The sequence below is a fragment of the Vannielia sp. genome (assembly GCF_029212645.1).
Taxonomy (GTDB): domain Bacteria; phylum Pseudomonadota; class Alphaproteobacteria; order Rhodobacterales; family Rhodobacteraceae; genus Vannielia.
Genome location: NZ_JARGND010000004.1, coordinates 36,169 through 90,229 on the forward strand (window position 1 = coordinate 36,169; position 54,061 = coordinate 90,229).

Consider the following 54,061-nt stretch of genomic DNA (forward strand, 5'->3'; position numbering starts at 1 on the left):
ATCGGGTGGTAATTGCCGGTGCCGTAGTGGGTGTAGGTGACCAGTTCGCGGCCCTCGCGGCGCACCACGGTGCTGATTTTGGCGTGGGTTTTGTAGTGCATGAAGCCATACACCACGTGCGCGCCGGAGCGCTCCAGCCTGCGGCTTTGGCGGATGTTGGCGGCCTCGTCAAAACGCGCCTTCAGCTCGACCAGCGCGGTGACGGATTTGCCGTCTTCCGCCGCTTCGCACAGCGCCTCCACAATCGGGCTGCGCTTGGAGGTGCGATAGAGGGTTTGCTTGATCGCGACGACATCCGGATCACGCGCCGCCTGCTGAAGAAAGCGCACCACCATATCGAAGGTTTCATAGGGGTGATGCAGCAGCATGTCTTTTTGCTGGATGGCGGCAAACATATCGCCATCGTGGTCTTGTACCCGCTCGGGCACGCGGGGGGTGAAAGAGGGCCAAAGCAGATCGGGGCGACTATCAAGCACCAGCTCCGAAAGATCGGCGACGCCTAAAACACCATCGGTTTCAATGACTTCCGCATCGCCGACTTCCAGCTCTTCCATGATGAGCGCGCGCAGGGCCTTGGGGGCGGCGGCAGACATATTAAGGCGCACAACCTCGCCACGGCGGCGGCGTTTCAGGGCGGTTTCAAACTCGCGCACGAGGTCTTCGGCCTCTTCCTCAAGCTCAAGGTCACTGTCGCGCAACACCCGGAAGGTGCAGCTTCCCTTCTCCTCATAGCCGGGGAAGAGAGAGCCGATGTTGAGGCGCAGCAGCAACTCAAGCGGCAGGAACCGATGCTCGCCTTCCTCGGCGGGCAGGGCCACGAACCGCTCGATCTGGTGGGGCACCGGGAGGATGGCGTTCAGCTTGCGATCATTCGCGCGGGAGGTGAGCTGGAGGGCGAGGCAAAAGCCGCCGTTGGCGATAAAGGGAAAGGGGTGCGCGGGATCAATCGCCAGCGGCGAGAGCACCGGGAAGACCGAGGTGAGGAAATAATCGGCGAGATAGCTGTGATCGGCTTCGGTGAGCTGCTCGGTGGAGAGCAGGTGGATTTTTTCGCGGTCCATCTCCTGGCGCAGGTTTTTCCAGGTTTCCTGCTGACGAGCGATCAGCTTGCGCGCATCGGCGTTGATCAGCACCAGTTGCTCTGCCGGGGTCAGCCCATCGGCGGCGGGGGTGGTGATGCCCTCCTTTGCCAACTCGCGCAGGCCCGCAACTCGGACGGTGTAAAACTCATCCAGATTGGTGGCGGAGATCGACACAAAGCGCAGCCGCTCCAGCAGCGGCACGCGGGTGTTTTCAGCCTCTTCCAGCACCCGCCAATTGAAGCCCAGCCACGAAAGCTCACGGTTGTGAAAACGCCGCGCGCCAGCGGTTTCTTCGGGCGGTAGCACAACGGGTTCGGGGTAGGGGGCGGCGAGAAAATCGGACTGGGTCATGGGGGCAATCATCGGGCTTGTCTGTCACGGGGGTGTGACAGTTTGAGCCCCTTAATTGCCTGAAAACTCCGGCTGTTCCAAGACCTCCGCTGCCAACCCGCGCGACAGGCGGTGCCCGGTGGCAAGCTGATGCCGATCAAGCGCAGCCACCAGCGCCTGTGCGGCCTGCGCCGAACGCTCCATCCGGGTCACGAGATAGCTGAGCAGTTCAGACGAAGGATCAAGCTGGCGATCGGTGAAATGCTTCAGCAAGAGGGCCATCAACAGCTCATCATCGGGTTCGCCAAGGCTGGCGCGGGTGGTGGCGGCAAGGCGCGTGGCCAGATCGGGGAGGGTGGGGGTGAGCGGGTCTTGTGCCGTCATCAACAGGGGCGTGCCGGGCGCGGCGAAGCGATTGAGCGTGTGAAACAGCGCCTCTTCGGTCTCGGGATTGCCCATGAAGCGGTGAATGTCTTCCAGCACCAGCGGGGTGGAGGGCACCGGCGGCGGGGTGACGCTGTGGGCGGTTTCGGCACCGGTTTCAACCGCCCAGACAGAGGCAAGGTGGCTCTTGCCAGAGCCTTTTGGCCCTGTCAGCAGTAGCCGCGCCTCTGGCCAGCCGAGCCAATCATCAATCAGGCGGGTGGCAGCGAGATTGGTGGCGCAGACGAAAAAATCATCGCGCCCGGTGGCTTCGATCACCGGGAGGTCGAGGGGGATCTGACGCGCCATCTGTTAGCTTTCGTCGCGAACTTCTTGGGTTTTGTCGGTGGCGACCTTGGCGGCTGTGGCCACGGTTGGGTTTGCGTCGGTGCCCTGATAGAGTCGCCCCTCCTTATACTCGGCGAGGCCAAAGCGGGCGACCACACCGAGCGCGGCGGCAACCGGGACGGCGACGAGCATGCCGGTGAAGCCAAAGAGCGTGCCAAAGGCCGAAAGAGCGAAGATCAGCCAAACCGGGTGCAAGCCAACGGAATCGCCGACCAGTTTTGGCGTGAGGATATTGCCCTCAAGGAACTGGCCGGTGAAAAAGATCGCGGCCACGGCTCCGATCCAGGCCCATTCTCCCCAGAACTGGAACAGCGCCAGGCCGATAGCGAGCGCCCCGCCGACCAGGGCGCCGACGTAAGGGATGAATGTGAGCGCCCCGGCGATAGCGCCGACGACGAGGCCAAAGTTGAGGCCAACCCCCATGAGCGACACCGCGTAAAAAACGCCCAGAAGCAGGCAAACGGTGCCTTGGCCGCGAATGAAGCCGGCAAGGGTGCGGTCAATTTCGGAGGCGAGGTGGCGGATGGTGGGGGCGTGGTCGCGTGGCAGCAGGTCATCAACCTTGGCGGTCATGCGATCCCAGTCGAGCAGCAGGTAGAAAGCGACGATGGGGACCAGCACCAGCAGCACCATGACATTGACGATCGACGAGACCGAGCTGACGAGCGATGAAATGAGCTCACCGCCCCGCGATTGGATGGTTTCGCCCAGCGTCCCAAGGGATTTGGCAATGGTGCTCTCCCCATCCATCAGATCGGGGAAGCGGGTGGTGAGAAAGCTGCGCAAATCAGAAAAGACCTGCGGTGCAGTTTTGAACAGAGCGATGCTTTGCTCAACCAGGGAAGGCACCACAAGGAGCGCGGCGAGGGCGAAGATCAGCAGACCGATAAGGGAAATCAAGCTGACCGAAAGGATGCGGTTGAGCCCTATCGCCTCAAGCCGGTCAGCAACCGGATCGAGGCAGTAGGCGACCGCTCCGCCCAGCACAAAGGGCAGGATCACATCACCCAGCAGGTAAAGCACGGCGAAGAAGGCCGCCGCTGCGACGCCCCAATATTTCGCCTGATCTCTGACCGGAAGTGACATGCCGCCCCTTTTTTCCCTTCCTCTCATATTGCCCGCCGGGCGCGGTCATGCAAGGGGCGGTGGCGCGGGTTGGTCGACCGGGGCGATTACCCGGCGGCGCGCATGGGGGGCATTTCCACCGGGCCATCGGCGGTGGCTAGCCCCGGCAGCCGCATTTTGCCCGGTTGGCCAAGGCTGAAGGTTTCGACCAAGCTGTTGAGCCGCTGGACATTGCCCGCGAGCAGGGTGTTGGCGGCGGTGGTCTCTTCAAACATGCCGGCGTTTTGCTGGGTGACAACTTCCAGTTCGGAGATCGCTCCGTTGAGTTCGGTGAGGCCGCGGGACTGATCGGAGGTTGCCTCGGCAATGTTGCGCAGGCGCTCGGTGATTTTGCCGATGGCGTTTTGGATGCCTGCGAGGGCGGTGCCGGTTTGGTTGACGAGGGTTGCGCCACCCGCGATCTCGGCCACGGAATTGGAGATCAAGGTATTGATTTCACTCGCGGCTTGCGAGCTGCGCTGGGCGAGGGCGCGGACCTCGGAGGCGACCACGGCAAAGCCGCGACCGGCTTCGCCTGCGCGCGCGGCCTCGACCCCGGCGTTCAGGGCGAGCAGATTGGTTTGAAAAGCGATATCGTCGATCACGCCGGTGATCTTTTGGATTTCGCGCGAGCTTTCCTCAATCCGGTTCATGGCGTCAACGGCGTTGGCCATGATGACAGTGCCCTCTTCAGCTTCTGAGGAGGTGCTTTCGGCCAGAGTGCGGGCATCGCTGGAATCCTCGGCGACGGCCTTGATGGTGCGGGTCAATTCACTGAGGGCAGAGGCGATTTGGGCCAGCGTGGTGGCCTGCCGTTCGGTGCGGATCGACAGATCATTGGCGGAGGAGGAAATTTCGGAGCTTTGTTCCTCGATCGAGGCGGTTTGGTCGATCACCGCCAGCATCGCGTTGCACAGGCGTGTTGTGGCGGCGTTGAAATTCTCACCCAGTTCCGAAAACTCCTCTCCCAGTTCTTCGGTGATGCCGGTGGCCAGATCGCCTGCGGCAAGGCGCTCCAGCGCGGTGCGAAAATGCTCCAGCAGGTGCGCGCGGATGGCATCGTTCTCGGCCCGCTCCGTGGCCTCGCGCGCCTCAGCGTCGGTGCGCATGGCGGCTTCGGCACGGGCTTGAGCGAGGGCCTCTTGCGCTTGACTGGTGGCCTCGGCGGCAAGAGCGCGCTCTTTTTCGGCCTCGGTGAGGGCGGCGGCTGCGCGGGCGGCTTCAGCCTCGGCCTTTTGAGCGGATTGCTCGGAGCTGGCAGCGGCGGATTTGCTAAGGGCCAAACGCTCCATTGCCAGCCGCGACAGCGACAGCCGCTTGTGAATGGCGATCACCAGAACCCCGGCTTCGACGACAACCACGGCCGCATGAAAGGCCGTGCGCCCGACGTTGAACAGGAGGTCGGTAGATGGGTAAACAAGCGCGGGCAACAGCAGGGTGAAGCCCAAATGGTGCAGCGCGACAGTGCCCGCAGCGATCAACACCGGCTTGATATCGGCCATCGTTACCAGCATCGCCAGAGTGACGAAATAGACCATGTGGCTATCAAGTTGCAGCGGGTGCCCGGCCAGAGACGCGGTGAAGGTAATGGCGGTGCCGGTCAGCGCTTGCGCCACAAGGATGCGCGACAGCACCGCAGAGGCAAGCGGCGCCAGCAAAGCCAGCCCGGCAAAGGCGGCCCCGCCGATTGCCATGACAAGCACGTGCCCGCCGGTGATCCAGCAGACCATGATCATGAGCAGCGCGGCCCCTACCGTGAGCTTTGAGAGCAGTTTGACCGCTTGCACGCGATCTTCTTCAAGGGGGGTGCTCACCGGGGCCACCATTTGATCAGGCTGCAGCATGAAGGGTTCTTTGAGGGCAGTCGCTTCAGACATCATCAACTCCACAGATTGCGGCGAGGGCATTGCCATCAAGCACAGCCCAGGCCCCGTGTTTCAGGGCGCGGGTCTCATCGCCGGCGGTGTCCCATGCGGCGAGCAGGGCGAAGGGCGCGCCTGCGGGGCCGATGATATGCCCGCCCGCCGCCTCAACCAGCGCCGGACCATCGGCCCAGGGCGACAGCAGCACCAGCACCGGCCCGGCGCCTGAGGGATGTTGGCCCAGTAGGGCAAGGGGCGTTACGGCGAGCGGGGCCATGAACGCAAACGCGATGGTCAGGTGGTGCAACATGTGGCGAAGCGCCCTTTTTTGGCACAGGGTTGACCACCCTTCTACGAACGGCGCCTTTCTACCTCCTTAACGCCGCTCGGTTTTCTGCCCCGCGGCGTGAATAACCTGTGAAAGCTGCGGTGTGGCGCTTTCCTATGGCGGTGCGGGCCCCCAAGCTCACCAGATAGCGCAATGGGCCAGCAGAGGAGCGCAGACCGATGACTCGATTCGTGAAACTCAGCACCGTGTTGGGCCAACCGCCGCGCCCAACCCCTGCAAATCCGCCCTCAGCCGAGGCCCCGCGCGAGCGGCCAGAGGGCAAGGCCCCGCCGCCATCCCCGGACCAGCGCCGCTGGGTGGGCTAAATCTTGTGAGCGGCGGCGTGATGGGCTAGAGGCTCAAGGCATAAATTCATGCCCCGAGGGACCCATCCATGCGCCTGAGCCGCTACTTCCTGCCTGTTCTCAAGGAAACCCCTGCCGACGCGCAGATTGCTTCGCACCGTTACATGCTGCGTGCCGGAATGGTGCGCCAACAGGCCGCCGGGATTTATTCGTGGCTGCCGCTGGGCTTCAAGGTGCTGAAGCGCATCGAGCAGATCGTGCATGAGGAGCAGCAGCGCGCGGGCCATATCCCGATGCTGATGCCCACCGTGCAACCGGCTGATCTGTGGAAGGAAAGCGGGCGCTATGATGCTTACGGCCCCGAGATGCTGCGCATCCGCGACCGCCACGAGCGGGACATGCTTTACGGCCCCACCAACGAGGAGATGATCACCGACATCTTCCGCGCTCATGTGGCCAGCTACAAAAGCCTGCCGATGACGCTTTACCACATCCAGTGGAAATTCCGCGACGAGATCCGCCCGCGCTTTGGCGTGATGCGGGGGCGCGAGTTTTACATGAAGGACGGCTACAACTTTGACCTCACGAAGGAAGATGCGCTGCACGCCTATAACCGCCACATGGTGAGCTACCTGCGCACCTATGAGCGGATGGGGCTGACGGCGATCCCGATGCGGGCTGACAGCGGCCCGATTGGCGGCGATGACACCCATGAGTTCCTCGTGCTGGCCGAGACCGGCGAGAGCGATGTGTTCTTTGATGCAGGCGTCACCGATCTGAAGCTGGGCGACCGGGAGGTTGATTATGATGACGTGGCGCAGGTGAAGGGGATTTGTGACGAGTTTACAAGCCTTTACGCCCGCACCGACGAAACCCATGACGAAGCGCTTTATTCCGGCATCCCCGAGGATCGCCGCCGCCAGGGCAAGGGCATTGAAGTGGGGCAGATCTTTTACTTTGGCACCAAGTATTCGGAGCCGATGGGGGCCACCGTGCAAGGCCCGGATGGCAAGCCGGTGCCGGTGCATATGGGCAGCCACGGCATTGGGGTGAGCCGCCTTGTGGGCGCGATCATCGAGGCCAGCCATGACGATAAGGGCATCATCTGGCCCGAGGGGGTAACGCCGTTTCACGCCGGGATCGTCAACATGCGGGTGGGCGACGAGGCCTGTGACCGGGCCGCCGAGGCGCTTTACGGCACCATGAAAACCCTCGGCATGGACCCGCTTTACGACGACACCGACGAGCGTGCAGGCGCGAAATTTGCCACCCAAGACCTGATCGGCCTGCCGTGGCGCATCACCGTGGGGCCGCGGGGGCTGAAGAACGGCGTGGTTGAGCTGACCAACCGGCGCACCGGCGAGAGTGAGGAGCTGTCTCCCGAAGCGGCGCTTGCCAAGCTGGCCGCAGCCTATGAGGGGAAGCGCTAGGGCGTGACCCCGCCGCAGGGCCTTGTGGGAGGGGGGCGTGAGCTTGATGGTTGGCACGCAAGGCGGCTGCGTAGCACCGGCGGGTCGCTTGGGGCCGAGCAGCGCGTCATCAACCAGTGCGAGCGGGGGGTCGTGCGGGACCGCTACACGCCCACCAGCCCCGGAAAGCCCACGGGTCGCGGGCGGCGGATGACTCCTGCAAAACCGGCTGGAAGGTAGGCGACCCCGCGAGAGCGCCGGCAAACACTGATCGGTGACAGGGCGGTTTGAGCGCTTGACCTCCCGCGCATCCCTCCGCATCTTCCCGCGCAAACAGGCAGGAGGCCCCATCGTGGCCAAAACAGCAGGCAAAACAGCCCCATTCTCACGCTTTGAGTGGATGCTCGCGTGGCGCTACATGCGCTCGCAGCGCTCCGAGGGCGGGGTGAGCATTTTGACGTGGATCGCGCTGGGTGGGATCACGCTGGCGGTGTTTGCGCTGATCGTGGTGATGGCGGTGCGCTCGGGCTTTCGCACAGACTTTGTAGACACGATCATTGGTGCGAATGCCCATACCTCGGTGCGCTCCTCGGTTTATGTGGATGAACGCGGCGCAACCACCCGCGCGATCCCCGATTACGAGGCATGGGTGGAACGGCTGAGCGCGGTTCCGGGTGTCACCACTGTGGCCCCGCTGGTGAAGGGGCAGGTGCTGGCCAACCTGCGCAGCGCCAATGCGGGGGTTGAGGTGTTTGGCATCCGCCATGATGACCTGTTGAACCTGCCGCGCATTGCCGAGCCCGAGCAGCAAATGGGCGATATCTCGCGCTTTGACGAGGGCGTCGCGATCGGCTGGGGCGTGGCCTCTGAGCTTGGCGCATCGGTGGGAGACAGGATCAAGATCATCAACCCCAATGGCACCCGTTCGCCGCTGGGGGTAACGCCACGGGTGAACGCCTATGAGGTGGTGTATATCTTCCAGGCCGGGCGCTATGACATTGATCGCACACGGGTTTACCTGCCGTTCAGCGAGGCGCAGAGCTTTTTCAACTATGATGGAGCGGCCAGCGAAATAGAGGTGATGGTTGATACCCCCGAAGAGATTGAAACCTGGGATGTGCCGCTGCTGCGTGCGGCGGGTGACCGGGCCATCCTGTGGAGCTGGAAGGACGCCTGGGGCAGCTTTTTGCGCGCGCTGGTGATCGAGGACATCATGATGATCATCATCATGTCGATCCTCGTGTTGATCGCCTCGCTCAACATCATCTCAGGCCTGATCATGCTGGTGAAAAACAAGGGCCGTGACATTGGCATCCTGCGCACCATGGGGCTGACGCAGGGCACGATCATGCGGGTGTTTTTCCTCTGTGGGGCGCTGATTGGCACGGTGGCCACGGCGCTTGGCACGCTGCTTGGCTGCCTCTTTGCGCTCAACGTCAACAATATCGTCGGCTTCATCAACTGGGTGTCGGGGCAGGATGTGTGGGATGCCTCGATCCGGGGGATCTACAAGGTGCCGTCAGAGTTGCAGGCGGGGGATGTGATCTTTGCGGTAGGCCTTGCGCTGGCGCTTTCTTGGGGGGCCACGCTGATCCCGGCGCGCCGGGCGGCAAGGCTCGATCCGGTGGAGGCGCTGCGCTATGAGTGAGATGGTTTTAAGCCTTGAGGGCGTGTGCAAAACCTACAACGAAGGCAAGCCAAACGAGGTGCGCGTGCTCGACGGCGCGGCGCTGGATTTGCCGCGCGGCGAGGTGGTGGCCCTGGTTGCGCCCTCGGGATCGGGGAAATCAACGCTGCTGCATATCGCCGGGCTGCTGGACACACCAACAGCGGGCACCGTGCGCCTGATGGGCGAGGATATGACCCACGCCAGCGACGATAAACGCACCGCCGCCCGCCGCGCCGAGGTGGGATTTATATATCAATTCCATCACCTTATGCCCGAGTTCAGCGCCGTGGAGAACATCGTGCTGCCCCAGCTTGCCAATGCTGTGAGCGCCAGGGCCGCAGAGGCACGCGCGCAGGATTTGCTGGCGTTGGTGGGGCTTTCGCAACGGGCCAGTCACCGCCCGGCAGAGCTTTCGGGCGGGGAGCAGCAGCGGGTGGCGTTTTGCCGGGCTTTGGCCAATGGGCCTGCGCTTTTGCTCGCCGATGAGCCGACCGGCAACCTTGATCCGGCCACCTCTGACACGGTGTTCGAGGCGTTGATGGGGCTGGTGCGCGAGACCGGGCTTTCAGCGCTGATCGCCACCCATAACCTTGAGCTGGCCTCGCGGATGGACCGGACCTTGCGGCTGGACGAAGGGGTGGTTGTGCCGGGGTAAGGCTAGCCTTTCAGCACCAGAACGGTGCCCAATGCCATTAGCCCAATCCCGCCCACGCGCGACAGCGAAAGCGCCACTTCCCGTGCGCCAAACAGGCCGAAATGATCAATCACCGCGAAGGAGATCATCTGCCCCAAAAGCACGAAAACCACAGCGTTTCCAACGCCAAAGCTGGGGGCGACCCAGGTGATCGAGAGCACGTAGAAGGCCACGAACAACCCGGCCAGAAACACCTCTTTCGGGGCGGTGGTGAAGCGGTGCAGCGGCGCGGGGCCAGTCACGAGGGCAGTGACCAAAGCGGCGGTGAAGGCCACGATAAACAGCAATGTTGCCGCAGAGGCCGGGGAGCCGATGTGCCGCCCGAGACCGGCGTTGAGCGCGGCCAAAACCGGAATGCCCATGCCCGCCGCCAGCATGATGAGGGCTGATGTGGTGGTGCTCATCGCCGTGCCCCCGCATCGGTGACATGCAGCGCGGTGAACAGGCAGATAAGATCAACTCCTAGAAATATGGCTGCAATAACAAGCGCTTCGCCGTTAAGGTCAGCGCCGGTGTAGCTGGCCACCAGATCGCCCGCATCGCGCACCGCCGCGCCGGCAAAGCCCGCCAGATAGACGGCTGCGCCCCCCTTCCACAGCGCCACCAGCATCACCGCCGAAAGACCGACCCCGCGGGCAAAATACGCCGGGTCATCCAGTGGGATATCCAGCGCGGGCAGGCCGACCGGGCCGCCGAATATCCCCGCGATCACCAGGAGCAGCGCGTATAGGCGCAGCCAGAAGGGCAGGGTTTTTGCGCGTGATGCGGCCATATACGGTCCTCCGTGGATTTTGCCAGAGCCTATGGGCAGGTTCAGGGGGCCGCAAGATCAGCAAGGTAGTGCAAAACGTAAAAGAAGCCTTTACCGGGCCGCTCAGGAGCAAATCCCTTTGATTTCAGCGCCTTCCCAAGGGATGAGCACCCGTTTGACGCGCGACAGCGACAGGGGTTTTGGGTCCATCGCCTGCGAAACAAGGCTTTCAAGCCGCTGGGTGCGCGCACCTTCGGGATCGAGGGCGCGGCAGCAGACGAACTCTTCAACCAGGCTGGCCTGATGCTCATACGGGTAATCAAGAAAGCGAGGTTTTGCTGCGGGATCAAAGAGATAGGGGTCTTGCGCGGGCAGATGCTCGGCGGCGCCTTTCAGCGGGTGATAGCGCGTTGTTTTGCGGTGCTGCCACTGCCAGACATGGGTGAGTTCATGCGCCAGAAACATCGCTGCGGAGAGGTTCAGCTCCTCTGGCCAACCCTCAAGATAATCCTCCAAGTACCAGTCAGGGTTGAGAAAAATCTGGTTGAAGGCGACCAGCCCTGCGGTGGTGGAGGTGAACGACTTTTTGGGGCTGGGCGGCAGGATAAGCTCGCGGCAGGTGGTTCTGGGGCGGGTGAGATAGGTGCGGGAGATGGAGCCGACGGTGGAATAGGGGGCGAGGTGGACGCGGGAGTGATCTAGTGTATCGCCTTGAATTTCCTTGAGAAAATCGACTTCTGCTTCGGTCAGCGGGCGGCCGCAGGAGGCTGTGAGCAGCAACAGGAGGAGGACTGGAAAGTAACGCATTTTCAGAAGTTTATGGGGGTGTTGCGGGGGCTGCAATGGGCGTTAATTGCAAAAAGATCACAGCCACAAGTGATGCACAAGGGATGCACACCCCATGCATAGGAGATTTCATGCGGGGGTGAGCCGTTAACCCGCCGTGCCCTGATCTGTGTCATGGTGAGGCAAGCCCTGTGGCGCGACACTTACGCATAGCAACAGGAGGAAACCATGCGGATGATCATCATTGCAGCCCTTTTTGCGGCCAGCCCGGCGCTGGCGCAGGACGTGACGGAAGGGCAAGTGCTATACGAGCGCCACTGCGCGACCTGCCATGGGATCAAGGCCGATGGCTTGGGGCCAATGGCTCCGGCGCTGGTGGTCCAGCCGACCGTCCTGACGGCGCTGAGCGCGGGCAATGCAGGGGTGTTTCCGATGACGCGCGTTGTGAAGCGGATCGACGGGCGTGATCCGCTGGTTGCGCACGGCTCGGCGATGCCAATTTACGGTGACTTTTTTGAGGGCGACGACACGCCGCTGAAAACCGAAAGCGGCCAGCCGCTGCTGACCTCGCGCTCGGTGGTTGATTTGATCGCTTATATCCAGAGCCTGCAATAAAGGCGGAACTTCCGACCGTGGAGCGGCGTTGGTCTGCCAACATGGAAAGGAGTTCTGACATGAATTGGGATACTGTTAAAGGCAACTGGAAAGAGTGGAAAGGCAAGGCCCGCGAGAAGTGGGGCGAGCTGACCGACGATGAGCTGGATCAGGCCAAGGGCGAGCGCGAGCAGCTTGTGGGCCTTGTGCAGCAGAAATATGGCAAGACCAAAGAGGCTGCCGAAAAAGAGGTCGACGAGTGGCAGGCAAAGCTCTGACGTTTTCGCCTGTTATAGCTTGATGAGTTGGCCCCCTGCGTGTGAGCGTGGGGGGCTTTTTGTTGGGGGGGATGATGGTGGGTTTCACCCACCCTACCAACGTCACCTCACTCCGTAGGGTGGGTGAAACCCACCACTTGTTTACGAGCGGTTAACCAAACTACGGCAGGCTCGAAGAATGCCGAATTATCGCCGAGCCAGAGTTCCGGGAGGAACCTATTTCTTCACCGTCGCGCTTGCGGATCGCAACCGCCGGGATCTGGTCGAGCACATTGACTTGCTGAGGCAGGCCTACGGTGAGGTTGCAAGGAAACGCCCGTTTGCGACAGAAGCCATTGTCATTCTCCCGGACCATCTCCATGCAATCTGGCGACTGCCTGAGGGCGATGCGGATTTCTCGACACGGTGGAAGGAGATCAAGGCCGGGTTCTCGAAACGATTCGGCGCAAGGCGCCCCCGAAGCGGCAGCAAGCGTGCCAAGGGAGAGGTGGGTGTGTGGCAGCGTCGGTTTTGGGAGCATGTGATCCGCGACCCTGCGGACATGGCGGCGCATATGGCCTATTGTTGGGGAAATCCAGTAAAGCATGGATTGGTGGCGCGACCGACGGATTGGGAGGCATCATCTATCCACCGGGACATAAGGGCCGGGCGGGTGCCGCCGGAGTGGGCCGTACCTGAGGGGGCGTTCGGCGAGTAGGGCGATGGCGGCTTGGCGTAGGGTGGGTGATAACCCACGGATGGGTGATGCCATGTTTTGTGTTGGTTGGCAGGGTTGGAGCGGGGTGGTGAGTTTTGCCTAGCCTACGAGGGGTGAGAAGAATGGTGGGTTTTACCCACCCTACACATCCAATTCCTCAACAAACCGCGCATTTTCCTGAATATATTGAAACCGCATTTCCGGTTTCTTGCCCATCAGCCTTTCCACCAAATCGCCGGTTTCGCCGGGGTCGTCCTCGTCTATGGTGACGCGGATGAGTTTGCGGCTTGCCGGGTCCATGGTGGTTTCTTTCAGGTCCTTGGCGTCCATTTCTCCCAAGCCCTTGAAGCGGGACACGTCGATCTTGCCTTTGCCGCCGAGGCCTTTTTCCAGCCATTCGTCGCGTTCGGCCTCGTCGAGGCAGTAGACCCGTTTGGCCCCCTGGGTGAGGCGGAAGAGCGGGGGGCAGGCGAGGTAGAGGTGTCCGGTGTCGATCATCGGGCGCATCTGGGTGAAGAAGAAGGTCATCAGCAGGGCGGCGATGTGGGCGCCGTCAACATCGGCGTCGGTCATGATGATGATCTTGTCGTAGCGCAGGTCATCGACGTTGAACTTGGTGCCAAGGCCGACGCCGAGCGCCTGGGTCAGATCAGAGATTTCGGCGTTGGTGGAGAGCTTGGACGAGGCCGCGCCGAGCACGTTGAGGATTTTGCCCCGCAGCGGCAGGAGCGCCTGGTTTTTACGGTTGCGGCCCATCTTGGCGGAGCCGCCGGCCGAATCCCCCTCGACGATGAAAAGCTCGGTGCCCGCGCGGTTGGTGGCCGAACAATCCACCAGCTTGCCGGGCAGGCGCAGCCGTTTGGTGGCGGTTTTGCGGGCGGTTTCCTTTTCCTGGCGGCGGCGCAGGCGTTCTTCGGCGCGCAGGATCAGGAAATCAAGGATCGCCCCGGCGGATTTGGTGTTGGAGGCGAGCCAGTGGTCAAAGTGGTCGCGCACCGCGCCTTCCACCATTTTGGTGGCGGATTCGGAGGAGAGGCGGTCTTTGGTTTGGCCCACGAAGGCCGGGTCTGCGATGAAGCAGGAGACCAGCGCGCAGCCGCCTGACATGAGGTCATCGCGGGTGATTTGCGCGGCTTTCTTGTTGGAGGCAAGCTCACCGTAGGCCTTGATGCCCTTGAGGATCGCCGCCCAGAAGCCCTGCACATGGGTGCCGCCTTCGGGGGTTGGCACGGTGTTGCAGTAGGACTGGATGAAGCCATCGCGCGAGGGCGTCCAGTTGATGGCCCATTCGACATAGCCCGGCTCGTTGAACTTTTCGCGGAACTCGACTTTGCCCGCGAAGGGGGCCTCGGCGTAGGTGGAGGACTGGCCGAGGGTTTCGCGCAGGTAGTCGGCCAGCCCGCCGGGGAAGTGGAAGGTGGCCTCGGTTGGGGTTTCGCCGTCGTCGATCTCGGATTTCCAGCGGATTTCAACGCCGGAGAAGAGGTAGGCCTTGGAGCGGACCATGGTGTGCAGGCGCTTGGGCTTGAACTTGTGGGAGCCGAAGATTTCCGGGTCGGAGTGGAAGGTGACAGAGGTGCCGCGCCGGTTGGGGGCGGTGCCGACCTTTTCGAGCGGGCCCTGGGGGATGCCACGGGAGAAGCGCTGCTCGTAAAGCTCGCGGTTGCGGGCCACCTGCACGATGAGGCTATCAGACAGGGCGTTGACCACCGAGGAGCCGACGCCGTGCAGCCCGCCGGAGGTTTGGTAGGCCTTGCCAGAGAATTTGCCGCCCGCGTGCAGGGTGCAGAAGATCACCTCGAGCGCGGATTTGCCGGGGAACTTGGGGTGCGGATCAATCGGGATGCCGCGGCCGTTGTCGGTGACGGTGATGGCGTGGTCGGCGTGCAGCGTAACCTCGATGCGGGAGGCGTGGCCGGCCACTGCTTCATCCATCGAGTTATCGAGGATTTCGGCCACCATGTGGTGCAGGGCGCGTTCGTCGGTACCGCCGATATACATGCCGGGGCGTTGGCGCACGGGTTCGAGGCCTTCGAGCACCTCGATCTGGGAGGCGTCATACTCGGAATCGGCGGCGGAGAGGAGGTCGTCGGCCATGGGCTGCTCATTTTGCTTTTTTGCTTGGGCGACAGCATAGCGGAGGAGGGCGGCGGGGGGAAGCGGGGTTGGCCCAACGTGAAGCCGGGAGCCGCCCGTGATGTGTGGGCTTGAGGGGCCGGTGCGGGCGCGGCGAAAGAGGGGTGATGCGGGTGGGGTTGACCCGTGTCAATGTGGCGCAGGTGGGGGCGTGCTAATGTGGGCGGGTAGATTATAGCCCGAAAAAAAGGATGCCTGCCCATGGCTGAAGACAATCCCGCTGCTGCAATCAAGGATGCCGCCAAAAACAGCCTTGCGGTGCCGCAAGCCGATGGGTTGAGGGCGGCGTTTGAGCGCGGCGAATACCCTTATGACAAACGCATGTCGCGCCGCTCATATGAGGCCCAGAAGGCGCATTTGCAGGCTGAGTTGCTGAAGGTGCAGAAGTGGGTGGAGGAGACCGGCCAGAAGATTGTGCTGCTGTTTGAGGGCCGTGATGCGGCAGGCAAGGGCGGCACGATCAAGCGTTTCATGGAGCACCTGAACCCGCGCGAGGCGCGCCTTGTGGCGCTCAACAAGCCCAGTGAGCGGGAGCGGGGGCAGTGGTTTTTTCAGCGCTATGTGGAGCATTTGCCGACGCGGGGCGAGATGGTTTTCTTTGATCGCTCCTGGTACAATCGCGCCGGTGTGGAGCGGGTGATGGGGTTTTGCGATCCGACGGAATACCTGGAGTTCATGCGCCAGACCCCCGAGTTTGAGCGGATGCTGACGCGCAGCGGCACGCGGCTTTACAAATACTGGTTCTCGGTGACGCAGGAGGAGCAGAGGGCGCGGTTTGCGGCCCGTGAAACCGACCCGCTGAAGCGCTGGAAGCTGAGCCCGATCGACAAGGCGAGCCTCGACAAGTGGGATGATTACACCGAGGCCAAGGAGGCGATGTTCTTTTACACCGACACCGCCGATGCGCCTTGGACGATCGTCAAGAGTGCCGACAAGAAACGCGCAAGGATCAACTGTATGCAGCACTTCCTGTCGTCGCTGGATTATCCGGGCAAGGACACGAAGCTGGTGCATGGTGCGGACCCCAAGATTGTGAGCGCGGGGGCACATGAGATCCACAATTCGAACCATATCCTTGGCTCGGCGCTGCATCCGGCGATGCGGCGTGGTGAAGACCCGGCTTGAGAGGCCGGACGGGGGGTGACGCTGCTGGCCTGCGGCCACCTCGCCCCACCCGCCGTCCCGCAGGCTTGCGGGGGCCGGGGGGGAGGCTTAGTTTGCCCGTTATGAAATGGATCATCGCCTCACTCGTTGCGCTTTTGCCCTTTGGGGCGGCAGCGCATCCGCATGTTTTTGTTGAGACCGGGTTTGAGCTGGTGTTTGCGCCGGACGGGCGGGTGGAGGCCATTCGGGTAAAGTGGCGCTATGATGAGCTGACCTCGCTATATGTGACCGAGGAATACGGTGTGGATGCCGATTTTGACGGGGTGGCGACGGCGGAGGAATTGGCCAAGATCAAGGGGTTTGATCTGGAGTGGCCGGAGGATTTTAAGGGCGATACTTACGTGACCTTTGGTGGCAGCGCGGTGGCGCTTGGTCCGCCGCAGGCGGTGTCGGCGGGGTTTGCCGAGGGCATGGTGGAAACGGTGCATGAGCGGCGTTTTGCCGAGCCGGTTGATCCGGGCGCCGGGGCGCTGGTGATCTCGCCTTATGATCCAACCTATTTCAGCGCTTATGAGGTGGCGTGGGAGACCGGGCTTGCGGGCCGCCCTGCCTGCGAAAGTGAGCTTTGGGTGCCGGATGGCGACGCGGCGGCAGAGCAGTTGCAGGCCGCGCTTGATGAATTGCAGGCCGGGGCGATGGCGGCGGGCGAAGAGGAAGCGATGTTTCCGCCGGTGGGAGATTTGTTTGCGCAAGAGGTGCGGGTGACATGCGCCGCGGGTTGATCCTGCTGCTGCTTATCGGGGCTGTTGCAGGGCTTGGGGCCGCATGGGCGCTGGGCGGGTTTGATGCGCTGGCAAGCTGGGCCGAGGGGGTGCAGCGGGAGGCGCAGGGCGCGATGGCCCGCAGTTTGCGCGCCTTGAAGGGCGGGCAGCCGGGAGCGCTTTGGGCGCTGATCGGCCTGGCCTTCACCTATGGCGTTGCCCATGCGGCGGGGCCGGGGCACGGCAAGGTTTTGCTGGGGGGATATGGTTTGGGCCGCAGGGTGCCAGTGGGGCGGTTGGCGGCGATTGCGCTGGCCTCGTCACTTGCGCAGGCGGGCAGTGCTGTGCTGTTGGTCTATGCCGCTATCACGTTGCTGGGCTGGACGGGCCGGGCCGTGGAGGGCTTGACCGAGGCGGTTTTGGCGCCGCTCAGCTATGCCGCGATCGGGGCGATTGGCCTGTGGTTGCTGTGGCGCGGGGTGCGGGGGCTTATCCAGCAGAGAGAGGCGCAGGGCGGGCATGGGCATGGGCATGACCATGAGCACCAGCATGGGCACGGGCACGACCATGCCGGGCAAGGCGAGGTTTGTGAAAGCTGTGGCCATGCGCACGGGCCCACGATTGAGCAGGTAGAGGCGGCGGGATCGCTGCGCGATGTGCTGATTCTGGTGGGCGGGATTGCCATCAGGCCCTGCACCGGCGCGTTGTTCCTGCTCATCATCACCTGGCGTTTGGGGATTGGCGGCGTGGGCGTTGCCGGGGCCTTTGCGATGGGGTTGGGGACGGCGCTGGTGACGATCATGGTGGCCGTGGTGGCGGTTGTGATGCGCGAGGGGGCCTGGGCTTCGGTGATCTCAAGGGGGGGCACCATGCGCATGTTTGGGCCGGTGTTGGAGATTGTGGCCGGGCTGGTGGTGGCTGTGGTGGCGAGCCAGATGGTGTGGCGCGCGCTTTAGGGCCGTTTGGGTGACGCTGCCGGGCTGGCGCCCGGATCGCCCCACCCGCCGTCCCGCAGGGCGCGACCGGGAGCGCTGATGAGGCTTGCCGAGGCCGCGCGGAGCGCCTAGCAGGTGAGCATGCGCGACGAACTTTCCAGATGGGGCCATGTCGTGGCCATTTTGACGCTGGGCTTGCCTTTGGTGGGCGGGCATCTGGCGCAGGTGGCGATTCAGATCACGGATACGGTGATGATCGGTTGGTATGCGGTGCCGGATCTGGCCGCGATGGTGCTGGCGGGCACGATCTGGTTTGTGGCTTTCATTGTATCCATCGGGTTTTCGCAGGCGGTGATGCCGCTGGTTTCGGAGGCCAGCGAGGCCGGGGAGGCGGGCGTGGTGCGGCTGCGCCGGGTGACGCGGATGGGCTTTTGGCTTTCGGCGATGGCGTGGCTGTTTTTCACCCCGGTGTTCTGGTGGGCGAAGCCGCTGCTCATTGGCTTGGGGCAGGAGGCGGATCTGGCCGAGGCGGCGCAGGGATACTTGCGCATTGGCGGCCCGGCGCTGCTGCCGGCGCTCATCGTCATGGTGCTGAAATCCTACCTTGCGGCGCTGGAAAAGACCCGTGCCTTGCTGTGGATCGCCCTTGCGGCGGCAGCGCTGAACATTGGGCTGAACTGGGTGTTGATCTTTGGCAAGCTGGGCGCGCCGGAGTTGGGGCTGATCGGCGCGGCGGCGGCCTCGGCTGTGGGGCATGTATTTTCGATGGTGGCGCTATGGGCCTATGTCCGCTGGCAATTTCCGGAGCATCATCTGTTCCAGCGGTTGTGGAAGCCTGATTGGGAGGCTCTTGGCGAGGTTTTCCGGCTGGGCTGGCCGATTGGCCTGATGCTTTTGGCTGAGGCGGGGCTGTTTGCCTTTGCCTCGCTGCTGATGGGCTGGTTGGGGACGGTGCCGCTGGCGGCGCATGGCATTGCGCTTCAGATCACGACCGGGACGTTCATGGTGCATCTTGGCCTGTCAAACGCCGCAACGATTCGTGCCGGGAAGGCCTTTGGCCGGGGCGACGAGAGGCATTTGCGGCGGGGGGGAGAAGTGTCGATGGGCTTGTCGGTGGTATGGGCGCTGGCGACGATGGTGGCCTATATTGCCGTGCCGGAGTTCCTGTTGGGGTTGTTTCTGGACCCAAGCGACCCGGCCCGCGGGGCGATCCTGGCGGTGGGCGTGGGATTGATGGCGGTGGCCGGGGTGTTCCAACTGGTTGACGGGGTGCAGGTGACAGCGGCGGGCTTGCTGCGCGGGGTGCAGGACACGCGGGTGCCGATGGGCATTGCGGCGCTGGCCTATTGGGGCATTGGCGCGCCGATGGCTTGGCTGCTGGGCTTTGTGCTGGGGTTTGAGGGCGTTGGCGTGTGGGGCGGTTTGGCGATTGGGCTGGCGGTGGCTTCGGTGCTGCTGAGCTGGCGGTTCTGGCACCGCTCGGTGCGGATTGAAGCGCGGCTCGGCGGCTGAGGGCGTGGCACGCGCTGCCCCCTTCCGCTGCGTCGCCCCCGGTGTTACCCATATGCGCAACCTGAGAGGGAGAGGCTGAGATGAGTGAAACCGCCCAACCGGCTGTGCCGACCGATGCGCTGGGATCCTTGCTGCGCCGCCTGCCGGGGCGGATTTTTGCCGTGGTCGACGGGGCGCATTTTGATGACTTGCCGGGCCGTATCCGCGATGTGGGCCTTAATGCGTTGCCGCTCTTTGCCGATGAGATCGACCTGCCTGCTTTGGGGCGGGGGCCGCATTTGGTGGCCTGTGCCAACCTGTTCGCCGTTGAGCAGGTGTGTGATGTGGTGGCGGGGGCGCCTGCCGTGGTGTGGTGGGACTGGCCCGATCAGGGCGCCAGGACGCAAGACAACATTTATGCCCATTTGCGCCGTCTCAACATGGTTGAAATCCCGCAGGGCCGGGCGGAGCCGATTGTGGGGCGCAGGCAGGTGGGCGCGGTTGACAGGGCCTCGGGCCGGGAAACGGTGCTGTTTCGCCATGGCGACCCGAATGTGATGTCGATGCTGATTCCGGTGCTGGAGGAGAACCAGCGTGGGCGGCTGTTTGGCGCGGCGCTTTCGGTGGCGATGCAGCCGCCGGGGCGCGAGGTGACGCATACCAGGAACCCCAGCCACAACGCGCCGCCAGAGTTTGGCCGGCTGAGCCTGTCGGCGGCGCAATATGATGAGCTGGCAGGCGTGCATGGCCGGGGGTTGCGGCGGCGGGCGGTGTATGAGCTTGGCCCCGATATGCCGGAGCCAACCCCGGAGGCCCGTGAAGACCGGGTGGTGGATGCCTATGACCGGGCCGAAAGCTATGGCTGCATGACGCTGGCGCAGATCTGGGAATTCATCGCGCTGGATCGCCGCTGGGGGCGGCGGTTTGAGCTGAAAACCGGCCATGAGCGGGTGCTGGACGCCTTGCAAATGCTGGATGCAACCCCGGAAGAGCGGCTGTTTCGCGCCGAGCAGGAACTGGAGTTCGCCAAGTAGTCAGGCATGGTCGTCAAGCATGGCGATTGGGGGTGGCGATTGGGCGACGAAAGAGGGGGCCACATGGCCCCCTTGATGCGTTTTGAGCGGGCGGGGATCAGCCGAGCAGATCGTCCTCGGTCAACACTTCATCGGTTGGCAGCACTTCAACGCCGTCTTCGTCAAGCACCGGCTCTGGCTCGGGGGCTTGCAGGCAACCTGCGAGGGCGAGGGCGAGAAAAAGCGGAAGCGTTTTTTTAATCATGGGGATGGTCCTTTCAAAGGTATTAACGATTTGGTGAAGTCAGATTGGCAGATGCCCCGGCGTGAGGCAACTGCCCCGCCACCTCAGGTGTTGCCTTTGTCGCGCATCAGACGGTCGGCCTTTTTGCGCACCAGAATGGAACGCAGATCATGCATCGCCATCAGCAGCGCATCGGTGACCTCTTCAAGCTGGTCGTCCCCGGCCTTGGACTGTGCCCATTGGGTGGTGAGGTTGAGGTAATCCACGGCGCGGTGGATATCGTCAATGTCGCGGGCCGCCAGCAGGGCCTGGCGCTCTGTCATCCACTCGGAAATCGCAGCCACATCGGCTTCGCTCAACTGGCGGTCGCCATGCGGTTTGACCTCGCCGTTCTTGATGTTGATCACCGCGATCTGGTCCATCTCGATCCGGCGCTGGCGGTTTTCGGTATCCACCCGGAAGGCGACTGCCCCGTTCTCACGCACGCGGAAGTAATAGTCCGGTAGTTCGCCTGCCATCGGCCCTGTCTCCGTTGTTTTTCCATGAATAGCAGGGCGCGGGGCGTGGCGCTAGAGAGGGCCGCGCCAAACGGGTTCACCCGCCGCTTGGGTTGTTATTGAAGCCGCGCAACAGCCAACCCGCGCTGTTCCATTCTCTTGCTACAAATATCCAATCCCAGAGGGGCCACCAGCCTTCCGCCTGATTTTTTTAGCGATCCACAGGCCATCAGGCCCAGATCACAAACAGACTTGCGCCGCAGGCGCGCGATTGGATCACCTGAGCCAAAATGAAAAAGGCCCGGCTGTTGCGCCGGGCCTTTGCCAAGTTCAAATCTGCTCAGGGTCAGCTGAGCGAAGCGCAGAAATCCTGGATGCGGGTGCAGGCTTCTTTCAGGTTCTCGTCCGAGGTGGCGTAGCTCACCCGGAAGTTGGGGGAGAGGCCGAAGGCCGCGCCAAAGACGGCGGCAACGCCTTTTTCTTCGAGCAGGGCGGTGCAGAACACTTCGTCATTCTCGATCTTCACGCCCCCGGCAGAGGTTTTGCCGATGCAGCCCGAGATATCGGGGTAGACGTAAAACGCCCCTTCCGGGGTGGCGCAGGTGATGCCTTCGGCGGCGTTCAGCATTTCCACCACCAGATCGCGGCGGCGCTTGAAGGTCGCGTTGTTGGTCGCGATGAAATCCTGGGGGCCGTTCAGCGCCTCCACCGCAGCCCACTGTGAAATCGAGCAGGGGTTGGAGGTGCTTTGCGATTGGATCTTGCGCATCGCGCCGATCAGCTCCTTGGGGCCAGCGGCATAGCCGATGCGCCAGCCGGTCATTGCGTAGGCTTTTGACACGCCGTTCACCGTGAGGGTGCGGTCATAGAGCTTTGGCTCCACCTCGGCGGGGGTGCAGAAGGTGAAATCGTCGTAGACGAGGTGCTCATACATATCGTCCGTCATCACCCAGACATGCGGATGCTTCAGCAGCACATCGGTGAGCGCTTTCAGTTCATCCTGCGTGTAGCCCGCGCCGGTGGGGTTGGAGGGCGAGTTGAAGATCAGCCACTTGGTCTTTGAGGTGATCGCCGCTTCCAGATCTTCGGGCAGCAGTTTATAGGCATTTTCGGCCTTGGCCTCGGCCACCACCGGGGTGCCGCCGGCGAGCAGGGTCATGTCGGGGTAGCTCACCCAATAAGGCGCGGGGATCACCACCTCGTCACCGGGGTTCAGCGTGGCCATCAGCGCATTATAGAGAATCTGCTTGCCGCCGGTGCCAACTGAAACCTGCGCAGGCTCATAGGTCAGCCCGTTGTCGCGCTTGAATTTGGCGCAGATTGCCGCTTTCAGCTCTGGAATGCCGTCGACGGCTGTATATTTGGTCTTGCCGTCTGCTATAGCCTTGGTGCCCGCATCCTTGATGTTTTGCGGGGTATCGAAATCAGGCTCGCCAGCGCCGAGGCCGATCACATCCTTGCCAGCGGCTTTCAGTTCGGCGGCAAGGTTGGACACGGCGATAGTGGGCGAGGGCTTCACGCGCGATAGCGTGTCGGAGAGGAAGGACATCTGGTGCTCCGTAGGCTTGAGACGGTGCATGTGTAGGCCCGCAGTGCCATGCGATCAAGCGTGAAACAGGGCCACAAGAGGAGACCGGGATGAAAGAGACAGGTGAGGAATGGTACGGCGAAGAGGCCGCCACCTTTGGCGACCGGGTTGAAGCGGCGCGCGATGCGCTGGGCTGGAGCCAGAAAGAGCTTGCCGGGCGGATGGGCGTAAAGGCCAAAACCGTGCGCGGCTGGGAAGAGGATTTGAGCGAACCGCGCGCCAATAAGCTGCAAATGCTGGCCGGGATGCTTGGGGTTTCAATGCGCTGGCTGCTGTCGGGCGTGGGCGCGGGCGTGGCCGCTCCGGGCAGCGAGCCCAAGGAGGTGACCGGGGCCGATCTTGCAGGATTGCTGGCCGAAGTGGGCGCGGTGCGCGGCGAGATGACAGCCCAGACCGCCCGGCTGGAGCGGCTGGAGGCGCGGATTGCCACGCTGCTGGAGGCTGCGAAATGAGCGAAGAAACCCGTGAAATCCGCCTCAAGCGCCTCAAGATCAGGGCATGGCGGCGCGGCCTCAAGGAGATGGACCTGCTGATGGGCGGCTTTGCCGATACCGAGATGGCCAGTCTCTCTGATGCCGATCTTGATGCCTTTGAAGCGGTGATGGAAGAGGCCGATCAGGATTTGTTGCGCTGGGTCACCGGGGTTGAGCCGGTGCCTGAGGAACACGCCGAAATGCTGGCCCGCATCTGTGCCCGAGACACCGAAAATACCCCCCAATAGAGCCGGATCGGAGAGATTTTCAGCGATCTCGCGGAATATACATGGAAAAATTCTATCAGACTTAACCAGTTCTAAGGGTTTCGAACGCTACACCCTTATCCAGACGGAAACTGGCGGAGTTAGCCATGAGCATTCATTCCCCGGTCGCCCCCAGCCTCAGGCAGGGATTCATGGGCGGCTATCTCGAAACCCTGGCGTTGGTTGAGCGGCTTCACCGGCTCTTGCTTGATGTCATCAAAGACGAATTTGAGCGTGTCGGCGTGTTGGAGATCAACGCCGTGCAAGCGCTGTTGCTGTTCAACGTGGGCGACAATGAGGTCACAGCGGGCGAGCTGAAAAGCCGGGGCTACTATCAAGGCTCCAACGTCTCCTACAACCTCAAGAAGCTGGTCGAACTTGGCTTCATGCACCACCAGCGCTGCGAGATTGATCGCCGCTCCGTGCGGGTGCGGCTCACCGAGCGGGGCCGCTATGTGCGCGACCTTGTGGCAGAGCTTTTTGAACGCCACGCCAAGGGGTTGGAAGACAGCGCCGCGATCGACATGAACGGGCTGGAGATGATCACCGCATCGCTGCGCCGGGTCGAACGCTACTGGGGCGACCAGATCAGATACATCTACTAGGCCAACGAGCCTTTGAGGCGGAGCTACAGGCAACCGGGCCGGGCGGCGCAAGCACCCGGTCCGGCGCCGTTTGAGCCGGAGGTCTGAACGCCGTGCGTGCGTACAGCGCCGCAGGTGCTGTGCCTTGTTACGCCGCAGGCGCTGGGCGCTATCGCGCCGAAGGCGCTACCGACGGACCCGCCGAAGGCGCCACCGGCAGCCGCGCCGAAGGCGCTACGGGAAGCTCCGCTGACGGCGCGACGGGGGCAAAGCCCGTCAGGGATTTTCTGGGCGGGAGTGTGACTAGACCATCCGGCTGGAAGCGATGGTCGCGCGTGTTGACCGAGCCGGAGGCATCAAGGCCAAGGGTGCGGGTTTGGCGGCATGCGTCTTGCGCTTGGGTCGGAAGGAGCGAGGAGGGTTGTGAGCCTATCGCTGGTGGCGAGCTTTCGCAGCGGGGGCCAGCCCCCGCACCCCCGGGATATTTTGAGCAAGAAAATGGACAGGCCGCTTATCGCGATGCAAGCCAGTCACGCGCCGACGGGGTGAGGCGAAAGTGGCCGTGGAGGGGGTGATCGAACAGCATGTTCTGGGTGCGGGTGCCCCAGCCGATGTTATGGGTCACCAGAGGTGTGCCATCGGCAGCGCGGCGGGCGGAGATTACGCCGATATGGGGCAACCCGTTGCCCGCAAGGCGAAAGCTGACGATATCGCCGGTGTGAAACGCCGCCGGATCGGAGCTGAGGGGCAGGGCGCTGCCGGCACGGGTGAAGAGGGTTTCAAGATTGGGAACGCGGCGGTGGTCAATGTTGCGGTCGGTGGTCTTGAGGCCCCAGATCTTTGGGTAGGCCGAAAAATTGGCTTTCATATCGGCGTTCATCGCGCTTTGCAGATCAATCTCCCAGGCATCGCGCAGGGCGCGGATCACCACATCGGAGCAGACGCCGCGCAGGCGGGGGATATCACCGCCCGGAAACTCCAGCCCTTGATAGCGCGGGTCGTAGATGACGGTGACGCCGACTTGTGCGTGCGCCGCCGCAGCAAGATCATCGGCGGGATCGGCTGCGAGCGGGGTGGCCCAGAGCAGGGCGAGCAAGGCGAGGCGGGGTTTCATGTGGTGGCACCTGGTTTGGTGTGGACCAGTGCGCGGCGCGGTGGCGTGACGGGCCTGCGCGAGATGAAATCGCGCATCACCAGGGTGACGGTGGCGAAGGCGACGAAGAGCAGCAAATACCATGAGCCCATCTTGGAGAAACTGACCATCTCGGTCCAGTGTTGGCCGGGGTAGGCCCATGTGCCGGTGACGGTGCCGATGTTTTCGGCCACCCAAATGGCGAGCGCGGCGAGGAAGGCGGCCAGTGGCAAGGGCATCCAGAGCGGGCGTTCGCCGATATAAAACCACACCCTCGTGCGCCCGAACAGGATCACCGTGGCGGCGAAGAGGGCAAGGCGGATGTCAGGCAGGAAGTGGTGGGCGAAGAAATTGACATAGATCGCCGTGGCCAGAACCACCGTGACCCAGAAGGGCGGGTAGGGGGCGAAGCGCATTTCGAAGATGCGGGTGACGCGGGCGATGTAGCTGCCGATGGCGGCATACATGAAGCCCGAAAACAGCGGCACACCGAGCAGTTTGAGTAGCCCCGGTTCCGGGTATGACCAGCTGCCCGCCTGCACCTTGAAGAATTCCATCGCGGTGCCGGTGAGGTGAAAGAGCAGGATCACCTTGGCCTCCTGCCATGTTTCGAGCCGCGCCCAGAGGAAGAGGATTTGGGTGGAGACGGCGAAGAGCACGAGGAAATCGTAGCGTGCCAGCGGCCAGCTATCCTCCCAGATGGCGCGGGTGGCGAGGATGGCCAGCAGGATCAGCCCGCCGAACAGTGCCGCCCAGCCCTGCTTGAGCGTGAACATCACCAGCTCTGCCAGCCAACCCGGCAGGCGGCGGCGGGCCCAGTCGCCCATGCTGCGCTCGATCCGGCGGGTGCCGCCATCAATGTGCAGGCGTGGGTCGCTCATCAGAAGGTGGATTTGAGGCCGAGGCGCAGGCCGACTTCTTCGGTTGAATAAAAATCAACCGTGCTGTCGGTGACGCGCCAGTCGATGCCGACTTCGGGGGCAAAGCCATAAAGCTCGGCCGCGGAAAACAGCATCGTCACCCCAAGGCGCTTGCGGCGGTCGATCCGGTCGGCGCCAAAGGCCGAATAGCCGCGATCGACCTCCTCAAAGCTCACCGAAACGGTGGTGCGGGCGGTGAGGACCGGCTTGGCCAGCGTCCAGCCCGCCCCCACGCCCCAGGCGCTGTGCGACACATCATTTGCGTCACTTTCCACTTCGCGGATATGGGCGTTGAGGCTGAGGGTGCCGGCGGCGAACCGCCTGGATAGCCCGGCCTGAAGCGTGAGGCCCTGCTGAGAGCGGTTGGAGTCATCAAGGCGGTTTTGCCACTCGGCGGTGAGGGCGGCGTAGCCGGCGGTTGTTTTGGAAAAGCGGTAGGCTTTCTGGGCCTGTAGCTTGCTGTAGGTCAGCAGATCATCGCCGCCATACCAGCCTTTGCCGAGCGCGAAGCGCAGGGTGAAGATGCCGGGGCCGATGGCGCCGGGGCGGTAGCCTTTGGGGGCGCGTTGCAGGCCGAAGGCGAGTTCGGCGGAGGTGAAGGCATAGTCGCTCGCCTTAACGTCGGGGGCGAGATCCTTGGCCTCGGAGGAGAGCCAATAGCGGCGGGCTTCAACGCGGGCGCCAAAGCTGAGAATGGTGCGCCGACCGGTGCGCCAACGCCGCTCGGTAGCGGCCCCAAGCGAAAGCTCGGTGCCCGAAAGCGCCTGAGCGCCGCCGGAAAGCTGGAACGGGATGCCATAGATCAGCACCGTGCCGGAGGCAGAGCCATCGTTGATGTTGGAGGAGGGTGCGATGCCAAAGGACAGTTGCGAGCGCCATGGGTTGCGGCCGCGCACATAGCGAAATTCCTGAATGGTTTGCGCCCGCACGCCGGGAGTTGGCGCGTTTTGCGCAGCGCGGCGCAGCCAAAGCTGGGCGCGGGTGCGCTTGCCATCCGCGGCGAGGGCCTGCGCGGTGGCGCGGGCGGCGTAAAACCGATCAGAGCGGCTATCGGCGGTGGTGTTGGCGCGGCGGGCAAAGGCGATAGCATCATCGTTGCGGCCCAGCGCGCGGGAGGCCTGACTGGCGGTGACGAGCGCGGCGGTGTCGGTTGGATCAAGGGCGATCAGCGCTGTGGCGAGTTCAAGTGCGTGGGCGGGGTAGCCCGAGAGCAGCGCGTCGGCGGCGAGCTTGCGGGTTTCTTCCGGGGTAACGGTGCGCGATTGCGCTGCCACCCCGAGTGGGGCCAGCAGCATGAGGCACAAGGTGAGGGCCGCACGCAGCCCGTGCGGGCGCATGGTTTACGGGTCCGTGGCGATAAAGACGCCGGTTTCCTGAGCGGATTCATCCTCGTCGACGGCTTGGCTGGCGGGGCCGCTGATGACGATCACGCCAACGATTTCTTCGGAGTTTGGCCCGGCGAAGGCCCCCTCCCAGCCGCCTGACTCGAAAACCTCACCCGCGTTGGGGCCGGAATTATGGAGTGTCACCGCCTGGCCACCGTCGATGAAGCCTTCATCATTGATCTCGGCGGTGCCGAGGATAATGGTGGGCAAGGTGCCGAGCATACTGCCGTTGGTATCGTAGACGGTGCGATTGGTGACGAAGCCCTCAACCGCGCCGGTGGTTTCGAAGTCGAGGAAATCTACCTGAAGCTCGATATCACCGGAAACAAGGCTGAGATCGCCCGGGCCGTTGGACCCGGTGACAACCCGCACGGCGCCGTAGTTGCCATTGTAAACCGCCTCGCCTTCGCGGGCGATATCGGGGGCAACGGCGGCGTCGCGGCCATATTGTGCGCCGCCAAAACCGTAGTCGACATAATCCCCGGTGCCGACCGCGCCGGCCGAGCTGTGGTTGCCCTCGGCGTAGACGGCGAAGTACTTCACCTGGTTGGTTTCAGCCGTGGCATCGCCGCTTTCGTAGGCGGTGAAGCCGGTCACAACGGCCAACCCCATTGGTCTGTATAGCTCGGCACCGGTGCCTTCGGGCCCGTCGAACGGCAGGTTATCAACCGTGAGCGTGCCGTCGCCATTGAGCGTGATGCCGGTCAGTTCGCCGGTGAGCCGTTTGGTGGTGGTGCCACTGGTAACTGAGGTGCCGGGATCTGCGCCGCTATCCTCCTCATCGTCCGGCCCGGCGGTGAGTGGGTTGGTTCCGTCGCCACCGGCGTCGCAGGCTGCAAGGGTTGCCAGGAGGGCGATAGCGGGGAGGATGGGGCGCATGGGGTCTCGTTTCTGCTGGCTGCTCTTTGTTAGCGCACAGCTTCATCACGCGATGGGGGAGAGTCAACGATTTGTGAGCGGGGCGGCGTTGGAAAAGCACGAAAAAGCTCGGATGTGCGACGAAAGGCACGCCACAACATGCGGTGGGCCGCTTTCAAGAGACCGCGCAGATGTGGTAGGCAGGAGGCGGTCACAGACAGGGGGAATCGGTGAAGCAGTATCTTGATGCCTTGCGGTGCGTTCTTGAACGGGGCGAAGTTTCGAGTGATCGCACCGGCACCGGGACGATCAGCACCTTTGGCCTTCAGGCGCGATATCCGCTGTCAGAAGGGTTTCCGCTGGTCACTACCAAAAAGCTGCATCTGCGCTCGATCATCCATGAGCTGCTGTGGTTCCTTTCGGGGGATACCAACATTGGCTACCTCAAGGAAAACGGGGTGCGTATCTGGGATGAGTGGGCCGATGAAAACGGTGATCTTGGCCCGGTTTACGGCAAGCAGTGGCGCGATTTCCCCAAGCTGATTGCCGCAAGGGACGGGCTGTTTGAGCGCGGCTCGGTGGACCAGATCGCCACCTTGGTGGAGCGGATCAAGGCCACGCCTGACAGCCGCCGCCTGATTGTGAGCGCGTGGAACCCCGGTGAGGTGGACGATATGGCGCTGCCGCCCTGCCACACGCTGTGGCAAGTGCGGGTGCTCGGCGGCAAGCTGCATTTGCAGCTTTACCAGCGCTCGGCGGATATGTTTTTGGGCGTGCCTTTCAACATTGCCAGCTACGCGCTGTTGGCGGTGATGCTGGCGCATGTGACAGGCTATGAGCCGGGGGATTTTGTGCATTCGATCGGGGATGCGCATATTTACAGCAACCATATGGATCAGGTGCAAGAGCAGCTTTCACGCACGCCCCATGCCCTGCCCAAGCTGACGCTGGCGCGGGAGGTCAGCTCGATCTTTGATTTCCGCTACGAGGATTTCGTGATTGAGGGGTATGATCCGGAGCCGGGCATCAAGGCCCCGGTGGCTGTGTGATGCTGAGCCTGATCGTTGCCCGCGACAAGAACGGAGCCATCGGCAAGGGTGGTGAAATTCCGTGGTATGCGCCTGAGGATTTGAAGTTTTTCAAGCGCGAAACGCTGGGCGGGGCAGTGGTGATGGGCCGTAAGACATGGGAGAGCTTGCCGGTCAAACCGTTGAAAGAGCGGCTGAATTTGGTGGTTTCTAGCGCCTCCGATGTGGGGGATCGCACCTTTGGTGATCCGCGACGGGCGGTGGAATATGCCCATGAGGCGGGGCATCGACGGGTGTATGGCATTGGCGGCGAGGCGATCTTTGCCGCTTTGATGCCGCTGGCGGACCGGCTTTTGATCACCGAGGTTGAACTGGAGATTGAAGGCGCGGATGCCTTTATTCCCGGCTTTGAGGAAGACGAGTTCCGCCTCGCCGGTGAGGCGGTGCTGCGAGAGAACGGCCCGCGCTGTGTGCTGCGGGAGTACCTGCGGCGATGAGCTGTGATGCGAGTGAGGGGGCAGGCCACCGGGGCGCTGTGAATTCCTTTCTCGCCGGGCGGTGGCGCGGTATGGTTGGGGCCATGTCCCGGAGTCTTTTGATAACGCTGGCCTTTTTGGCTGCCTTGCCTGCGGTGGCGGAGGTGCGCGTTTCGGCCGCCTCGTCGCTTCGCGAAAGCCTGAGCGCGGTCGCGGCGGCATTTGAGGGCGAGACGGGCACTGACGTTGTGCTGAGCTTCGCCGGCTCCTCGCAGCTGGCGCGCCAGATTGCGGCGGGGGCGCCGGTGGATGTGTTTTTCTCGGCCAATGCCGCATGGATGGATGATTTGGAGGCGCGCGGCGCGGTGGTGGCCGGGAGCCGGGTGGACCTGCTTTCCAACAGCCTGGTTTTGATCGCGCCGGTAGCGGCGGAGGGGGATGACCCCTTTGCGCTGCTGGGCGATGGCCGCGTGGCGATGGGCCTGGTTGAGGCCGTGCCAGCGGGGATTTACGGCAAGGCGGCATTTGAGAAACTCGGCTGGTGGGAACGGATCGCGCCGCGTGTGGTGCAGGGGGATAACGTACGCGCGGCCTTGCGGCTGGTGGCGCGGGGCGAGGCGGCGCTGGGCGTGGTTTATGCAACCGATGCGGTGGTGGAGCCGAAGGTGCGCGTGGTGCGGGTGCTGCCCGACCCGGAGCCGCCGATCCTGTACCCGGTGGTGCAGGTGCGAAGTGGCGAGGAGGCTGCGGCTTTCATGGCGTTTTTGCAAAGCGAGGCGGCGCTGGAGATCTTTCGCGCGGCTGGCTTCAGGGAACCGGAGTAGAGGATGGGCGGGCTGAGCGCAGAGGCTTGGGGGGCGGTTGCGCTTTCGCTCAAGGTGGCGTTTTGGGCCACGCTATTTGCGCTTCCGCTGGCGGTTTTCGTGGCACATGTGTTGGCGCGGCGGCAGTTTTGGGGGCGGGAAATTCTCAATGGATTGGTGCACTTGCCGCTGATCCTGCCGCCTGTGGTGACGGGCTATTTGCTGCTGCTCGGCTTTGGCACACAAGGGCCGATTGGCGCGGCATTGGCGCGGGTTGGCATTGTGTTTGCCTTCAGCTGGACCGGGGCGGCGCTGGCGGCGGGGGTGATGGCCTTTCCGCTGATGGTGCGGGCGATCCGGCTTTCGCTGGAGGCGGTTGATCCGGGGTTGGAGGCGGCGGCGGCTACGCTGGGGGCCTCGCGGATCTGGGTGTTTGCCAGCGTCACCTTGCCGCTGATTCTGCCGGGGGTGATCGCGGGCACGATCCTCGCATTCGCCAAGGCGATGGGGGAATTTGGCGCGACGATCACCTTTGTTTCCAACATCCCCGGCGAAACCCAAACCCTGCCGCTGGCGGTGCATGAGCTGTTGCAGGTGCCGGGGGGAGAGCAGGCGGCGATGGGGTTGGCGATGATCTCGGTCTGTATCGCGCTAGGGGCCCTGCTGGTGAGTGAATGGGTGTCGCGCCGGGTGGCGGCAAGGGTGGCGGGCCGATGAGCCTTGAGGTGCAGATACACCAGCGGCTGGGGTCTGCGGCGCTCGACGTGGCGTTTGACGCGCCGCCGGGGATTACGGTGCTGTTTGGCCGCTCGGGAGCGGGAAAGACGAGTGTTATCAACGCGGTGGCCGGGCTGTCGCGGATTGACGAGGGGCGCATCGCGATAGAGGGAGAGGTGCTGGAAGACAGCGCAACCGGGGTGTGGTTGCCGCCGCACAAGCGGGGCCTCGGCTATATCTTTCAGGAAGCGCGGCTGTTTCCGCATCTGACCGTGCGGCAAAACCTGCGCTATGGGCGGTGGTTTTCGCGCCGGGGGCCGCAGGAGGCGCAGGTGGTGGAAATGCTGGGCATTGGGCCGCTTTTGGGGCGCCGTCCGGGCGCGCTTTCGGGCGGGGAGCGCCAAAGGGTGGCGATTGGCCGGGCGTTGATGGCGGGGCCAAAACTGCTGCTGGCGGATGAGCCGCTCGCCTCACTGGATGATCCGCGCAAGGCCGAAATTTTTCCTTATTTCGAAGCGCTTAGGGACGAAATGGCGGTGCCGGTGCTTTATGTCAGCCACGCGGCCTCGGAGGTGGCGAGGCTGGCCACCACGGTGGTGGTGATCGAGGACGGACGGGTGCTGCGCCAAGGCCCCGCCGCCGAGGTGCTAGCCGATCCGGGCGTGACTCCGGTGGGCGTTCGGGCGGCGGGGGCGGTGCTGGAGGCGCGGCTGGTGGCGCAGCATGCGGACGGGTTGAGCGAGCTGGAGGCGAACGGATTGCGCCTGCTGTTGCCGCGCGTGGACAGGGCCGAGGGGGCGGCGATGCGGGTGCGGATTGAGGCGCAGGATGTGATGCTGTCGCTGGAGGAGCCACAGGGTATTTCTGCGCTGAACTGCTGGCCCGCCGTGGTGCGCGAGGTGCGTGTGGGCAGCGGCCCCGGCGCGCTTGTGCAGCTTGATGCGGGGGGCAACCAGGTGCTGGCGCGGGTGACGCGCCGCTCGGTTCAAGCCCTTGATTTGCGGGCGGGAATGGCGATTTGGGCGGTGCTGAAGGCGGTTTCGGTGGCACGGATGTGAGCGCAGTGGCCTCAAGTGGGCGTTGCGGCGGAACTAAGGCTGGGCGGGGGCGAGAACACACCGTTTCCAGAACAGAAATTGACCTTTTGCACGGAGCGGTTAACCATGGACAAATCTGTTTTATACTGGTCCGCTTTCGTGCGGGCGAAAGGGGTTTATATGCGCAAAATCGTTGGGATCGCCGTTTCCGGGCTGTTTTTGAGTGCCGGGGCTGCACTGGCCGAAGGGCCGCGGGTTTATGCCTATCCGGGCGAGAACTTTTGCCCGACCGGGCTTCAGCCGGTCACGATCAGCGGTGTGATCAGCTGTGGCACGCCGAACCAGAAGGTGAGCTATTCCGCGATGAAGGCCACGCCCGGATCTTGAACGCGGGTGCGCCGCGTTGGGCAAAAATCGAACGCGCCTGACGATGTGTGGCACGGCACAATTGGTGCTGCGCCTGACGAGTGATCCAGTAAGACCACCCTCCAAAAACGAAAGGCCGGTCGGGATTTCCCGCCGGCCTTTTTTATGGAATTACAGTAACTTGAGATCGCCTGCCGACTCGCGCCCATCGCGGCCGGGGATCATCTCGTAGCTGACTTTCTGGTTATCGGCCAGGCCGGTAAGCCCGGCGCGTTCGACGGCGGAAATATGAACGAACACGTCATTTCCGCCGGAATCCGGCTCAATAAATCCGAAGCCTTTGGTGGTATTGAACCATTTCACGGTGCCGGTGGGCATTCCGTTTCTCCCTTGATTATGGTGCGGTCCCGAATGGGGCCACTTTCAGTGCGGTCTTCAGTCTTCCGGTCCGCACTTTGGCAGTAACGGTCGTGAAGCCTCCGTAAGGGAAAGATTGAGGGGCTCTGTAAAAAACGCAAGACAAACAACGGCTGTGAGCGCTAAAGGCGCGGGGGTTGGCCGAAAAATGAGGCGGATGAGATGAAAATATATGGGATTAAGGCTTGCGATACGTGCCGCAAAGCGATGAAGGCGACCGGGGCGGAGCTGGTGGATATACGCGAAAATCCGCTTAGTCCGGAGGTTTTGCAGCGGTTTTGGGCGGCATTTGGCGAGGATCTGGTGAATCGGCGCTCAACGACGTGGCGCGGATTGAGCGAGTCTGAGCGGGCGGGGGCGCCTTTGGAGCTGCTGGCGGCGCATCCAACCTTGATGAAGCGCCCGGTGGTTGAACGGGATGGCAAGCTTTGGCTGGGGTGGGGCAAGGATGTGCAGGCCGATCTGGGCTTTGCATGAATGCCGTTGCGCGGGTGGCCAGCGGCCGTTAACCGCGAATTTCAGCGGGCCACAACGGATGCACAAGTGATGCACACCCCATGCACATGCATTTTTGCAAAGCGGCGAGGGGTTAACCGGGCGGGCGGGCGGCTTGCTTGGCCCTTAGGCGGGCTGGGCGGCGGCGGGGTGCCTCGCCTGTAGCAGACGGTCCAGCGAGAGCGGGCCTGCGCCGCGCAGCACGAGGATGGCGAGGCAGAGCACCCAGAAGGCGCGTTGATCGAGCAGCAGGGCGCCGGAGGTGGCATCAAACCAGCGCCCGATGTCGGCGCTGCCAAGGCCGTGGCCGGTAACATCGACCACGCTTTGCACGAAGACAAAGCCGATCATCCCAAAGGCCGCGAGGCGGGTGAGCAGGCCGATAACGATCAGCACCGGCAGGATCACCTCGGCCCACGTGCCCGCGAGGGTGACGGCCCAATGGAACAGGCCAAACTGGGTTTCATCGTAGTTCACCGCCTCCATCGCCTTGGGGAAGATGGTGACGTAGGCGCCCGCATCGGGGCGGACCAGCCCGGTGATGCCGGAGCCAAATTTCGACAGGCCGGAATTGAGGTAGTAGCCCGCGAGCACCCCGGCAAAGACCAGCCGCGCGAGGCTGGGCAAGAGCCATGGTGTGGCGGCGTTGAGCCGGGCGGCGAGGGCGGTGTAGGCGGTGATGAGGCGGGTCATGGGGCGGTATCCAGTGCGATGATGGCCCCGCCGGAGAGGAGGGCGGAGAGGAGGGGGGTGAGATCAAACCCTTCCGGGGTGGCCTCTCCCAATGGGGTGTGATGCAGCGCCGCAAGCACGGCGGCGCTGCCGGTGGGGAGGATCTGCATTTGGGGGGCAAACTCTGGCCGGGTGATGAGCACCTCTTCGCCCGAGGCACCGGGCTGCGGGCCGTTTGACATGTTGAAGGCCCAGATGCCGTGGATCGGCCAGGGCGAGGCGATCATCCGCAGCGATGGGGCAAGCGTGAGCCGGGTGGTAGCGAGCTGCTCGGGGGGGAGTGCGGCGAGGACGCTTGCGGGGATCGGGGTGCTATCGGCGGCGTGGTAGCTTTCCCGCAGGGCCTGCTCAAGGCGGGCGGTATCGGGGAGGTAGGGCAGCTTTTGCGCAGGCTCGAAGCTGGTGAGGAAGGCGGGGAAGGCCGCGCCCCATGTGGCGAGGCGCGGATCGCGCGGCGGGTGGGCGCGCAGGAAGGCCCCGGCCAGAGCGGTAAAAAACCGCGGGCCGGTGAGCTTGGCGATGACCGGGAATGCCTGTGCCAAAGCGTCGGTGAGGGAGACGACCACGTTGTTGCGGTAGACATCAAAGCGCTTGCCCGCCGCGCGGCCTTGCGGATCAACCAGGCCGGGCGGAGTGGGCTGGTTGGGCGCGAGCAGTGCGGTGTGGAAGGTGGTTTGGCTCATGCGGGGACCGGGGTGAGGATTTCGGTGGCGCGGGCGGCTTCGGCCGCGAGCACGGGCCAATCGGGGATGTTGGCATCCCATTCGATGAGGGTGGCGCGGGGGCCGCAGCGGCGGATGGTTTCGGTGTAGAGCTGCCAGACCGGATCAACCACCTCGCTGGAGTGGGCATCAATCAACAGCGGCGCGCCGTGCTCATCGGCGTCTTCATCATGGCCGCCGAGGTGGATTTCGTGGACGGCAGCGAGCGGGAAGGCCTTGATATAGGCGAGCGGATCAACCTGCTGGTTGGTGCAGCTGACGTAGACGTTGTTGATATCAAGGAGCAATCCGCAGCCGGTGCGCCGGGCGATCTCGGCCAGAAACGCGGTTTCGGGCATCTCGGATTCGGTGAAGGCGAGATAGGTGGAGGGGTTTTCGAGCATCATGGGGCGGCCAAGCTGCTCTTGAAGCTGGTCGATATGGCTGCAAACGCGAGCCAGCGTGGCCTCGGTATAGGGGAGTGGCAGGAGATCGTTCAGGAACGCGCCCTCGTGGGTGGACCATGCGAGGTGCTCGGAAAAGCTGGCGGGTTGGAGCCAATCACACAGGTGCTTCAGGCGGGCGAGGTGGGTGGCATCGAGCGGCGCTTCGCCACCGATTGACAGGCCAACACCGTGGACGGATACGGGGAACTGCTCGGCCAGGTGACGGAGCTGGGCAAGGGGGCGGCCGCCATCGCCCATGTAATTCTCGGCGTGGATCTCGACCCAGCGCACGGTGCCGGGATCTTCCACCAACGCATTGAAATGCTGGGCTTTATAGCCCACGCCAGCGGCGGCGGGCAGGGTGAAGGCGTGGCTGGCATCAAGCATGGGGCATCTCCAAGCGGTACGCCCGGCCCCCATGGGGAAGGCCGGGCGCGGGGCATTTAGGACTTGGGCAAATCACGCTCGATGGCTTCGAGTGAGCCCATGCGGGCGCTGCCATCGGCCATGGCGGGGAGCTCCATGCTTTCGCAGGTGCCAGCTTCCACGAGCGTCCAGGCGTTGCCCTGATAATCCATGGTGGAGGTGCCTTTGCAGGAGGTGCCGGGGCCAGCGGCGCAATCATTCTCGCCTGCCAGCGAAACGCCGAAGCACTTCACTTTTTCCTGGGCTTGGGCCGTGCCGGTGGCGGCGGTGAGAGCAGCCGCGACAGAGGCCGCGATGGTGAGGGTTTTTACGGTGTTGGACATTGGTATCCCTTTGGTTTTTCAGCGTTATATTATTGCGCTCCGGCTTATCCTGCGGAGCTGACCCTAGGCTAACGAGGCGAGCCGATCACGCGATAGGCACAGGAACGTGAGGACACGCGGGCGTGACGGGGTGGTGAACAGGCCGGCAAGGCCGCCTGCCGCTGCGGTGCGGCAAGTCACTGAAATTGCAGGGAAGGGGGTGCGACAGCCTGACGCGGGCATGTAATATTACAGGCCACATTCCCGTGAAGGGCGGCCAGTTGGTTACATAAAGAGAGCGCCGCCGGGCGGGAACCGGGCGGCGCTCACGTGGGTGTCAGGGATGTTACGCCAGATCGGGGGGCGTGGACTCGGCGCTGAGGGTGGTGGTGATCTCCTCCAGCGTGGTCATGGAGGTTTGCTTTTCGCCCAGACGGCGCACGGAAACGGTGCGCTCCTCAACCTCGCGGCCACCGCAGGCGAGGATCACCGGCACCTTGCCGACCGAATGTTCGCGGACCTTGTAATTGATCTTCTCGTTGCGAATATCGGCCTCGGCGCGCACGCCCCGGGCTTGGAGCGTGGCGACGACCTCGTTGACGTAATCATCGGCCTCGGAGGTGATCGAGGCGACCACGACCTGACGGGGCGCAAGCCAGAGAGGCAGACGCCCGGCGAAGTTTTCGATCAGGATGCCGATGAAGCGCTCAAAGCTGCCGAGCGTGGCGCGGTGCAGCATATAGGGGCGGTGCTTGTCGCCGTCGGCGGCGATGTAGCTGGCGCCCAGACGCTCGGGCAGGTTGGGATCTACCTGGAAGGTGCCGCATTGCCAGACCCGGCCAATCGCGTCGGTTAGGTAGAAATCGAGTTTGGGACCGTAGAAAGCCCCGTCGCCCGGCTCCAGCACATACTCCCGGCCCACCGCCTTGATGGCCTTTTCCAGCGCCCCTTCGACGTGATCCCAGCTTTCTTCGCTGCCAACGCGCTTTTCAGGGCGGGTGGCGAAGCGGATTTCGAAATCGGGGAAACCAAGCTCGCGGTAGATTTCGGCGAGGAAGTCGATGAAGCGGGCGCATTCTTCCTGGATCTGCTCTTCGGTGCAGAAGATATGCGCATCATCCTGGGTAAAGCCGCGCACCCGCATGAGGCCGTGCAACGCGCCCGACGGTTCAAACCGGGAGCAGGAGCCAAATTCGGCCAGCCGCAGGGGCAGGTCACGGTAGCTTTTGAGGCCCTGGTTGAATACCTGCACATGGCAGGGGCAGTTCATGGGCTTCAGCGCGTTGATCCGGGTTTGCGACGAGTCTTTCACCTCGGCATCGTCATTTTCGCCGTCGCGGCTTTCATCGACCTCGACGAGGAACATGTGATGCTGGTATTTTTCCCAGTGGCCGGAGGCCTCCCAGAGTTTGCGGTCCACCACTTGGGGAGTGTTGATTTCGCGGTAGCCCCCGGCGCGTTGCTTGCGGCGCATGTAATCTTGCAACTGGGTGTAGATCGTCCAGCCGTTGGGGTGCCAGAAGATCTGGCCCGGAGCTTCTTCCTGCATGTGGAAGAGGTCCATCTCGCGGCCCAGGCGGCGGTGATCGCGCTTTTCGGCCTCTTCAAGGAAGGTGAGGTAATCCTTGAGTTGCTGGCGGTTCTGGAAGGCGACGCCGTAGATGCGCTGGAGCATCTGGCGGTTGCTGTCGCCGCGCCAGTAGGCCCCGGCGACGGACATGAGCTTGAACGCATCGGCGGGAAGCTGGCCGGTGTGCTGGAGGTGCGGGCCGCGGCAGAGATCCTGCCACTCGCCGTGCCAGTACATTCGCAGCGGCTCATCACCGGGGATCGCATCAATCAGCTCAACCTTATAAGGCTCGCCGCTATCGGTATAGTGCTGCACGGCCTTGTCACGCGGCCAGACCTCGGTGCGGACGGGATCGCGCTTGTTGATGATTTCTTTCATCTTTTTTTCGATCTCGCCGAGATCTTCGGGGGTGAACGGTTCGGCGCGATCAAAGTCGTAATACCAGCCGTTTTCGATCACCGGGCCGATGGTGACCTTGGTCTCGGGGTAAAGCTCCTGCACGGCGCGGGCCATGACATGGGCGAGGTCATGGCGGATCAACTCCAGCGCGGGGGCCTCGTCTTTCATGGTGTTGATGGCGATTTGCGCATCGGAGTCGATGGGCCATTGCAGATCATAATGCGCGCCGTTGACGGTGGCGCTGATCGCCTTTTTGGCCAGCGAATTGGAGATATCAGCGGCGACGGCGGCGGCGGTGATGCCGGCCTCGTAGCTGCGTGAATTGCCATCAGGGAAGGTGAGAGAAATCTGGGCCATTGCGGCTGTCCTCGTCAGTTTGGCGCCCACGGAACGCCCGGTTGCGGGTAAATGTGTTTTGCCTAATTGGCGGCGCTTTGCCATGCTGTCAACCGGGCGAGAGATTTTGAGCCTCCGGCGGGGATATTTCGAGCAAGAAAATGAACCTTTTGCGGGGGTGTGCGTAGTGTTCTCATGGGATTGTTGAACGGCGGTGTTGCCGCGCTGACCGAGGCAAGGGGTGAGGGGATCTCACCGGAGGCGCAGGAGGCTGAGCCTGCGAATTGTTTTCGCCATATCGGGGCCTTGTCGCTCACCAAGCTGGCCGATGGGCTGATTGATCCGAAACTGGTGCTGAGTTGGCTGATGGGGGCGATTGGGGCGCCTGCCTTTTTGGTGGGCCTGTTGGTGCCTGTGCGCGAGTCGGGCGCGCTTTTGCCGCAGCTTTTGACCGCGCCGCGCATCCGGGCGATGGGGCAGCGCAAGTGGGCTTGGGCGGCGGGCTCGGCGGGGCAGGGCGTGGCGGCGCTGGTGATCGTGGCGGCGGCGTTGCTGCTGGAGGGCTGGCTGGCCGGGGTCGCGATTGTGGGGGCATTGGCGGTGCTGGCGGTGGCGCGGTCGATCTGTTCGGTGAGCTACAAGGATGTGTTGGGCAAAACGGTGGCAAAGCCGCACCGGGGCACGGTGACGGGCGCCGCCGGGAGTGTGGCGGCGGCCGGTGTGCTGCTGTTTGCCGGGCTGTTGATGCTGGGGCTGATTGACCGATTTCAACTTGTGATTGGTGCGATCACCCTTGCCGGCGCGTTATGGCTGCTGGGGGCGATCACCTTTGCGACGATCGAGGAAGAAGAGAAGCCGGGCAATGTAGAGGCGGAGGCGGGGCTTTCGCAGCTTGCCTTGCTGTGGCGTGACCGGGGGTTGGGGCGCTTTGTGCTGGCGCGGATATTGCTGCTGCCGACGGCTTTGGCGCCGCCCTACCTGGTGATCCTGGCCGGAAGTGCGGGGGATGACCGGTTTGGTGCGTTGGGGGCGATGGTGCTGGCCTCGTCTCTGGCTGCGCTGGTTTCAAGCTGGGTGTGGGGCCGGCTGGCTGACCGCTCGGCGCGGCTGGTGCTGGCGCTTTCGGGCGCGGTTGCGGCGGGCTTTCTGGCGCTGGCCGTGGGGCTGCACCTTGCTGGGGTCATGGGCACGGTTTGGGCCGCGCCGCTGGCGCTGTTTGGCCTGATGGTGAGCTATCAGGGGGTGCGGCTGGGCCGCTCGACCTGGTTGGTGAACTACGCCCCGGAGGACAACCGCGCGGCCTATACCGCTGTTGCCAACACCACGGTGGGGGTGGCGCTGCTGGCGGCGGGGGGCTTTGGGGTGGTCGCCTCGATACTGGGCGCGGATGTGACGCTGGGTATCTTTGCGGTGATCGCCGCGCTGGGCGCGACGATCGCGTTTTTCCTTGATGATGCCTGAGGCGTGAGGCGGGTTAGCCGATTTCGGACAGGCGGGCGAGCGCCTCTTTCAGCTTGGCCTCTTCTTCCTGCCGCTCGGCCAGGTTTGCCTTGGCTTCCTCGACCACCTCGGCGGGGGCATTGACGGCGAAGTTGGGGTTTTTGAGGCGGCCTTGCAGACCGCCGATTTCCTTCGCGAGCTTGCCGAGGGTTTTTTCCAGCCTGGCCTTTTCCTCTTCGATATCAATGAGATCAGCGACGGGCAGGCCGAGGGTGCCGCCGGGCACCGCGATGGTGATTGCGCCTTTGGGCATGGCCTCGACGTGGGTGAGAGATTCGACCCGTGCCAGACGCTTGATCAGCGCTTCGTTGGCGGCGTAGGCGCCGGCACCGGCCTCTGACAGCTCCACCTGGACCAGCGGCACATGCAGCCCGGCGGGGACGTGCATTTGAGCGCGCGCGGAGCGGATGGCATCAATCAGGCTGATGACCCAATTCATCTCGGCGTCGGCGGCCGCGTCCACCAGCTCGGCCCCGTAGCTGGGCCAATCGGCGTGCATGACGAAGCCTTCGTTGCCCTTTTGCGCCCAAAGCTCCTCGGTGATGAAGGGCATGATCGGGTGCAGCAGGATCAGGCATTGGTCGAGCACGAAGGACATGGTTTGCCGGGTTTCCTCGGCGGCCTCGGTATCAAACAGCGGTTTGGAGAACTCGATATACCAGTCGCAGAAGGTGCCCCAGACGAAGCTGTAGAGCGTGTTGGCGGCATCGTTGAAGCGGTAGGCGGAAAGCGCCTCATCCACGGCGGTGCGGGTTTTGGCAAGCTCGCCGATGATCCAGCGGTTGACGGTGGCCTTGGGCTGGGGCGTGCCGGTGGGTTTGGCGGCAAAGACGCCGTTCATCTCGGCGAAGCGGGCGGCGTTCCAAAGCTTGGTGCCAAAGTTGCGGTAGCCCGCGATGCGCTGCATGTCGAGCTTGAGCACACCGCCAAGCGCTGCCATGGCGGCAGAGGAAAAGCGCAGGGCGTCGGCGCCGTATTCGTCGATCACCTCGAGCGGGTCGACGACATTGCCGACCGATTTGGACATTTTCTTGCCCTTCGCATCGCGCACGAGGCCGTGCAGGTAAACCTCGTGGAAGGGCACCTCATCAACCACGGCGAGCTGCATCATCATCATCCGGGCGACCCAGAAGAACAGGATGTCCTGCCCGGTGACGAGCACCGAGGTGGGGAAATATTTGGCCAGTTCGGGGGTTTGCTCGGGCCAGCCGAGAGTGCCGATGGGCCAGAGGCCGGAGCTGAACCATGTATCCAGCACATCGGGGTCACGCCAGACCGGGAAGACAAGCTGGGTTGGGTCCTGGTTGAGGTTATAATCGGCGAGCGACTGGGCCAGCGTATCCATGGCGGTGGCGCGATCGGCGACTTCGATGACGCGGGCGTGGTCAAGCGGGGTGGGGATATCGGCCAGGCTTTCCTTGAAGCGGTGGGTGGCGACATCAAAGCTGGAGGCGCAGATCGAAAGCTCACCGGCCTGGACCATGCCCTCATTCAACAGGCGCAGCAGCTCAACCTGATCGAGCGCGCCATCGCCCTCATCATCGCGGAAGTTGGGGGCGGAGAGATCAAGGCCATACCAGACCGGGATTTGGTGGCCCCACCAGAGCTGGCGGGAAATGCACCACGGCTCAATATTATCAAGCCAGTGGAAATAGGTTTTCTCGCCGGACTCGGGCAGGATCTTGACGGTGCCATCGCGGACGGCATCAAGCGCGGGGCCAACGATTTTTTCGGCGTCCACGAACCACTGGTCGGTGAGCATGGGCTCAATCACCACCTTGGAGCGATCCCCGAAGGGCTGCATGATCGGCTTGTTCTCGACCAGCGGGATCATCGCCTCATCAAGGCTCACTTCGCCTTCATTTTCCGAGGGCGGGGCGGGGACCATGACGGCGAGGCCCTCGGCGGTGATCTGCTCGACCACGGCTTTGCGGGCGTCAAAGCGATCAAGGCCGCGCAGCTCATCGGGGACCAGATTGAGGGTGTCCACCTCGGTCCCGGTAAAGGCGGCGCCTTCGGCGATTTGCCGGGCGCGGGCGGCGCAGGTGGCGTAATCATCGCCGTCGTCGCGCATATGGCCCTTGGTATCCATCAGGCGATACATCGGGATGCCACCGCGCGAGGCAACGCCATAGTCATTGAAGTCATGCGCGCCGGTGATCTTGACGGCCCCGGAACCGAAGGTGGGATCGGGGTATTCATCGGTGATGATCGGGATCAGGCGGCGGTGCTCTTTGGGGCCAACCGGAATTTCGCAGAGTTTGCCAACGATCGAGGCATAGCGCTCATCTGATGGGTGAACCGCCACGGCACCATCTCCGAGCATGGTTTCGGGGCGGGTTGTGGCGATGGAGATGTAATCGCGGGTTTCGGCGAGGATGATGTTTCCGTCCTCGTCCTTCTCGACATATTCATAGGTTGCGCCACCGGCGAGCGGGTATTTGAAGTGCCACATATGCCCGGCGACTTCGATATTTTCGACCTCAAGATCGGAGATCGCGGTTTCAAAATGCGGGTCCCAGTTGACCAGACGCTTGCCGCGATAGATCAGGCCCTTGTCATACATATCGACGAAGACCTTGATGACGGCATCGTGGAAATTTGGGCCTTTGCCTGCGTCCGGGTCCCCCTTGGCGCCGCCCATGGTGAAGGCCTCGCGGGACCAATCGCAGCTTGCACCGATGCGCTTGAGCTGGCCGATGATGGTGCCGCGCGAGGCGACCTTTTGCTGCCAGACCCGCTCGATGAACTTTTCGCGGCCCATTTCCGCGCGCGAAGGCTCGCCGTTGGCGGCCATCTCGCGCTCGGTGACCATTTGCGTTGCGATGCCGGCGTGATCGGTGCCGGGCTGCCAGAGGGTATCAAAGCCGCGCATCCGGTGCCAGCGCACCAGAATATCCTGAAGCGTGTTGTTGAAAGCGTGGCCCATGTGGAGCGAGCCGGTCACGTTGGGGGGCGGGATCATGATGGAAAAGGTTTCAGGGCGTGAGGCATTGGCCCCGGCGGCAAAAGCGCCTGCCTTTTCCCAGGCTTCGTAGATACGGCCCTCGGCTTCGGCGGCGTTGAAGGTTTTGTCCATGGTTTTGAGCCTCTTTGGCGTAGAGCAACGGTTATTTGCGGAGATAGCGAAAAGCAGGGGCGAGGGAAAGGCCAGCAAACCGCGCGGGCGGGCACTGGACAGCGCGGCGCTGGGCGTTAGGGTCATGCAAGCCAGTCAAGAGGAGGAGGCGCGCCATGAATGCTTTCGGTAAAAGCCAGTCGGTTATGCGGGTTGAGGATGTGCGTTTCCTCACCGGGCACGGGCGTTACATTGATGATACCGCTCCCGAGGGCGCGCTTTTTGCGTGGTTCCTGCGCAGCCCGGTGGCGCACGCCGAGATCAAGGCGATTGATCTGAGCGAGGCCAAGGCGGCGGAGGGCGTGGTTTTTGTGGCGTCGGCGGCAGAGCTGCGGGCCGGTGGCATGGATTTGCAACTTGAGGGGGCGGTGCATCCGGGGGGCGCAAGAACCGAGAGGCCTGTGCTGGCCGAGGGGAAGGTGCGCTATGCCGGTGAGGCGGTGGCCGTGGTGGTCGCCGAAACGCTGGAGCAGGCCAAGGACGCGGGCGAGTTGATTGAGTTCGACTATGAAGACCTGCCGGTGCATCTGGCGCTGGAAGCCGGGGGCGAGGCGCTGCACGACACCGCGCCAGACAACGTAGCTTATGATTGGGACATGGGGGACAAGGAGGCTGCCGAGGCTGCCATGCAGGGTGCGGCGCACCGGATTGGCCTGACCATTGTCGACAACCGCGTGATGGTAAACCCGCTGGAGCCACGGGGCTGCTGGGCCGAGTGGGGCGACGGGCGCATTCATCTGTCGGTCAACGGGCAGGGCGTGTGGGGGCAAAAGGCCTCGCTCGCCCGGCAACTGGGGCTGGAGGCCGACCAAGTGCGTGTCACCACGCCGGATGTGGGTGGCGGCTTTGGGCTGAAGGGCTTTGAATTTCCTGAATATTCCGTTTGCGCCTTTGCGGCGAGGGCCACCGGAAAGCCGGTGCGCTGGTTTGCCGAGCGCGGGGAGGGGATGCTTACGGACAATGGCGCGCGCGATGTGATCTCCGAGGTGGAGCTGGGCTTTGACGAGGATCACCGGATCGTCAGCTATATCTGCCACAATCAGGCGAACAACGGTGCCTATAACTCGGGCTTCGGGCAGATGATCCAGAGCTTCCTGTTTGGCCGGGTGTTTCCGGGCACCTATGATATCACCACCGCATACCTTTCGGCGCGGGGGATCTTTACCAACACGGCGCAGACCGATGCTTACCGGGGCGCGGGCCGCCCGGAGGCGATTTTTGTGCTGGAGCGGATCATGGATGAGGCCGCGCGCCAGATGGGGATAAGCCCGTGGGAGCTGCGGCGGATCAACTTCATCAAGCCGAGCCAGTTCCCCTACACCACCGTTAGCGGCGAGCTTTATGACGTGGGCGATTTTACCGCCGTGCTGGATGATCTGGAGGCCGATGCCGATTTGGCGGGCTGGGAGCAGCGCAAGGCCGAGAGCGCCGGGCGCGGCAAGCTGCGCGGCATGGGGCTGGCCTATTACATCGAGTCGATCCTTGGCGATCCGGAGGAGCACGCCACCGTTGAGTTTGCCGATGATGGCATGGTGAACCTTTACGTTGGCACCCAGTCTAACGGGCAGGGGCATGAAACGGTGTATACCGCCTTTTTGGCCGAGCGCACCGGCATCCCGATGGAGAAAATCCGGGTGGTGCAGGGCGATAGTGACCGTATCGCCAAGGGCGGCGGCACCGGTGGCTCCCGCTCGGTGACCAACCAGACCAACGCGACGATTGCCACGGTAAAACAGATGGTTGAAGCCTTTGCGCCCTTTGTCGCCGATGAGCTGGGCGTGGAGGATGTTGTGTTTGAGGACGGGGTGTTCACCGCCGAGGGCACCAACCAACGCCCCAGCCTGACCGACGCCGCCGAGATGGCCCGCGCCAAGGGCCGTGACGAACTGCTGCGCCACGAGGGCAAGGCCACGCTTGACGGGCGCTCCTACCCCAACGGCGGCCATGTGGCCGAGGTGGAGATTGATCCCGAGACCGGCAAGGTGGAGCTGGTGCGCTATGTGGTGGTGGATGACTTTGGCAACTTGGTGAACCCGCAGCTTGCCCAGGGGCAGGTGCATGGCGGGGTGGCGCAGGGGGCCGGGCAGGTTTTGATGGAAAACGTCACCTTTGATGGTGACGGCCAGCTTTTGAGCGGCTCGCTGATGGATTATGCCATGCCCCGCGCCGATGACATGCCGTTTTACGGGTTTCGCGCGCATCCCGTCCCCTCGATCCAGAACCCGCTGGGCATGAAGGGCTGCGGCGAGGCGGGCACGGTGGGCTCGATGGGCGCTGTCACCAACGCGGTGATTGATGCGCTTTGGGAGAAGGGGGTGCGCAATGCGCAGGTGCCCTTCACGCCCCATCGCGTGTGGTCATTGCTCAAAGAGGCAGAGGGCGGTGTCACTCGGTAAGCTGCTTGCCCGGTTTTGGCCGGGGCGCCGGATAAGGCACACTCCACGGCCCGCAACGCGTGAGCCGGTGTGCCATGTGGTGATTCTTGATGGCACCATGTCGACCCTGCGGCGCAAACACGAAACCAACGCCGGCCTTACCTACAAGCTGTTGGCGGGCGAGGGGCGGCGTGCAAGGCTTTCGATCCACTACGAGCCGGGCATCCAGTGGCGTGACTGGCGCTCGACCGGGAATGTGGTGGCGGGCAAGGGGATCAACCGGCAAATCCGGCGGGCCTATGGCTTTTTGGCCAGCCGCTACCGCCCCGGTGACACGATTTTCCTGATTGGTTACTCGCGCGGGGCCTATGCGGTGCGCTCGCTGGCCGGGTTGATTGACAGCGTGGGGCTATTGCGGCGTGACCGCGCCACGGTGCGCCATATCCGGCTGGCCTATCGCCACTATCGCCGCGGCGCGACCGGCCCGGCGGCAGAGGCCTTTCGCGCCAACAATTGCCATCCGGGGGTAGAGGTAGAGGCGGTGGGGGTGTGGGATACGGTGAAATCCCTTGGCGTGCGGTTGCCGCTGTTCTGGCGGTTTTCCGAGGAAAAACATGGGTTTCACAGCCATGATCTGGGCGATCATATCCGCAACGGCTTTCACGCGCTGGCGCTGGATGAAACGCGGCAGGCCTATAGGCCGGTGCTATGGGACTCGCGGCCCGACTGGCCGGGCGATCGGCTGGAGCAGGTGTGGTTCAAGGGGAGGCATGGGGATGTGGGCGGCCAGATAAGCCCCTTTTTGAAGGCCCGCCCGCTGGCCAATATCCCGCTGGTCTGGATGCTGGAGCGGCTGGAGGCGTGCGGCTTGCCGCTGCCCGAGGGCTGGTGGAGCGCCTTCCCTCAGGATGTGACGGCCCCCTCGGCAGGGCGGTTTTGGGGCTGGGCGCTGCTGTTTATCACCCGGCGCGCACGGGTGGTGATGCAAGATCCGAGCGAATCCTACCACCCGACAGCGCGGCCGGTTGAACCGCTGCGCCCTGCGCCAGAGGCACCGCCGCCCGAGACGCCGGAAATAAAGCCCCAAACCCTGAGCGATGGCCCTTGACGCATCCGCGCTTTGGCCCTAAACGCACGGAACAAATTCGGGGTGCCCCTGGCAATTGGGTGGCACCTTTCTCATTTGCAAAACGAGGATTATGCCATGTCCCGCGTGTGCGAACTTACCGGCAAGGGCCCGATGGTTGGAAACAACGTCAGCCACGCCAAAAACAGAACGCGTCGCCGCTTCCTGCCCAACCTGCAGGTTGTGACGCTGCTGTCCGACGTGCTGGGCCGCCCCTTCAAGCTGCGTATCTCGAACGCGGCCCTGCGGACGGTTGACCACCGTGGCGGGCTCGACCAGTTCATGGCGAAAGCCAAGGACGACGAGCTTTCTGCGAAGGCGCTGAAGATCAAGAAAGACATTGCAAAGGCCCAGGCCGAAGCCGCCTGATCCCTTTGCCGTGTTTCCTGAGATGGGGCCCCGCCAGCCGTGCGCTGCGCGGGGCCGCTTCGTTTTGTCGCTCGCGTGGCCCAGTCATGGGCTTGCGGTGGACGGCAGGGTGACTAGGGTGCGCAGGATGCTGATGCAACGTCTCATATCCGGGCTGATGCTGGCCGCCGTTGTGGTGGCCGGTCAGGCGCTGGCCATGGCGCGGGCCGAAAACCCCGCGAACATGGCGGCGGTGCTGTGCACGGGCATGGGCACGCAGGTGATTTACCTCGACGCAGAGGGCAACCCGGTGAGCGCGCCGCATCTGTGCCCCGATGGGGTGGCCGCGATGGTGGCGGGCTTTGCGCCTGCGCCAGCGGCGGTGCTGCCCGAGCAGCGGCTTGTGGCCCTGGTGGTGAGTGCCCCGGCGGTGCCCAAGGCGCGGCTATTGCGCCGGGTGTTTGAGGCGCGCGGACCGCCGATGGTTTGAGATTTCCCCAAAAGAAAACTCTCAAACCAAGGAAAAGACTTATGAAATTCAAGGCACTTATCGCGGCAGCCCTGTTTGCCGCCTCTCCCGCGCTTGCGGCTGACATCACTATCAACGACGCTTATGCGCGCTCGGCCAGCCCTGCTGCCAAATCCGGCGCGGCCTTCATGGAGATCGTCAACACCGGCACCGAAGATGACCGGTTGATCGCCGCTGCCTCGGACGCGGCCGCCAAGGTAGAGCTGCACACCCACAAGGACATGGGCGACGGCGTGATGAAGATGATGGAAGTCGAAGAGGGCTTCCCGGTGCCCGCTGGTGGACATCATGTGCTGGAGCGCGGCGCGGACCACGTGATGCTGATGGGCCTCACCGGCCCGATGGAGCAGGGCGAAACGGTGACGGTGACGCTGACCTTTGAAAAGGCGGGCGACATGGTTGTGGAAATCCCGGTGGACCTTGAGCGCCAGGGCGGCGCGATGATGGACCACAGCAAGATGAAAATGAACAACTGACCGCAGGGTTGGCGACAAAAAGGGGGGCGGTCTGCGGGCCGCCCCCTTTTTCATGGCTACACGTCGTAGATGCGCATGATCTCGGAGAGGGGTTTCTTGATCTTGGCGGCTTTCGGCACGGTGGCGCTTTCGGCGGGGTGGCCGACGGCGAGGATCATCACCGGCTTTTCCGAAGCTGGCCGCCCGAGCAATTCTGTGAGGAATTTCATCGGGTTGGGGGTGTGGGTGAGCACCGACAGGCCAGCCTGATGCAAGGCGGCGATCAGGAAGCCGGTGGCAAGGCCCACGCTTTCGGGGACGTAATAGTTTTTGTAACGGGTGCCGTCATCGAACGCGCCCCAGCGCTGGGCAAACACCACGATGAGCCATGGCGCGATGTCCAGATGCGGCTTGGCGGGATCGGTGCCCATAGGCTCCAGCGCCTTTAGCCATTCATCGCCCGCGCCGCCCGCATAAAAGCGCTCCTCTTCCTCTTCCGCCGCCGCGCGGATGGCCGCCTTGGCCTTTGGCCCGCAGATGGCGGCAAAGAACCACGGCTGGTGATTGGCCCCCGAAGGCGCGCGGCCTGCGGTGGCGATGGCGGTCTCGATCACCTCTTGCGCGACGGGCCGGGAGGAGAAATCGCGGATGGTGTGGCGGGTCGACATTGAGGTGAAAAAGGCGCGAGCGGCGGCCAGACTTTCGACATCGGAAAGATCGGCGCGGTCGGGCAGGGGGAGCGGCTCGAAGGAGAGTTGGGTTTTGGTAAACATGGGGGAGTTTGGCCCGGATTCACGGCTGGGAAAAGGGGGGAATCTGCCGGGTTATTCCGCCAGCAGCGTCGCAACCCACGCCGGGACAAGCTGGGTGGCGGGGCCGTGGCGGGCCTCATCAAACATGGCGGTGATTTCGGAAGGCTCAAGGTTTAGCTCCAGCGTGGCGGCCCCGGCGGCGCGGGCGAGGCGGTGGAATCCTGCCGCTGGATAAACCGCGCCAGAGGTGCCAATGGAGACAAACAGCGAGGTGGTTGAGAGGATCTCGTCGATCTGATCCATGTGATAGGGCATCTCGCCAAACCACACGACATCGGGGCGGGTGGCAGGCGCGGCGCAGCTTGGGCAGGGGTCATCGTGGCGCATCGCGGGGGGCGCGGGCCAGCGGGACCCACAGGCGGCGCAAAGGGCGGTTTGGTAGCTTCCGTGCATGTGGATCACATCAACCGCGCCGCCCTTTTCATGCAGGTCATCGACGTTTTGGGTGATGATATGCACCGGGGCGCTATAGGACTTTTGCAACCTTGCGAGGGCTTCATGGGCGGCGTTGGGCCTTGCAGAGCGCACTTGGTCGCGGCGCGTATTGTAGAAATCATGCACCAGCGCGGGATTGCGGGCGAAGGCCTCGGGGGTGGCGACATCCTCGATGTCATACTGGGTCCAGATGCCGCCGGGGTCGCGAAATGTGGAAATGCCACTCTCTGCCGAAATCCCGGCCCCGGTAAGAATGGTGATGGAGTGGTGCATGGATCATCCTCTTTGGCTGCGCTACGCTGGGCGCATGACCCATCGTATCTACTTTGTGTGCCTCGGCAATATCTGCCGGTCTCCGACCGCCCACGGGATCATGGAGCGGATCGTGCAGGACCGGGGCCTTGATGTGGAGGTGGAGGGGGCTGGCACCGGGGGGTGGCATGTGGGCGATCCGCCGGACCGGCGGATGCAGGCGGCGGCGCGGGCGGCGGGGTATGACTTGAGCCACCTGCGCTCACAAAAGTTCAGCCCGGCGGATTTTGCCCGGTTTGATGCGATCTACGCGATGGACCGCGCCAACCTGCGCGACATCGAGGCGCAGCGCCCCGAGGGAAGCACCACGCCGGTGAGCCTGTTTTTGAGCCATGGGCCAAGCGGGCGCGACGAAGTGCCTGACCCCTATTATGACGGGGGATTCGCTGCGGTGGTGAAAATGGTGGAGCAGACCTGCGAGGCCCTCGCCGATGAGATCGAGGCGCACGGGCGGGGGTAGGCCGGGGCACGCGGCAGCGCCCCGGAGCCGATCATCGCCGAAAGATCAGTTGCAGGCCTGAGAGGCCGAGTTGCCGAAATCTTTCCACTTTTTCCAGAACACCTCGTTTGAGCTGTTGTTGGACTGGCGGGTGTCTTGGGCGAGCTGCGGTTCTTTGAAGAATTTCGCACCCTTACGCTGCTCGGAGCGGGTGAGTTTGTAGTCTGCCACGCGCTGGATGCATGAGCAGGTCGCGCGGGAACTGGCGCGATCAGACTTCATGCAGGCCCGTTCAATCGCCTTGGCGCCAGCGGGCGCGGCGGTGACGATGACGGTGGCCGGGAGAGCCAGTGCGGTGCACAGGAGAAGTGTGGAAATACGTTTCATCTGCTTGGCCTCGTTTATCGCGGTTGCCCCGATGCCGGATGTTTCCCCGGTCATCAATGGAGCGTGATGGCAAGGAGCATGCCAAAAACAGGGCCTCATTTCAATTAGGCATGTTTTGCGTGTGATCGGGAGCAGACCACGAGGGATTGTGCGCGGAGCGGAAACAATGGGTGAGGCGGCGTTACCAGAAGGGGGCGGCGCAGATGGGCTGATGCGGCGGCAAGACACCATCGGCCCAAAGCGCGAGGCCCCAGCCGTAAAGCCCCGCGATAGAGCCGCCCGCGCAGATCGCCAGCGCCAGCGGGTAGTGCCACCATTGCCGCTCAACCCGCGTGGCGCGAGGCGCGGCGAGGCGGCGGGGTATGGCGACCATGCAGCCGTAGATCGCAAAGACATAGGCCCAGATCAGCGCGCTGGCCGGCAGGGCCACCATGCCCGAAAGGAGCACCGCGCCTTGCTGTTCAATGGCGATGCCCATGATGCCGTGAATGACGAAGGCTTCGACAATCCCAAAGCCAAAGCGGCGGAAGAGATAGAGCGAAGCCAACCCGCCGCCGGTATAAAACCCCGCCGCAAGCAGCAGATCGGCCAGCAATTGCGGGTGAAACAGCGCGGGAGAGGCGGTGCAGGCGGCATAGTGCCCGCCCCATGCCGTCAGCTCGATCACCGCGCCGGTGGCGAGCGTGGCCAGCAGGAACACCGGGGCGCGGCGCACCGGCTGGAACGGGACGAAACAGAGGATCATGAAGGCGGAATAGACGAGTGCGCCCGGCGCAATGGGCCGCCACAGCAGACCGATTAGCGGCAGGAACCCCGTGAGGATGAAGGCAAAGCGCCACGGTGGCGCGGTTTCATCCATCGACGGGGGGCGCGGCTTTGGCATGGAAGTGTTGGCGGCCATGGTCATGACCCGATGCCATAGCGCAGGAAAGCAAATGTTGGGTTAATGCACGTTGCACCTGACCGGCTATGTCAGCCGGGTCAACACCCCCGGGCTCGATCAGATTGCAGTAGGATAAGGTTTGCAACGGACCTGTTTGCCGGGAATGCGATAGGTTCGGGTGGCCACAGAGCGCGCGCGCGAAAGTTTGGCCCGCATCTGGCCGTGAACCGTGATTGGCTTCATGAGCGAGTGGCAGGGTTGATCATCTGCATCGGGTGCTGATTGCCAAACTGGCTAACGCCCGTCTGCCTCCGGGTCCACGCTCAGAGCAACGTTGATGCTTTGGACGGAGGAAACGTGCCGCCGCCGCCGGACCACTCATCTTCCCAAACGGTTTGGCCACCGAGGCAAGCATATCAGGTGCGATGCCAGTTTTTTATAACCCCGGCCTGATCGCTCACGGCGCATTGACCGCCCCGTGGTTTCCCTACATATCACGACCATGACAGACCTGAAGCACATCCGCAATTTCGCCATTGTCGCCCACATCGACCACGGGAAATCCACCCTGGCTGACCGGCTGATCCAGCTCACCGGCACCGTTGCCGAGCGTGACATGCAGGAACAGATGCTGGACGCGATGGATATCGAGCGCGAGCGGGGCATCACCATCAAGGCCAATACCGTGCGGATCGAGTATCCGGCGCAGGATGGCGAGACCTATGTGCTCAACCTGATCGACACCCCCGGCCACGTTGACTTTGCCTATGAGGTGTCTCGCTCGATGCGTGCCGTGGAGGGCAGCCTGCTGGTGGTGGACGCAAGCCAGGGTGTGGAAGCGCAGACGCTGGCCAATGTCTATACCGCGATCGAGGCGGACCATGAGATTGTGCCGGTCCTGAACAAGGTTGATCTGCCCGCTGCCGAGCCGGAGCGGGTGGCCGAGCAGATTGAGGATGTGATCGGGATTGATGCCTCGGACGCCTGCCTGATTTCGGCGAAAACCGGGGTGGGCATCCCTGATGTGCTGGAGGCCATTGTGAAGCGCCTGCCGCCGCCGCATTCGGGCGATCCGGAAGCGCCGTTGCAGGCGATGCTGGTGGACAGCTGGTATGACCCCTACCTTGGCGTGGTGGTGCTGGTGCGCATCATGGATGGGGTGCTCAAGAAGGGTGACCAGATCCGCATGATGCAGACCGGGGCGAAGTATGGCGTTGACCGGATTGGTGTTTTCCGCCCCGCGATGGAAAAGCGCGAGGCATTGGGGCCGGGCGAGATTGGCTTTTTGACCGCCTCGATCAAACAGGTGCGCGACACCAAGGTGGGCGATACGATCACCCATGACAAACGGCCCTGCGCCAAGGCGCTTCCGGGGTTCAAACCCTCGGTGCCGGTGGTGTTTTGCGGGCTGTTCCCGGTGGATTCGGCGCAGTTTGAAGACCTGCGCGATGCGATCGAGAAACTGGCGCTGAATGACGCAAGTTTCAGCTCGGAGATGGAAACCTCGGCCGCGCTGGGCTTTGGCTTTCGCTGCGGCTTCCTTGGGCTGCTGCACCTTGAGGTGATCCGCGACCGGATCGAGCGCGAGTATGACATTGACCTCATCACCACCGCGCCCTCGGTGGTGTATCATCTGCACATGAAGGACGGGGAGCAGCGCGAGTTGCACAACCCCGCCGATATGCCCGATCCAAGCCACGTTGACCGGATCGAGGAGCCGCGCATCAAGGCGACGATCCTCGTGCCGGATGAATACCTTGGCGATGTGCTGAAGCTCTGCCAGGACCGTCGCGGTATCCAGCTTGACCTGACCTATGCGGGCAGCCGGGCGATGGCGGTCTATGACCTGCCGCTCAACGAAGTGGTGTTTGATTTTTACGACAGGCTGAAATCGGTGACCAAGGGCTATGCCTCGTTTGATTACCAAATGGAGGGCTACCGCGAGGATAACCTGGTGAAGATGTCGGTGCTGGTGAATGACGAGCCAGTGGACGCGCTTTCGATGATGGTCCACCGCGACCGCGCCGAAATGCGGGGCCGTGCCATGTGCGAAAAGCTGAAAGACCTGATCCCCCGCCATATGTTCAAAATCCCGATCCAGGCGGCAATTGGCGGCAAGGTGATTGCACGGGAGACTTTGAGCGCGTTGAGGAAAGACGTGACCGCGAAATGTTACGGCGGCGACGCGACCCGGAAGAAGAAACTGCTTGAGAAGCAGAAGGCGGGTAAGAAGAAGATGCGCCAGTTCGGGAAGGTTGATATTCCGCAGGAGGCGTTTATTAGCGCCTTGAAAATGGACAGCTAAGGCTGTCCTTTTTCACGGCGGGTGGGCGGAAGCGGTTTTCGTAGAAAACTGCGTGCCCATGGGGGGTGATCTCAGTGGGAGGCGGCTTCGCCGGCATAGCCCCTTATTGACGAGGTGGTGGATTTTCCCCAAACTTGGAAAATGACGCAGAGAAAATACGTTTACGTTGTCGGGGCTGGGGCAAGTTGTGAGTTTGGTTTTCCAGCGGGCACTCAACTAACGAAAGAGATCAGTGGTTACCTGCGATTGGGAACTGATCAATTTGGAAACGTCAAAAGTGGTGATACTCGAATTTTAGGTGCTTTCGACAGGATACCCCCTCCTGAAGATGGTGCGCGCCGGAACCGCTCGTATCTTAGCCGCGTTGCGAATGATATCGCGGAGAACATGGGTTTGGCGCTCTCGATTGATAACTATCTTGAGGCAAAAAAGAAGGAAGAAGCAGCGCCTGAACTTGGGAAAATTGGTATAGCGCGCGCCTTGCTTCGCAATGAACGCAAGTCAAAGTTGTGGTTCGATGAACAGAAAGGGCAGAGCCCAAGACCTAGGTTTGCGGATTTCCCTGAGAATTGGCTTACAAACCTGTTCCAAATACTGACACGGGCTAGGGGGCTTGACCAGTTCTTGGGTGCACTCAGTTCGCACTACTTTGTTACTTTCAACTATGATCGTGTAATCGAGCAGTTTTTTTATTGTGCAACCAAGAGTTATTTCTCACTGGATGAGCGGCAGGCCCGAG

At 63.1% G+C, this 54,061-nt stretch carries 57 protein-coding genes (1 of these 57 cut by a window edge); 30 read left to right on the top strand and 27 right to left on the bottom strand.

Going from position 1 to position 54,061, the window contains the following annotated elements; translation table 11 throughout:
- From ppk1 to P1U55_RS02290, 5 genes are all read right to left on the bottom strand, one after another.
- On the bottom strand, window positions 1-1,433 hold a 1,433-nt coding region (ppk1, locus tag P1U55_RS02270), incomplete at its 3' end, for a polyphosphate kinase 1 (RefSeq protein ID WP_301045860.1).
- Between the two features lie 51 nt (window positions 1,434-1,484).
- Window positions 1,485-2,144, bottom strand: coding sequence for a DnaA/Hda family protein (locus P1U55_RS02275; protein ID WP_301045861.1), 660 nt, complete (start codon window positions 2,142-2,144; stop codon window positions 1,485-1,487).
- 3 nt (window positions 2,145-2,147) lie between these two features.
- A complete protein-coding gene (locus P1U55_RS02280) occupies window positions 2,148-3,269 on the bottom strand; it encodes an AI-2E family transporter (RefSeq protein ID WP_301045863.1) in 1,122 nt (373 codons plus the stop codon).
- 86 nt (window positions 3,270-3,355) lie between these two features.
- Complete coding sequence (locus tag P1U55_RS02285; RefSeq protein WP_301045865.1) at window positions 3,356-5,164, bottom strand: methyl-accepting chemotaxis protein; 1,809 nt, start codon at window positions 5,162-5,164, stop codon at window positions 3,356-3,358.
- Window positions 5,157-5,459, bottom strand: a complete 303-nt coding sequence (locus P1U55_RS02290) for a hypothetical protein (RefSeq protein WP_301045866.1) — start codon at window positions 5,457-5,459, stop codon at window positions 5,157-5,159. Before P1U55_RS02290 ends, P1U55_RS02285 begins: the two co-directional genes overlap by 8 nt.
- Window positions 5,460-5,871: 412 nt before the next feature.
- Between P1U55_RS02290 and proS the strand changes: the two genes are divergently transcribed.
- The 3 genes from proS to P1U55_RS02305 all read left to right on the top strand — a co-directional run bounded on the left by proS (window position 5,872) and on the right by P1U55_RS02305 (window position 9,515).
- Window positions 5,872-7,212, top strand: coding sequence for a proline--tRNA ligase (gene proS, locus P1U55_RS02295; RefSeq protein WP_301045867.1), 1,341 nt, complete (start codon window positions 5,872-5,874; stop codon window positions 7,210-7,212).
- Between the two features lie 379 nt (window positions 7,213-7,591).
- Window positions 7,592-8,839 (top strand): ABC transporter permease, encoded by a 1,248-nt coding sequence (locus P1U55_RS02300; protein ID WP_301045937.1) that lies wholly within the window; start codon window positions 7,592-7,594, stop codon window positions 8,837-8,839.
- Window positions 8,832-9,515: an ABC transporter ATP-binding protein gene (locus tag P1U55_RS02305; RefSeq protein ID WP_301045868.1), complete on the top strand. Its 684-nt coding sequence runs from the start codon at window positions 8,832-8,834 to the stop codon at window positions 9,513-9,515. Before P1U55_RS02300 ends, P1U55_RS02305 begins: the two co-directional genes overlap by 8 nt.
- Window positions 9,516-9,517: 2 nt before the next feature.
- On the opposite strand, the gene P1U55_RS02310 is transcribed toward P1U55_RS02305, so the two are convergent.
- From P1U55_RS02310 to P1U55_RS02320, 3 genes are all read right to left on the bottom strand, one after another.
- Window positions 9,518-9,958, bottom strand: a complete 441-nt coding sequence (locus P1U55_RS02310) for a DMT family transporter (RefSeq protein ID WP_301045869.1) — start codon at window positions 9,956-9,958, stop codon at window positions 9,518-9,520.
- Window positions 9,955-10,326, bottom strand: a complete 372-nt coding sequence (locus tag P1U55_RS02315) for a hypothetical protein (protein WP_301045870.1) — start codon at window positions 10,324-10,326, stop codon at window positions 9,955-9,957. The genes P1U55_RS02310 and P1U55_RS02315 overlap by 4 nt, the downstream gene beginning before the upstream one ends.
- Window positions 10,327-10,428: 102 nt before the next feature.
- Window positions 10,429-11,112, bottom strand: a complete 684-nt coding sequence (locus P1U55_RS02320) for a hypothetical protein (protein ID WP_301045871.1) — start codon at window positions 11,110-11,112, stop codon at window positions 10,429-10,431.
- A 207-nt stretch (window positions 11,113-11,319) separates the two neighbouring features.
- Here P1U55_RS02320 and P1U55_RS02325 point away from each other — a divergent pair, with 207 nt between their 5' ends.
- From P1U55_RS02325 to P1U55_RS02335, 3 genes are all read left to right on the top strand, one after another.
- Window positions 11,320-11,706, top strand: coding sequence for a cytochrome c (locus tag P1U55_RS02325; protein WP_301045872.1), 387 nt, complete (start codon window positions 11,320-11,322; stop codon window positions 11,704-11,706).
- A gap of 59 nt (window positions 11,707-11,765) precedes the next feature.
- The gene (locus P1U55_RS02330; protein WP_301045873.1) at window positions 11,766-11,963 is read left to right on the top strand and encodes a CsbD family protein; all 198 of its coding nucleotides are present in this window, start codon (window positions 11,766-11,768) and stop codon (window positions 11,961-11,963) included.
- Window positions 11,964-12,141: 178 nt separating this feature from the next.
- Window positions 12,142-12,660, top strand: coding sequence for a transposase (locus P1U55_RS02335; RefSeq protein WP_301045874.1), 519 nt, complete (start codon window positions 12,142-12,144; stop codon window positions 12,658-12,660).
- A gap of 141 nt (window positions 12,661-12,801) precedes the next feature.
- Here the strand turns inward: P1U55_RS02335 and parE are convergent, their stop codons facing one another.
- A complete protein-coding gene (gene parE, locus P1U55_RS02340) occupies window positions 12,802-14,757 on the bottom strand; it encodes a DNA topoisomerase IV subunit B (RefSeq protein ID WP_301045875.1) in 1,956 nt (651 codons plus the stop codon).
- Window positions 14,758-14,997: 240 nt separating this feature from the next.
- Here parE and ppk2 point away from each other — a divergent pair, with 240 nt between their 5' ends.
- The 5 genes from ppk2 to P1U55_RS02365 all read left to right on the top strand — a co-directional run bounded on the left by ppk2 (window position 14,998) and on the right by P1U55_RS02365 (window position 20,121).
- Complete coding sequence (ppk2, locus tag P1U55_RS02345; RefSeq protein ID WP_301045876.1) at window positions 14,998-15,921, top strand: polyphosphate kinase 2; 924 nt, start codon at window positions 14,998-15,000, stop codon at window positions 15,919-15,921.
- Between the two features lie 101 nt (window positions 15,922-16,022).
- Window positions 16,023-16,682, top strand: coding sequence for a DUF1007 family protein (locus tag P1U55_RS02350; RefSeq protein WP_301045877.1), 660 nt, complete (start codon window positions 16,023-16,025; stop codon window positions 16,680-16,682).
- A complete protein-coding gene (locus tag P1U55_RS02355; RefSeq protein ID WP_301045878.1) occupies window positions 16,667-17,617 on the top strand; it encodes a hypothetical protein in 951 nt (316 codons plus the stop codon). Before P1U55_RS02350 ends, P1U55_RS02355 begins: the two co-directional genes overlap by 16 nt.
- A 120-nt stretch (window positions 17,618-17,737) precedes the next feature.
- The gene (locus tag P1U55_RS02360) at window positions 17,738-19,108 is read left to right on the top strand and encodes an MATE family efflux transporter (protein ID WP_301045879.1); all 1,371 of its coding nucleotides are present in this window, start codon (window positions 17,738-17,740) and stop codon (window positions 19,106-19,108) included.
- Between the two features lie 80 nt (window positions 19,109-19,188).
- Window positions 19,189-20,121, top strand: a complete 933-nt coding sequence (locus P1U55_RS02365; protein ID WP_301045880.1) for a hypothetical protein — start codon at window positions 19,189-19,191, stop codon at window positions 20,119-20,121.
- Window positions 20,122-20,218: 97 nt separating this feature from the next.
- Here the strand turns inward: P1U55_RS02365 and P1U55_RS02370 are convergent, their stop codons facing one another.
- The 3 genes from P1U55_RS02370 to P1U55_RS02380 form a co-directional block, all read right to left on the bottom strand.
- Window positions 20,219-20,365 carry a hypothetical protein gene (locus P1U55_RS02370; protein WP_301045882.1) on the bottom strand — a complete coding sequence of 49 codons (147 nt, stop codon included), beginning with the start codon at window positions 20,363-20,365 and terminating at the stop codon, window positions 20,219-20,221.
- A gap of 83 nt (window positions 20,366-20,448) precedes the next feature.
- Window positions 20,449-20,862, bottom strand: coding sequence for a hypothetical protein (locus tag P1U55_RS02375; RefSeq protein ID WP_301045883.1), 414 nt, complete (start codon window positions 20,860-20,862; stop codon window positions 20,449-20,451).
- A 325-nt stretch (window positions 20,863-21,187) separates the two neighbouring features.
- Window positions 21,188-22,390 carry a pyridoxal phosphate-dependent aminotransferase gene (locus P1U55_RS02380; RefSeq protein ID WP_301045938.1) on the bottom strand — a complete coding sequence of 401 codons (1,203 nt, stop codon included), beginning with the start codon at window positions 22,388-22,390 and terminating at the stop codon, window positions 21,188-21,190.
- 89 nt (window positions 22,391-22,479) lie between these two features.
- Between P1U55_RS02380 and P1U55_RS02385 the strand changes: the two genes are divergently transcribed.
- From P1U55_RS02385 to P1U55_RS02395, 3 genes are all read left to right on the top strand, one after another.
- The gene (locus tag P1U55_RS02385) at window positions 22,480-22,881 is read left to right on the top strand and encodes a helix-turn-helix transcriptional regulator (protein ID WP_301045884.1); all 402 of its coding nucleotides are present in this window, start codon (window positions 22,480-22,482) and stop codon (window positions 22,879-22,881) included.
- Entirely contained in the window at window positions 22,878-23,150 is a 273-nt protein-coding gene (locus P1U55_RS02390) for a succinate dehydrogenase assembly factor 2 (RefSeq protein WP_301045885.1), read from the top strand. Before P1U55_RS02385 ends, P1U55_RS02390 begins: the two co-directional genes overlap by 4 nt.
- Before the next feature lie 125 nt (window positions 23,151-23,275).
- Window positions 23,276-23,773: a winged helix DNA-binding protein gene (locus tag P1U55_RS02395; protein WP_301045886.1), complete on the top strand. Its 498-nt coding sequence runs from the start codon at window positions 23,276-23,278 to the stop codon at window positions 23,771-23,773.
- Between the two features lie 490 nt (window positions 23,774-24,263).
- Here P1U55_RS02395 and P1U55_RS02400 read toward each other — a convergent pair whose 3' ends face one another.
- Genes P1U55_RS02400 through P1U55_RS02415 form a run of 4 tightly spaced genes read right to left on the bottom strand, consistent with a single transcriptional unit; the run spans window position 24,264 to window position 28,068 of the window.
- Complete coding sequence (locus P1U55_RS02400) at window positions 24,264-24,866, bottom strand: DUF1287 domain-containing protein (protein ID WP_301045887.1); 603 nt, start codon at window positions 24,864-24,866, stop codon at window positions 24,264-24,266.
- Window positions 24,863-25,765 carry a DUF817 domain-containing protein gene (locus P1U55_RS02405; RefSeq protein WP_301045888.1) on the bottom strand — a complete coding sequence of 301 codons (903 nt, stop codon included), beginning with the start codon at window positions 25,763-25,765 and terminating at the stop codon, window positions 24,863-24,865. Before P1U55_RS02405 ends, P1U55_RS02400 begins: the two co-directional genes overlap by 4 nt.
- A complete protein-coding gene (locus tag P1U55_RS02410; RefSeq protein WP_301045889.1) occupies window positions 25,765-27,099 on the bottom strand; it encodes a hypothetical protein in 1,335 nt (444 codons plus the stop codon). The genes P1U55_RS02405 and P1U55_RS02410 overlap by 1 nt, the downstream gene beginning before the upstream one ends.
- A gap of 45 nt (window positions 27,100-27,144) precedes the next feature.
- Window positions 27,145-28,068: a hypothetical protein gene (locus P1U55_RS02415; RefSeq protein WP_301045890.1), complete on the bottom strand. Its 924-nt coding sequence runs from the start codon at window positions 28,066-28,068 to the stop codon at window positions 27,145-27,147.
- A 209-nt stretch (window positions 28,069-28,277) separates the two neighbouring features.
- On the opposite strand from P1U55_RS02415, the gene P1U55_RS02420 reads away from it, so the two are divergent.
- The 6 genes from P1U55_RS02420 to P1U55_RS02445 all read left to right on the top strand — a co-directional run bounded on the left by P1U55_RS02420 (window position 28,278) and on the right by P1U55_RS02445 (window position 32,495).
- Window positions 28,278-29,096, top strand: coding sequence for a thymidylate synthase (locus P1U55_RS02420; RefSeq protein ID WP_301045891.1), 819 nt, complete (start codon window positions 28,278-28,280; stop codon window positions 29,094-29,096).
- Complete coding sequence (locus P1U55_RS02425) at window positions 29,096-29,572, top strand: dihydrofolate reductase (RefSeq protein ID WP_301045892.1); 477 nt, start codon at window positions 29,096-29,098, stop codon at window positions 29,570-29,572. Before P1U55_RS02420 ends, P1U55_RS02425 begins: the two co-directional genes overlap by 1 nt.
- A gap of 83 nt (window positions 29,573-29,655) precedes the next feature.
- On the top strand, window positions 29,656-30,375 hold the full coding sequence (gene modA / locus P1U55_RS02430; RefSeq protein WP_301045893.1) for a molybdate ABC transporter substrate-binding protein: 720 nt from the start codon (window positions 29,656-29,658) through the stop codon (window positions 30,373-30,375).
- A gap of 3 nt (window positions 30,376-30,378) precedes the next feature.
- The gene (modB, locus tag P1U55_RS02435; RefSeq protein ID WP_301045894.1) at window positions 30,379-31,071 is read left to right on the top strand and encodes a molybdate ABC transporter permease subunit; all 693 of its coding nucleotides are present in this window, start codon (window positions 30,379-30,381) and stop codon (window positions 31,069-31,071) included.
- Window positions 31,068-32,129, top strand: coding sequence for a molybdenum ABC transporter ATP-binding protein (modC, locus tag P1U55_RS02440; RefSeq protein ID WP_301045939.1), 1,062 nt, complete (start codon window positions 31,068-31,070; stop codon window positions 32,127-32,129). Before modB ends, modC begins: the two co-directional genes overlap by 4 nt.
- Before the next feature lie 159 nt (window positions 32,130-32,288).
- The gene (locus tag P1U55_RS02445) at window positions 32,289-32,495 is read left to right on the top strand and encodes a hypothetical protein (protein WP_301045895.1); all 207 of its coding nucleotides are present in this window, start codon (window positions 32,289-32,291) and stop codon (window positions 32,493-32,495) included.
- Between the two features lie 150 nt (window positions 32,496-32,645).
- Here the strand turns inward: P1U55_RS02445 and P1U55_RS02450 are convergent, their stop codons facing one another.
- Window positions 32,646-32,852, bottom strand: coding sequence for a cold-shock protein (locus P1U55_RS02450; protein ID WP_301045896.1), 207 nt, complete (start codon window positions 32,850-32,852; stop codon window positions 32,646-32,648).
- A 201-nt stretch (window positions 32,853-33,053) separates the two neighbouring features.
- Here P1U55_RS02450 and P1U55_RS02455 point away from each other — a divergent pair, with 201 nt between their 5' ends.
- Window positions 33,054-33,368, top strand: coding sequence for an ArsC/Spx/MgsR family protein (locus tag P1U55_RS02455; RefSeq protein WP_301045897.1), 315 nt, complete (start codon window positions 33,054-33,056; stop codon window positions 33,366-33,368).
- 144 nt (window positions 33,369-33,512) lie between these two features.
- Here P1U55_RS02455 and P1U55_RS02460 read toward each other — a convergent pair whose 3' ends face one another.
- The 5 genes from P1U55_RS02460 to thrS all read right to left on the bottom strand — a co-directional run bounded on the left by P1U55_RS02460 (window position 33,513) and on the right by thrS (window position 38,319).
- Window positions 33,513-34,079, bottom strand: coding sequence for a DoxX family protein (locus P1U55_RS02460; protein ID WP_301045898.1), 567 nt, complete (start codon window positions 34,077-34,079; stop codon window positions 33,513-33,515).
- Window positions 34,076-34,801, bottom strand: coding sequence for a DNA-binding domain-containing protein (locus P1U55_RS02465; protein ID WP_301045899.1), 726 nt, complete (start codon window positions 34,799-34,801; stop codon window positions 34,076-34,078). Before P1U55_RS02465 ends, P1U55_RS02460 begins: the two co-directional genes overlap by 4 nt.
- Window positions 34,798-35,652, bottom strand: coding sequence for a DUF692 domain-containing protein (locus tag P1U55_RS02470; protein ID WP_301045900.1), 855 nt, complete (start codon window positions 35,650-35,652; stop codon window positions 34,798-34,800). Before P1U55_RS02470 ends, P1U55_RS02465 begins: the two co-directional genes overlap by 4 nt.
- Window positions 35,653-35,708: 56 nt before the next feature.
- The gene (locus P1U55_RS02475; RefSeq protein ID WP_301045901.1) at window positions 35,709-36,014 is read right to left on the bottom strand and encodes a DUF2282 domain-containing protein; all 306 of its coding nucleotides are present in this window, start codon (window positions 36,012-36,014) and stop codon (window positions 35,709-35,711) included.
- 325 nt (window positions 36,015-36,339) lie between these two features.
- Window positions 36,340-38,319, bottom strand: a complete 1,980-nt coding sequence (thrS, locus tag P1U55_RS02480) for a threonine--tRNA ligase (RefSeq protein WP_301045902.1) — start codon at window positions 38,317-38,319, stop codon at window positions 36,340-36,342.
- A 174-nt stretch (window positions 38,320-38,493) separates the two neighbouring features.
- Between thrS and P1U55_RS02485 the strand changes: the two genes are divergently transcribed.
- Window positions 38,494-39,759, top strand: a complete 1,266-nt coding sequence (locus P1U55_RS02485) for an MFS transporter (RefSeq protein WP_301045903.1) — start codon at window positions 38,494-38,496, stop codon at window positions 39,757-39,759.
- Window positions 39,760-39,772: 13 nt separating this feature from the next.
- Here P1U55_RS02485 and P1U55_RS02490 read toward each other — a convergent pair whose 3' ends face one another.
- A complete protein-coding gene (locus tag P1U55_RS02490; protein ID WP_301045904.1) occupies window positions 39,773-42,877 on the bottom strand; it encodes a valine--tRNA ligase in 3,105 nt (1,034 codons plus the stop codon).
- 155 nt (window positions 42,878-43,032) lie between these two features.
- On the opposite strand from P1U55_RS02490, the gene P1U55_RS02495 reads away from it, so the two are divergent.
- The 5 genes from P1U55_RS02495 (at window position 43,033) to P1U55_RS02515 (ending at window position 47,770) form a co-directional block, all read left to right on the top strand.
- Window positions 43,033-45,312, top strand: a complete 2,280-nt coding sequence (locus tag P1U55_RS02495) for a xanthine dehydrogenase family protein molybdopterin-binding subunit (RefSeq protein WP_301045905.1) — start codon at window positions 43,033-43,035, stop codon at window positions 45,310-45,312.
- Window positions 45,313-45,343: 31 nt separating this feature from the next.
- Entirely contained in the window at window positions 45,344-46,399 is a 1,056-nt protein-coding gene (locus P1U55_RS02500; RefSeq protein ID WP_301045940.1) for a DUF2235 domain-containing protein, read from the top strand.
- 96 nt (window positions 46,400-46,495) lie between these two features.
- Entirely contained in the window at window positions 46,496-46,786 is a 291-nt protein-coding gene (gene rpmB / locus P1U55_RS02505) for a 50S ribosomal protein L28 (RefSeq protein WP_301045906.1), read from the top strand.
- Window positions 46,787-46,913: 127 nt separating this feature from the next.
- The gene (locus P1U55_RS02510; RefSeq protein ID WP_301045907.1) at window positions 46,914-47,255 is read left to right on the top strand and encodes a hypothetical protein; all 342 of its coding nucleotides are present in this window, start codon (window positions 46,914-46,916) and stop codon (window positions 47,253-47,255) included.
- 41 nt (window positions 47,256-47,296) lie between these two features.
- Window positions 47,297-47,770 carry a copper chaperone PCu(A)C gene (locus P1U55_RS02515; protein WP_301045908.1) on the top strand — a complete coding sequence of 158 codons (474 nt, stop codon included), beginning with the start codon at window positions 47,297-47,299 and terminating at the stop codon, window positions 47,768-47,770.
- Between the two features lie 56 nt (window positions 47,771-47,826).
- Here the strand turns inward: P1U55_RS02515 and P1U55_RS02520 are convergent, their stop codons facing one another.
- Both P1U55_RS02520 and P1U55_RS02525 read right to left on the bottom strand, forming a co-directional pair.
- Window positions 47,827-48,522, bottom strand: coding sequence for a nitroreductase family protein (locus P1U55_RS02520; protein ID WP_301045909.1), 696 nt, complete (start codon window positions 48,520-48,522; stop codon window positions 47,827-47,829).
- A 51-nt stretch (window positions 48,523-48,573) separates the two neighbouring features.
- The gene (locus P1U55_RS02525) at window positions 48,574-49,269 is read right to left on the bottom strand and encodes an NAD-dependent deacylase (RefSeq protein ID WP_301045910.1); all 696 of its coding nucleotides are present in this window, start codon (window positions 49,267-49,269) and stop codon (window positions 48,574-48,576) included.
- Here P1U55_RS02525 and P1U55_RS02530 point away from each other — a divergent pair.
- A complete protein-coding gene (locus tag P1U55_RS02530; RefSeq protein ID WP_301045911.1) occupies window positions 49,268-49,768 on the top strand; it encodes a low molecular weight protein-tyrosine-phosphatase in 501 nt (166 codons plus the stop codon). The two genes, P1U55_RS02525 and P1U55_RS02530, sit on opposite strands and share 2 nt — an antisense overlap.
- Window positions 49,769-49,813: 45 nt before the next feature.
- On the opposite strand, the gene P1U55_RS02535 is transcribed toward P1U55_RS02530, so the two are convergent.
- Both P1U55_RS02535 and P1U55_RS02540 read right to left on the bottom strand, forming a co-directional pair.
- Entirely contained in the window at window positions 49,814-50,188 is a 375-nt protein-coding gene (locus P1U55_RS02535; protein WP_301045912.1) for a hypothetical protein, read from the bottom strand.
- A gap of 127 nt (window positions 50,189-50,315) precedes the next feature.
- The gene (locus P1U55_RS02540; RefSeq protein WP_301045913.1) at window positions 50,316-51,017 is read right to left on the bottom strand and encodes a hypothetical protein; all 702 of its coding nucleotides are present in this window, start codon (window positions 51,015-51,017) and stop codon (window positions 50,316-50,318) included.
- 502 nt (window positions 51,018-51,519) lie between these two features.
- On the opposite strand from P1U55_RS02540, the gene lepA reads away from it, so the two are divergent.
- Together lepA and P1U55_RS02550 are read left to right on the top strand one after the other, a co-directional pair.
- On the top strand, window positions 51,520-53,322 hold the full coding sequence (gene lepA / locus P1U55_RS02545; protein WP_301045914.1) for a translation elongation factor 4: 1,803 nt from the start codon (window positions 51,520-51,522) through the stop codon (window positions 53,320-53,322).
- 141 nt (window positions 53,323-53,463) lie between these two features.
- A protein-coding gene (locus P1U55_RS02550) for a hypothetical protein (protein WP_301045915.1) crosses the window boundary here: on the top strand, window positions 53,464-54,061 show its 5' portion. The gene runs 452 nt beyond the window's last position; only the first 598 of its 1,050 coding nucleotides appear in the window; it begins with the start codon at window positions 53,464-53,466; its stop codon lies beyond the right edge, outside the window.

Bases quoted from the DNA above. Each gene is read 5' to 3' on its own strand.
- P1U55_RS02310 (WP_301045869.1), bottom strand. From the start codon at position 9,958: ATGAGCACCACCACATCAGCCCTCATCATGCTGGCGGCGGGCATGGGC.
- modA (WP_301045893.1), top strand. From the start codon at position 29,656: ATGTCCCGGAGTCTTTTGATAACGCTGGCCTTTTTGGCTGCCTTGCCT.
- P1U55_RS02385 (WP_301045884.1), top strand. From the start codon at position 22,480: ATGAAAGAGACAGGTGAGGAATGGTACGGCGAAGAGGCCGCCACCTTT.
- proS (WP_301045867.1), top strand. From the start codon at position 5,872: ATGCGCCTGAGCCGCTACTTCCTGCCTGTTCTCAAGGAAACCCCTGCC.
- P1U55_RS02490 (WP_301045904.1), bottom strand. From the start codon at position 42,877: ATGGACAAAACCTTCAACGCCGCCGAAGCCGAGGGCCGTATCTACGAA.
- P1U55_RS02445 (WP_301045895.1), top strand. From the start codon at position 32,289: ATGCGCAAAATCGTTGGGATCGCCGTTTCCGGGCTGTTTTTGAGTGCC.
- P1U55_RS02305 (WP_301045868.1), top strand. From the start codon at position 8,832: ATGAGTGAGATGGTTTTAAGCCTTGAGGGCGTGTGCAAAACCTACAAC.
- P1U55_RS02350 (WP_301045877.1), top strand. From the start codon at position 16,023: ATGAAATGGATCATCGCCTCACTCGTTGCGCTTTTGCCCTTTGGGGCG.
- P1U55_RS02315 (WP_301045870.1), bottom strand. From the start codon at position 10,326: ATGGCCGCATCACGCGCAAAAACCCTGCCCTTCTGGCTGCGCCTATAC.
- P1U55_RS02360 (WP_301045879.1), top strand. From the start codon at position 17,738: ATGCGCGACGAACTTTCCAGATGGGGCCATGTCGTGGCCATTTTGACG.
- P1U55_RS02390 (WP_301045885.1), top strand. From the start codon at position 22,878: ATGAGCGAAGAAACCCGTGAAATCCGCCTCAAGCGCCTCAAGATCAGG.
- P1U55_RS02395 (WP_301045886.1), top strand. From the start codon at position 23,276: ATGAGCATTCATTCCCCGGTCGCCCCCAGCCTCAGGCAGGGATTCATG.
- P1U55_RS02330 (WP_301045873.1), top strand. From the start codon at position 11,766: ATGAATTGGGATACTGTTAAAGGCAACTGGAAAGAGTGGAAAGGCAAG.
- P1U55_RS02370 (WP_301045882.1), bottom strand. From the start codon at position 20,365: ATGATTAAAAAAACGCTTCCGCTTTTTCTCGCCCTCGCCCTCGCAGGT.
- P1U55_RS02375 (WP_301045883.1), bottom strand. From the start codon at position 20,862: ATGGCAGGCGAACTACCGGACTATTACTTCCGCGTGCGTGAGAACGGG.
- P1U55_RS02300 (WP_301045937.1), top strand. From the start codon at position 7,592: ATGCTCGCGTGGCGCTACATGCGCTCGCAGCGCTCCGAGGGCGGGGTG.
- P1U55_RS02450 (WP_301045896.1), bottom strand. From the start codon at position 32,852: ATGCCCACCGGCACCGTGAAATGGTTCAATACCACCAAAGGCTTCGGA.
- modB (WP_301045894.1), top strand. From the start codon at position 30,379: ATGGGCGGGCTGAGCGCAGAGGCTTGGGGGGCGGTTGCGCTTTCGCTC.
- P1U55_RS02485 (WP_301045903.1), top strand. From the start codon at position 38,494: ATGGGATTGTTGAACGGCGGTGTTGCCGCGCTGACCGAGGCAAGGGGT.
- P1U55_RS02425 (WP_301045892.1), top strand. From the start codon at position 29,096: ATGCTGAGCCTGATCGTTGCCCGCGACAAGAACGGAGCCATCGGCAAG.
- P1U55_RS02405 (WP_301045888.1), bottom strand. From the start codon at position 25,765: ATGAGCGACCCACGCCTGCACATTGATGGCGGCACCCGCCGGATCGAG.
- P1U55_RS02535 (WP_301045912.1), bottom strand. From the start codon at position 50,188: ATGACCGGGGAAACATCCGGCATCGGGGCAACCGCGATAAACGAGGCC.
- P1U55_RS02525 (WP_301045910.1), bottom strand. From the start codon at position 49,269: ATGCACCACTCCATCACCATTCTTACCGGGGCCGGGATTTCGGCAGAG.
- P1U55_RS02510 (WP_301045907.1), top strand. From the start codon at position 46,914: ATGCTGATGCAACGTCTCATATCCGGGCTGATGCTGGCCGCCGTTGTG.
- P1U55_RS02470 (WP_301045900.1), bottom strand. From the start codon at position 35,652: ATGCTTGATGCCAGCCACGCCTTCACCCTGCCCGCCGCCGCTGGCGTG.
- P1U55_RS02460 (WP_301045898.1), bottom strand. From the start codon at position 34,079: ATGACCCGCCTCATCACCGCCTACACCGCCCTCGCCGCCCGGCTCAAC.
- P1U55_RS02320 (WP_301045871.1), bottom strand. From the start codon at position 11,112: ATGCGTTACTTTCCAGTCCTCCTCCTGTTGCTGCTCACAGCCTCCTGC.
- P1U55_RS02335 (WP_301045874.1), top strand. From the start codon at position 12,142: ATGCCGAATTATCGCCGAGCCAGAGTTCCGGGAGGAACCTATTTCTTC.
- P1U55_RS02520 (WP_301045909.1), bottom strand. From the start codon at position 48,522: ATGTTTACCAAAACCCAACTCTCCTTCGAGCCGCTCCCCCTGCCCGAC.
- ppk2 (WP_301045876.1), top strand. From the start codon at position 14,998: ATGGCTGAAGACAATCCCGCTGCTGCAATCAAGGATGCCGCCAAAAAC.
- thrS (WP_301045902.1), bottom strand. From the start codon at position 38,319: ATGGCCCAGATTTCTCTCACCTTCCCTGATGGCAATTCACGCAGCTAC.
- P1U55_RS02455 (WP_301045897.1), top strand. From the start codon at position 33,054: ATGAAAATATATGGGATTAAGGCTTGCGATACGTGCCGCAAAGCGATG.
- P1U55_RS02280 (WP_301045863.1), bottom strand. From the start codon at position 3,269: ATGTCACTTCCGGTCAGAGATCAGGCGAAATATTGGGGCGTCGCAGCG.
- rpmB (WP_301045906.1), top strand. From the start codon at position 46,496: ATGTCCCGCGTGTGCGAACTTACCGGCAAGGGCCCGATGGTTGGAAAC.
- P1U55_RS02365 (WP_301045880.1), top strand. From the start codon at position 19,189: ATGAGTGAAACCGCCCAACCGGCTGTGCCGACCGATGCGCTGGGATCC.
- P1U55_RS02325 (WP_301045872.1), top strand. From the start codon at position 11,320: ATGCGGATGATCATCATTGCAGCCCTTTTTGCGGCCAGCCCGGCGCTG.
- P1U55_RS02475 (WP_301045901.1), bottom strand. From the start codon at position 36,014: ATGTCCAACACCGTAAAAACCCTCACCATCGCGGCCTCTGTCGCGGCT.
- P1U55_RS02465 (WP_301045899.1), bottom strand. From the start codon at position 34,801: ATGAGCCAAACCACCTTCCACACCGCACTGCTCGCGCCCAACCAGCCC.
- P1U55_RS02285 (WP_301045865.1), bottom strand. From the start codon at position 5,164: ATGTCTGAAGCGACTGCCCTCAAAGAACCCTTCATGCTGCAGCCTGAT.
- P1U55_RS02400 (WP_301045887.1), bottom strand. From the start codon at position 24,866: ATGAAACCCCGCCTCGCCTTGCTCGCCCTGCTCTGGGCCACCCCGCTC.
- P1U55_RS02540 (WP_301045913.1), bottom strand. From the start codon at position 51,017: ATGCCAAAGCCGCGCCCCCCGTCGATGGATGAAACCGCGCCACCGTGG.
- parE (WP_301045875.1), bottom strand. From the start codon at position 14,757: ATGGCCGACGACCTCCTCTCCGCCGCCGATTCCGAGTATGACGCCTCC.
- P1U55_RS02290 (WP_301045866.1), bottom strand. From the start codon at position 5,459: ATGTTGCACCACCTGACCATCGCGTTTGCGTTCATGGCCCCGCTCGCC.
- P1U55_RS02275 (WP_301045861.1), bottom strand. From the start codon at position 2,144: ATGGCGCGTCAGATCCCCCTCGACCTCCCGGTGATCGAAGCCACCGGG.
- P1U55_RS02355 (WP_301045878.1), top strand. From the start codon at position 16,667: ATGCGCCGCGGGTTGATCCTGCTGCTGCTTATCGGGGCTGTTGCAGGG.
- modC (WP_301045939.1), top strand. From the start codon at position 31,068: ATGAGCCTTGAGGTGCAGATACACCAGCGGCTGGGGTCTGCGGCGCTC.
- lepA (WP_301045914.1), top strand. From the start codon at position 51,520: ATGACAGACCTGAAGCACATCCGCAATTTCGCCATTGTCGCCCACATC.
- P1U55_RS02380 (WP_301045938.1), bottom strand. From the start codon at position 22,390: ATGTCCTTCCTCTCCGACACGCTATCGCGCGTGAAGCCCTCGCCCACT.
- P1U55_RS02530 (WP_301045911.1), top strand. From the start codon at position 49,268: ATGGATCATCCTCTTTGGCTGCGCTACGCTGGGCGCATGACCCATCGT.
- P1U55_RS02415 (WP_301045890.1), bottom strand. From the start codon at position 28,068: ATGCGCCCCATCCTCCCCGCTATCGCCCTCCTGGCAACCCTTGCAGCC.
- P1U55_RS02515 (WP_301045908.1), top strand. From the start codon at position 47,297: ATGAAATTCAAGGCACTTATCGCGGCAGCCCTGTTTGCCGCCTCTCCC.
- P1U55_RS02495 (WP_301045905.1), top strand. From the start codon at position 43,033: ATGAATGCTTTCGGTAAAAGCCAGTCGGTTATGCGGGTTGAGGATGTG.
- P1U55_RS02410 (WP_301045889.1), bottom strand. From the start codon at position 27,099: ATGCTGCTGGCCCCACTCGGGGTGGCAGCGCAATCGCGCACCGTTACC.